We start from the raw sequence: 54,311 nt of genomic DNA on the forward strand, positions 1-54,311 counted from the left end.
CGAACTCGATCGCCGTGGTGCGCGTCATCTGGTTCATCGCGGCCTTGGAGGTGCCGTAGGTGACGTAGGAGATGCCCATGTGGCGGATCGAGGCGATCGAGGAGATGTTGATGATCGAGCCGCCGCCCTGCTTCACCATGACAGGGATCACGTGCTTCATGGCGAAATAGGCGCTCTTGAGGTTGACGCTGAAGACGCGGTCCCAGCTTTCCTCGGTGACCTCGACCACGCTGCCCATCTCGGCGATGCCGACATTGTTGTCGAGCACGTCGATCCGGCCGTAGCTCTTGAGGCACGCGGCGACCATCGCCTCGATCTCGGCAGGCCGCGACACATCGGCCGTGAACGCGGTCGCCTTGCCGCCCTCGCCGGCGACGATCTTCGCGGTCTCCTCGGCCGCAGCGCCGTTGCGATCGACGCAAAACACCTGGGCGCCTTCGCGCGCGAAGGTCACAGCGGTCGCCTTGCCGTTGCCCCAGCCGGGCCCGATCGAGCCGGCGCCCACCACCATCGCAACCTTGCCCTTGAGGCGATCCATCGCATATCTCCCTTATTTCTGCTGTTCGTCGCAGATGCGCATCGTGGTGACGTTAGCACCGATGGGATGGCCGACAATCTCCGAAAGCGTCCGGCAGGTCCCGTCATGGCATAGCCGCCATTCGCCTGCCGCGCCGGAATTGCCGAGCACGACCTCCGGCATCGGCGCGCGCTGGGGCTGCCATTGAAACCAGCCATCGACGAGCCGCGCCTCCGGCGGCGGCTCCATGCCGGGGCCGGTGCCCTTGACTCGGGCCTGCACCAGTTCGAGGCCTGCAGGGGTGACGCGCCAGTCTTCCTGCCAATCGACCTTGGCGATCGAATGCGTCCACACCAGGGTGAACGCGGATAGCGCCAGCACCTTCACGCCACCGGCTGTTGCGAAGCAGAGGCTCACGCCGGCTCGACCACCGCCGGCGAACGCTGCCGCCATTGCCACAACACGAGCGCGGCGGAAAGAACGAAGCCGGCGGTATCGCTGAACGGGAAGTCGCCGAGCAGACACAGCGCGGCGCCGAGCGCCACGAGGCGTTCGATCAGCGCCAGCCGCGTGAACAGGAAGCCGATCGCGACCATGCCGAACAGCGCGATCGCCACCAGCGCCTTGAAGCTTGCCAGCGCCACCGCACCATAGAAGCCGAGCTTTGCCGCCATGGGATCGCCGGCTTGCAACATCAGCGCCGGCGAATAGACGAAGATGAAGGGGATGACATACCCGGCGAGCGCGATCCGCATCGCTTCCCAGCCGATCTTGTCCGGATTCTCCTTCGCAATCGGCGCCGCCGCGAGGGCGGCCAGCGCCACCGGCGGCGAGAGGTCGGCCATGATGCCGTAATAGAACGCGAACATGTGGCTCGCGATCAAGGGCACGCCGAGTTTTGCCAGCGCGGGCGCGGCGAGCGCCGCGGTGATGATGTAGGTCGGGATGGTCGGAATGCCGGTGCCGAGCAGGATCGACAGCAGCATGGTCATGATCAGCGCCAGGAACAGGCTCTTTTCGCCGAGCCCGATCACCCAGCCGCCGAAGATGGTGCCGACCCCGGTTTGCGACATCATGCCGATGATGACCCCGACAATCGCGCAGGCCATGCCGACGGTGATCGCCGATTTCGCGCTTTCAGCGAGCGAGTCGCGGCAGGAGCGCAGCGCCGCCATCCCGCCACGGACGAAGGCGGTGATCAGGATCAGCGCGACGACGACGCAGCCGACCGGCACGATCTTCAGGCCGTCGCGCGACAGCGCCGCGACGAGGAGCGCAAGGCCGATCCAGAAGATGGTGCGGATCACATTCGAGGAGGCGCCCGCCGTGATGCTCGCCCCCAGGATCAACGCCACCGTCAGCGCAAGACCCATGCTGCCGGCGTAAAGCGGCGTGAAACCCTCGAACAGCATGTAGACCAGCGCCGCCAGCGGCAGCACGAGATACCAGCCCTTCACCAATGCGTTCCAGGCGCTCGGCGTCTCCGAGCGCTTCATGCCGGTGAGGCCGTGCTTGCCGGCTTCCAGATGCACCATCCAGAAGGCGGAGGCAAAATAGAGGATCGCGGGGATCGCCGCGGCTTTGACGATCTCCGAATACTGGACGCCGAGCGTCTCCGCCATGATGAAGGCAACCGCGCCCATCACCGGCGGCATGATCTGCCCGCCCATCGAGGCGGTCGCCTCGACGCCGGCCGCGAAGGCGCGGCGATAGCCGAACCTGATCATCAGGGGAATGGTGAACTGGCCGACGGTGACGACGTTGGCGACGCCGGAGCCGGAGATCGTGCCCATCATGCCTGAGGCGAACACGGCGACCTTCGCAGGTCCACCGCGGGTGCGGCCGAACAAGCCGAGCGAAACGTCGGTGAACAACTGGATCATGCCGGCTCGTTCCAGGAACGAGCCGAACAGGATGAACAGGAAGATGTAGGTTGCCGAAACATAGATCGGCACCCCGTAAAAGCCCTCGGTGCCGTAGGACAGATGCGTGACGATCTGATCGAAATCATAGCCGCGATGGTTCAGCGGCGACGGCAGGTACTGGCCGAAGAACCAGTAGACGAGACACGCGCCACACATCAGCGGCAGTGCCGCGCCCATCAGGCGCCGCGTGCCCTCGAAGATCAGCACCGCGAGCAGCGTGCCGACCGCGAGGTCGAGCCTGGTCGGATCGCCGTCACGCGCGATCAGATCGGCATAGAAGATCCACTGATAGAGGCCGCAAAAAAAGCCGGCAGCGCCGATCACCCAGCCAAGCGCACGGCCAAAGTTGCTCTTCGCGGTGAAGTTGGCGATCAGACCGAAGGTGAGCAGGATCAGGAAGCCGACATGGACGCCGCGCACCACCTGGCTCGGAAGATAGTTGAAGGCGGCGACATAGAGCTGGAAGGTCGCAAAGGCGATGCCGATCCAGTAGGCGAGCGCGCCCCACCAGCCCGGACCAAACCCTTCCGGGAAACCATGCTCGAAATTGTCAAACTCGACCTTGATGCGGGCTGCCGTGCCCTCTGCCTGCGACATCGATATTTCCCCGCGCCCCAATGGAGCGTGCGACAGCATTCGCGCTGTATCCTGAATACGTCATGCCCGGGGCCTGACCCGGGCATCCATCGAAAGACAAACCCTTGGAGGATGGATGGCCGGGTCAAGCCCGGCCAACAAGGGTCTACTTGATCAGCCCTTTTTCCTTGTAATAGCGGATCGCGCCGGGATGCAGCGGAACCGGACTGCCGCCGGCGGCCGTCTCGAGCTTGATCTCCTTGCCGGCCGCGTGCGCATTGGCGAGCTCGGGCAGCGACTCGTAGACCAGTTTCGTCATTTGATAGGCGAGGTCGTCAGAGACGGCAGAGCTGGTGACGAGGTAATTGACCACTGCCGCGGTCGGCACGTCCTTGTCCTGGCCGGTGTAGGTGTTCGCCGGAATGACAGCCGAGATGAAGGGCGGGCCGATCTTGTCCACGGTCTCCTTCGGCACCGCCACCACCGTGATCGGGCTCGAGGTCGACAGATCCTTCAGCGACGCGACGCCGAGGCCGGCCGACTGCAAGGTCGCGGCCAGCTGGCGATTCTTCATGAGGTCGACGGATTCGGCGAACGGAAGATATTCGACCTTGCCGAGATCCTTATAGCTCATGCCGGCAGCGGCAAGGATCGCACGCGAGTTCAGCTCCGTGCCCGACTTCGGAGCGCCCACCGACAGGCTCTTGCCCTTGAGGTCGGCCAGCGTCTTGATGCCGCTGTCGGCGGTGGCGACGATCTGGATGTAATTCGGATAGATCGCCCCGATAGTACGCAGCTTGTCGAGCTTGGCCTTGAAGCCGGCTTCCTCATCGCCGTCCCAGGCGGCTTTCAGGGAGTCACCCAGCGTGAACGCCAGTTCGCCGCGCCCCTGCTGCAGCAGGATGAGATTTTCGACCGACGCCTTGGTGGCCTGTACCTGCGTCTTTACGTTGGGAATCTTGTCGCCGTAGATCTTCCCGATCGCGACGCCGAGCGGATAGTAGACGCCGGAAGTGCCGCCGGTCAGCACGTTGATGAAGGATTGCGCCTGCGCGCAAGGCGCCGACGCCGCCAGAGCAAGAGCTGTGGCCGCGCCGAAAATCGTCCGTTTCATGGTTGTCATACTCCCCAAACCGGCGGCGAAATTGGCCGGATGAGGGAGGCGGGTCAACCCATCCAAAAGACAAAACAGGGCTGCGGTAAACGGCCGTTTTGCCTTGCTTTTTCGGGAACCAGGCAGGTGCGGCGACGTGGCGCAGTCTGGATCTGAAGCGCGCCCGCCGCCGCTGGCAGGCCATCACTGGAACGCCATGTCCAGGCACTTAGAGATGTCGGAGCCGAGGCCGGAGGAGATGGTGATGCAGCCACGGACCTTCTGCGCGGTCATGTCGGCCGCCCAGATCGAGTATCCGCCGGGGCCAAAGAACGAGTTGGTGTTCGGCGGCTCGGTCTCGGTCGCGTCGAAATCATAGTGGCCGTCGGCCTCGAAAATGCGGGGCTTCTTGGTGCAGCCACCGTCGGTCTGGACGTTGATCACTTCCTTGTTGTCGCGGGTCAGTGCCAGCGAGACCTGGCAGCGGAAGTATTCCGAGGTCTTGGTGTTGAAGAGATAGGTGTAGGACTTGCAGGTTGCGGTGTTGAGCTTGCCCGGCGCAAGGCCGCGGCTGCAGGAAATCCGCTGGTTGTGGCTGAGCTGGAAATCATCGGCCCGGGCGGCCGGCGCCAGCGCCGTCAGCGACATCACGGCAGCCCAGCAAAGTTTAACGACATGGCGCATTCGAATCATCCCCACCAATATCTTTGTCGAATTGCGTTCTAGACGGAAAGCGGAACATAGTCGCGAGGGGGCGCAGGGAAAATCACAAACTGCTGGGCAAGACGTGATGCGCTGCGGCGTCATCGCGGATTGACCCGCAGACGCTGTTCGTGATTTGTTCAAGGGGATGCCCCACGGCGGGGAGGATGATGATGGCGATCTCAATCAAGACGTTTGCAATCGCAGTCGCGCTGGGGGCGTTCGCCGCTCCCGCATGCGCACAAAACGCGGCGACGCCGTGGGAGCTCAAGTCGGATAGGGGCTATGCCTATGACAAGGAAGGCAAGACCTTTTCCTACAAGATGGGCACCAGCAATGCCGGCGAGCTCCTGAAGGGCGCCAAGAAGGTCCCCAAGGGCACGCTGTTCTTCATCGGCCAGAACGGCCAGCTCTACATGCGCAGCGGGCAATATCTCGAAGGCGACGGCCGGTTCAAGTTCGGCCCGGATCAGTAGGGGCGGCTGGCGACGGCGTCGCCTCACTCTCGGTGTCATCACCCGCGAAAGCGGGTGATCCAGTATTCCAGAGGCCGTTGTGATCGAATCGAGAGGCCGCGGTGGACTGGCTGGATGCCCCGGTCAAGCCGGGGCATGACAGCAATTGTGAATTAGAACGCCCCCGCCAATTCTCTTGCACCGGCATTGTTGCTGTTACTATCCATCCGCGCATCCGTCACCGCGAGCAGCTTCGCCACCGTGTTGTGGCGGATCGCCACTGGGTTGCGCTCGTAGCCGCTGCGCTGGAAGAAATTCGAGGTCGGCACCTGCTCCCGCATCGCCTGCGGCATCGTCACCATGTCGAAGCCGGTGCCGTCACCGGTGAGGTTCATCATCTCGAGCTCTGCGGCGGTGAGCGGACGATTATAGCCCTTGGCCCGCGCGAACAGCACCGAGGTCAGCAGCTTGTGGGTCTGCAGCATTGGCCCGACATCGACGTCGAGCACCATCGCATGCATGGCCCAGCCCTGCGCAGTGTTGCCGATCTTCTCGTGCTCCGACCAGGTGTCGGGCACCGACTTCGCATGCGCCACCATCTTCTTCAGCACGGCAAGCTTGTGTTCGAGTGCCTGGCGCGCCGGACCCGAGCTGCGCGCGACCTTGTCGGAGAGCGCGCGAATGAGTTCATGGCCCTGCTCGGCCAGCAGCTCGACGCTGTTGGTTGTCAGCAACTGGTTGTAGCCCATCGCAGTCGAGATCGCGCGCCTGCCGCCATGCTCGATGCCCGCCTGCACATCGAACGTGCCGGTGCCGCCGGTCTCGAACGAATACACCCGCACCGCCTGTTCGCGTGTCAGGCCTGAAGCGAGCGCGTAACGCGCATAGGCGCGCTTGAACTCGACCTCGCTCGAGGGGCGCTGCGGCGTGAACTGATAGAGGTCCTGCGCCGCGCGCAAGAGATCGGCGACTACCGGGATCGGCTTTCGGGTGGGGCGCTCGGGCGTTTCCTCCGGCTCGGGATTCACCGGCCGCTTCGGTCCGGTATAAACAGGCGGATGCTCCAGCACGTAATCGTCTAGCGTGATCTGCTGCCCGTTGCGTCGCTTGGCATTGCGGGTTTTTCGCTTCTCGGAGATCTGGCTCCAATAAGCGCCCGCCTCCTCGTCGAACGCCGCACGCGCCGCCTGATACTCGGCCAGCTTGCGCCGATATTCGAGCACGGCCGGCGAGGCGCCTCCGCCTTGCCCAAAGAACTGCGACAAGAGCTGGGCATGGGCATTGCTGACAGCTGATGGCAGCGCGTCGAACTCGCCGCCGTGCGCGGCAGGGACGAGCAGGACGAGCGCGAGTGGAACCAGCGCCAAGGGAACTGACAAGCGTTTTCGAATCGAGTGATGCATGCTGCCCTCTTAGCAGGCATCCGGTAACCGTCACGTTAACACGCCGTTTACCATCCTCATTTCCAGGCGAAGACCGGCTGTTCCAGGTCGGTCACGCGGGTCTGTCGGCCCGCGAGCACCTCGCGGAACTGGTAGATCAGCGCCGCCGTCGGCGCGTGGATCAAGCTCATCTGATGATGAAAGCGGATCACGCGGCGGGTGCTCTCGGGGATATCAGTAAAGTCGAAGGCGCCGTCGCGTTCGATCGTGTCGAGCGCGATGCGGTGAACGGAGGCGACCTCGTCCGGGTTCGGCACGATCGCGGCGCTCTCCTCCGCCCAGACCACGACCGGCGTGATCAGATAGCCGGAGCGCGTCGGATAGTCGTCGAGCAGGCCGAGCACGGCATCGGCTGACAGCTTCAGCGCAAGCTCCTCGTCGAGCTCGCGCAGAGCGGCCTCCACCGGCGTCTCGCCGGCGTCACATCGCCCACCCGGCAGCGCCCACTGACCACGATGGGAGCGCAAGCTCGATGCGCGCCTGGTGAGTAGAAACGCCGTGTCGTCGCCGTCGCTGGATGCGGTCAGCGCCAGAACTACCGCGGCGCGCTTCAGGGCCGACGGCGCGGCCGCATCAGGCAGCCGCGCAAAGGCTGCGCAGGCCCCTGCGATATTCCGTCTGGTGGCATCGCCGAAAGCTCTCATGACGCTTGACTACACCAGGACCTCGCTCGATGAAACGAGGAGACGGACACGTTGCAAGATGGACGGAGCGATGACGAGCAAGGCCGCAACAAAGCTGAAGTCGGACGGCTGGACCATCCTGGAAACCACGGGCTTCATGCATCTGGTCGGTCCCTTGTGGGAGCGCAAGGTCGACGGCCACTACGAATTCGCACTTGCGACCGAGGACAAGCACCACAACCGCCGCGGCATGGTCCAGGGCGGCGTGATGATGACCTTCGCGGACCGCACTTGCGGCATGACCGCCCGCTACGCCTCCGGCAAGGAGTACATGGCGACGGTGCAGCTCGACACCCATTTCGTCGAGGCCGGCCAGATCGGCGACATCCTGATCTCTCGCCCCCGCGTGGTGCGCTCGACCCGCAGCCTGATCTTCATGAGCACCGAAGTGACGGTCGACGACCGCTGCATCGTGATGGCCAATGGCGTGTTCAAGATCCTGAAGGGGCCGGGGTAGGATAGCTATCGCATCTGCACGTCACGCATTCTGCTGTCGTCGCCCGGCTTGACCGGGCGACCCAGTACGCCGCGGCTTCTCGCCTCTATCACGACTGCCTCTGGAATACCGGATCGCCCGATCAAGTCGGGCGATGACAGCTGTGGATGTAGTCAGCAGCTTCCCAGCGCGTCGCTGCGAGAAGCGTAGCGATGAAGCAATTCAGGTGTTTCCGCGGACGCATCGCTGGATTGCTTCGCTACGCTCGCAATGACGGAACCGGGCGGCTATGGTGCTCCACAATTGAAGCTTCGAGGAAACAGCCCATGCAATACCGTCAGCTCGGCCGCAGCGGCCTGAAAGTGTCGCCGATCTGCCTGGGCACCATGATGTTCGGCGGGCCGACCGATGAGGCGGCATCAAAGCGGATCATTGCGAAGGCGCATGACGCCGGCGTCAACTTCATCGACACCGCTGACGCCTATTCGAAAGGCGGCTCCGAAGAGGTCGTCGGCCGCGCGATCGCGAGCGATCGTCACGCCTGGGTGCTCGCGACGAAGCTCGCCAACCCTATGGGCAGCGATCCCAATCGCGTCGGCCTGTCGCGGCGCTGGGTGCTGCAGGCGGCCGACGAGAGCTTGACGCGGCTCGGCACCGACCACATCGACGTCTACTATCTGCACAAGGAGGACCACGCGACGCCGCTGGAAGAGACGGTGCGCGCGATGGGTGACCTGATCCGGTCAGGCAAGATCCGCTATTTCGGCGTCTCCAACTACCGCGCCTGGCGCGTCGCCGAGATCTGCAACATCTGCGACCGGCTCGGCATCGACCGTCCCGTGGCCAGCCAGCCCTACTACAACGCGATGAACCGCATGCCCGAGGTCGAGCATTTTCCGGCCTGCGCCTATTACGGCCTCGGCATCGTGCCCTATAGCCCGCTCGCGCGCGGCGTGCTCACCGGCAAGTACAAACCCGATGCAGCCCCGGACAAGGACACGCGCGCCGGCCGCAACGACACGCGCATGATGCAGACCGAGTGGCGGACGGAATCGCTCCAACTCGCGCAGGAGATCAAGACCCACGCCGAGAAGAAGGGCATCACCGCCGGCCAGTTCGCGGTCGCCTGGGTGCTGAACTCCGCCTTCGTCTCCTCGATCGTCGCCGGCCCGCGCACTGAGGAGCAGTGGGACGGCTATATCAGGTCGCTCGACTACCGCTTCACCGCGGAGGACGAGGCGCTGATCGATCGGCTGGTCGTACCGGGCCATCCGTCGACGCCCGGCTACAACGATCCCGCCTATCCGATCGAAGGACGTCGCGCGCGAACGGCGTGAGGAGACGACGATGGCGCTTGAAGACCGCTACGGACTATCTCTCTCCACCACCTCCGATCAGGCGGCGTCCGCCTATCGCGAGGGCATCGACCTCATGCTTTCGGGGTGGACCGGCACGGCGCAGACGCTGGAGCGCGCGATTGCGGCCGATCCGGATTTCGCTCTGGCGCATATCGCCCGTGCCCGCGTGCATGCGTTTTACCAGCAGGGTGACCTCGCACGGAGCAAGGCGACCTTGGCGCGCGAGCTCGTCGCCAGGCGTGGCACAGAGCGCGAGCGCTCCCATGTCGAGACGCTGGCGCTTGCGATCGAGGGCCGTGGGACTGAAGCGATCGCGGCAATGTTGCAGCACGTCGAGAACTGGCCACGGGATGCCGTGGTGCTGTCGCTGCCACTCGGCGCATTCGGCTTGTTCGCCTTCTCCGGCATGGCCGATCACGACCGTGCCCGGCACGAACTGTGTGAGCGCGTTGCATATCATTACGGCGAGGACTGGTGGTTTCTCACCATGTCCGGCTGGGCGATGACCGAGAACGGCGACGTTGCCCGCGGCCGCACCGTCACCGAACGCGGCTTCGATCTACGCCGGGCCAATGCCCATGCCGCGCACGCCGTGCTGCATGCGATGTTCGAGGACGGCTCGATCGAGGACGCCGACCGTCTCGTCGATGAATGGATTCCGACCTATGACCGCGCCGGCATCCTGCACGGCCACATCCTCTGGCATCAGGCGCTCGGCGCGCTCGAGCACGGCGATGCGACACGGGCACTCAATATCTATGCCGACGTGCTCCAGCCCTCTGCCACGCAGGCGCCGCCGCTCAACGTCGTCACCGACAGCGCCTCGCTGCTCTGGCGGCTGTCGGCCTATGGCCACAGCGTACCGAAGGCGCTCTGGGTCGAGGCCGACGCCGCCGCGCAAAAACTATTCCCCAGATCGGGCCTGCCCTTCGCCGACGTTCACATGGCGCTATTTGCCGCCGCGACGCAAAATCGCGAAGCGATTGCCGTGCGCCTTGCCGTGATCGAGCAGCGGCTCGCCGACGGAAAGCTGCCGGCCGGCCCCGTGGTGCCTGCGATCTGCCGCGCGCTGGCCGCTTTCGCGGATGAGAATTACGCGGCATGCGTGCGCGAGCTCGACCCTGTCCTCGCCGACGTCGTGCGCATCGGCGGCAGCCACGCTCAGCGCGAGCTGATCGAGGACACGTTCCTCCTCGCACTGATCCGCAGCGGCGGGCTGCCACGCGCCCGCAATCTGCTTGACGCCCGCTTGCACCGCCGCCCGTCCATGCGCGATGCACGCTGGCAGGCGGCGATGGTTTGAGGCAGGATGGAAAAAAACGCATCGGAGGACGCCATGACCGAGATCGTTGCGCTGGAGGCGTTGGCCGCGCGCGTTGCCCCTGGCCAATCGCTGGCCATTCCGGTCGATCGTTCCGGCGTCGCGATGGCCGCGACCGCCGCCATCATCGAAGCCGGCATCGACGATCTTCACCTGATCTGCGTCCCCATCAGCGGCCTGCAGGCCGATCTCCTGATCGGGGCCGGCGCGGTCAAGACGCTCGAGACCAGCGCCATCTCGCTGGGCGAAGCCGGCGGCGCGCCGCGTTTCGGCGCTGCGGTGCGGGCGGGCTCCGTGACCTTGCGCGATGCCACCTGCCCCGCGATTCACGCCGGCCTGTCAGCGGCGCAGCACGGCGTGCCCTTCATGCCGATCGCCGGCATCATCGGCAGCGACCTGCTCAAGGTGCGTCCCGACTGGAAGGTGATCGACAGTCCGGTCGGCGAGGCGCGCAAGGTCGTCGTGGTGCCGGCCATCACGCCGGACATTGCGCTCTTCCACGCGCCGGAGGCCGATCGCGCCGGGAATGTGCGGATCGGCCGCTTCCGCGAGCTCGCCACCATGGCCTATGCGTCCAGGAAGACGCTGGTCACGGTCGAACGCATCGTCGATCGCAATCTGCTGGAGACGGAGGATTCCGCCGCCGGCGTGCTGCCGTCGCTGTATGTCGACGCCATCGCAGTCGCCGAACGTGGCGCCTGGCCGCTGGCGCTGTGGGACGAATATCCGGCCGACGAGGCCGAGATCGCGCGTTACGCGGCGATGGCACGCAGCGAGGATGGCTTTCGCGCCTATCTCTCGGCCTTCCTGACGCATCGCAAGCAGGTAGCCTAGATGTCGTCCGATCACGAACGGCGCGAGATCCTGATCGCCACCATTGCCGATCTGCTCGACGGCATCCGTCACGTCGCGGTCGGCGCCTCGTCGCCGATCCCCGCGGCCGGCGCCATGCTACTGCGTGCGCGCAACGAGCGTGACGGCAAGCCGCCGGTGCGCATCTCGATCCTGGGATCGCAGGCGCACAACTTCTTCACCAATGGCGGCATCGAGCTGTTCGACTGTGCCGCCCAGGGCCGCGTCGACGCCTTCTTCCTCGGCGGCGGTCAGATCGACGGCGAGGGCAACATCAACCTGGTTGGCACCGGCGACTATCCAAAGACCGACGTGCGCTGGCCCGGCTCGTTCGGCTCGGCCTACCTCTATCATCTCGTGCCGCGCGTGATCCTGTTTCGCGAGGAGCATTCGCCGCGCGTGTTCGTACCCAAGGTCGATTTCGTCAGCGCCCGGGCGATCACGCCGGAAGTCCCCCGCCGAGGCGGCCCCTATGCGCTGCTGACCAACATGGCACTTTTCGACTTCGATCGCGAGGCGGGCGGCTTTGTCTTGCGCTCCGTGCACCCGCCGTTCACGCCGGCCGACATCAGGGAGAACACCGGTTTCGACTATGCCGTGCCTGACGTCGTGCGCGAAACGCAGCGGCCCGATGCCGCAACGCTGGCGCTGCTGCGGGGACGGGTTTTCGACGAGCTTGCCGAGACTTATCCGGCCTTTGCGCGGACGATGAAACAGGCGGCGTGATCACGCCGCTCTCTGCCACGAAAAAAACACTGGCCTGACGGCAAGTGCGACGGGATGGACGGGGCAGTCCAAGTGAATCGCCGATAGGGTGACACGGTGGTATTCCAGTCTGGTTTGGCAAGGCAAACGGGATCGCAATCAATTTGCGATTCGATGGTTATCGGGCGGAACTTCCGCCCGTCCGTGGCCCCCTGGCATATGAGCCTGACGATGCGCCTCCGCCGACCGGTCCTGGCTGCAATCCTCGTCTCTCTCGCAGGCCCTTGTTTTGCCGGGTCTTCCACCGCGATTCCGGTCAACAATCCGCCGGCCCAGCAGCATTCCTTCATCGATCTGCTGGCGCTGATGTCAGGCCATTGCAAGACGCTGAAGGTCGCCGGGCACGCCTTCGCCTGCAAGACCGTGGCCTATGCCCACGGCGACAAGGGCCGCGTCAACTTCGCGGTCGCCATCGACGACCCCAGCGACGAGCACCACGTCGTGTCGTTCTCCGGCGAGCACGGCAGGCGGGCCGACGACAATTCCTACGAACTGCCGATCGACCGCATGCTGCTCAACTCCAAGGACCGGCCCAAAGTCGACGGCCTTCCGGTACCCGCGGAGCAAACCTCCACGGGCGTGTGCCGGCAGACCGGCAATTTCGCCGCCAGGAAGGTGAAGGACGTCACCTGCTCGGCGACCGACAACGAGGGCCGGACCTATGAACTGCTGTTCGTCTCCGACGGCACGCCGGTGAGCGTCCGCCGCATCAGGCAGTCGTCGCCCTCGATCCAGGATCCGTTCAAGTAGCGGGCGTCAGGCGAACGCCTTCTCCAGCGTCGCGAGGATCACGCGCAAGCTGCTCGCCGTCGAGGCTGCCGCCGACCAGCGGCTGCGCCTCGTAGATCATGATGTCCCGCCCCGAAAGCCCCGCATCACGAATGAGGAATGCGGCGCCCGCGAGCGATCCGATGCCACCGCCGATGAAATATGCCTTCATGACTTGCCTCGATTGCAGTCCAGCTTTCGGCACGACATTGCATCGGTGGGCGTGGGTCAAAGTTGCGCTGGATCAAACGTAAGGGCACCGACCATCACATTGAGCTGAGGCCGGCGTTGCGAGGCTGTCCCCCTCATCCGCCGCGCGCGTCGTGCACGGCTGGAGGCTTCTTCGCGTAGATCTGCTCGATCTCGGCGGTGAAGCGGCGCTCGAGCGCCGGGCGCTTGTTCTTCAGCGTCGGCGTCAGCAACCCCGCGCCAATGGTCCATGGGTCCAGCGTCCACCAGACGGCACGCGGCGTCGCGTAGGACGGATAGGCTTTCACGGCCGCGGCGATTCTGGCGAGCAGAGCGGCGCGCTCCGCCGCTCCGCCTTGCCGGCCGCTGGCCGCGAGCCGTTCCTTCTCCTGCACCCAGGCCTTCGCGTTGAGCACGACCAGCGCCGCGAGGAAGGGGCGCTGCTCGCCGACCACCAGCGCCTGCTCGAACAGGGGATCGGCGAGGATCGCGGTCTCCAGATCCACCGGCGCGATCTTCTCGCCGGTCGAGGTGACCAGGATGTCCTTGAGGCGACCGGTGATGGTGATGCGTCCGTTCTCGATCCGCGCCTGGTCGCCGGTGTGCAGCCAGCCGTCGGGCTCCTTCACGCGCCGCGTCTCGTCCGGCTTGTTCCAGTAGCCCAGCATCACGCTCGGCCCGCGCACGAGCAGCTCATCGTTCTCGCCCAGCCTGACCTCGACGCCGTCAAGGACATGACCGACCGAACGCGGATCGTTGTCCTCGATGGTGTTGACGGAGACCACCGGCGAGGTCTCGGTCATGCCGTAGCCCTGGAGGATGTCGAGCCCGAGCGCGAGGAAGAGGCGGATCACCGGCTCTGCGATCGGGGCGCCACCGGAGACCGCGACTCGCAGACGACCGCCGAGCTGTGCCAGCACCTTGTCGGCGACGACCCGCTTCAGCAGCGGCCAGATCAGCCGATCGAGCGGCGACAGCATACCGTGCCCCTGCCGCGCGTCGAAACGCCTGCTACCTACGGCGAGCGTGAGGTCGAACAGCGCGCGTTCCAAAGCTCCGGCCGCGGCGCGGTGCTGCATGATCAGCGCCGACATGCGCTCGTAAATCCGCGGCACTGAAACCAGCACCGTCGGCCGAACGTGCTTCAAATCCTCCGACAGCAGCGGCACCGAGCGCGCATAGGCCACGCAGGCGCCCGCCGCGATCGGATAGTAGTAGCCGCCGGTACGCTCGAATGTGTGCGAAAGCGGCAGAAAGGACAGAAAGACGTCATCCGGCGCGGCCGCGATGCGCTGCGCGATCGCCTTCACATTGGCGACAACGTTGCCGTGCGACAGCATCACGCCCTTCGGCCGCCCGGTCGTGCCGGAGGTGTAGACGATGGCGGCAAGATCGTCCGGTTTCACCGCGACATCCGCCATTGGCGCGGTCGCGCCGGGCGCGGCGGCGAGCCAGCGGTCGAGCGCGACGACGCGCGCGTCTGCTACCGCCGCTCCGCTCGCATCCGCGCAGATGATGCGCCTGAGATGGTCGAGCGGCGGGCCGGCGGCAACAATCGCCTGCCAACGCTCGAGCGTATCGACGAACAGGAACTGGGCGCCCGAGTCGGCAAGGATGTAGGCGATGCTGTCGGGATTGTCGACCGCATGCATCGGCACCGGCACGAGACCGCGCGACAGCGCCGCCTGGTCCATCGCGATATGCGCCGTGCCGTTCGGCATCAGGATCGCAACGCGCTCGCCGGGCGCGAAGCCTTCGGCGGCGAGCGCCCGGCGCCAGATCTCGAATTCCGCGTTGATCTCCTGCCAGGACTGGCTGATCCAGCGGCCCACCGAGGCGTCGAAATGCCGATAGGCTTCCGCTGCCGGCGTAGCACCGACGCGCCAGCGCAGGAGCTGCGGCAGTGTCGTCACGTCGGCGAGCGTGCCGGGCTCGCCTTGCGTCTGCGGGGTCTGGTCTGCCATGTTTTTACTCGGGATATCCTGCAATCCCGCAGGATCCACCGGATCGCAAGCTATGCCAACCGGTCCCCGGCAAGATTGATCCTGAGCAAAACGCCAGGCCGCGACCGTGCAGGAGCCAGGCTCGCTAGGCGACTGCCTGCCACTTGGGTGCGGTCGAGGATGGCGAGGCGATATCTGCGAGCGGCACCGGCTTGCGAAAGAAATAGCCCTGGCCTAGCGGAATGCCGAGCGCGCCTATTTCGTTGACCTGCTCCTGGGTCTCGACGCCTTCGGCGACGATCGCGAGGTTGAGCGTCCGCACCAGCTGGACGATTGATCCCAGCACGGCGCGCGTCTCGGGCCGGTCGATCCGATCCATGAACGCCTTGTCGACCTTGACCTTGTCGAATGGAAAGGCGGTCAGGTATGAAAGCGACGAATAGCCGACCCCGAAATCGTCGAGCGCGATCGACACTCCGAGAGCTTTCAGGCTCCGCAGCGTCTTCAGATTCTCGGCGCTGTCAGCCAGGAACACGCTCTCGGTGATTTCAAGCTCCAGCCGGCGTTCGGGAAGCCCGCTCTCGGCGAGCGCGAACTTCACGACGTCGACGAGGTTGCTCTTGGTGAACTGGACGGCCGACAGATTGACGGCGACCTTCACGTCATCCGGCAATTTCATCGCATCGCGGCACGCCTTTGCCAGCACTAGATTTCCGAGCTCGACGATCAGCCCGGCCTCCTCGGCGATCGGAATGAATTCCGTCGGTGGGACGAAGCCTCGGGCCACGTGGTGCCAGCGTGCGAGCGCTTCCACCGAAACCGTTCGGCCCGTGCCGAGCTCGACCACCGGCTGGTAGAAGACCTCGATCTCCTCGCGCCAGATCGCCTCGCGCAATTCAATCTCGAGGAGACTGCGCTGGTCGGCCTCGACCTTCAGGTCCGGCGAATAGACGTTGGAGCAATTGCGGCCCGCATTTTTCGACTTGTACAACGCAAGGTCGGCATTGCGGAGCACTTCGTCGATTCGCGTCCCATGCTCGGGCACCAAAGCGACGCCGATGCTGCACCCGATTACGACCGGATGGCCGTCAATCTCGTAAGGGGCAGCAAGCGCCTTGACGAGCCGGTCCGCCAGGATGGCCGTGCTGTCCTCGAGCGACCCCCGGCCCGGCATCACGATCAGCGCGAATTCATCGCCTCCCATTCGCGCCGCGGTATCGACCTCGCGTATTTCGGCCTTGATCCGGGCAGCGACCTGACTGAGCAGCGCATCGCCGGACTGATGACCAAGGGCATCGTTGACCGACTTGAACTTGTCGAGGTCGCACAGAAGCACGGCGAAAGGCGTCTTCATCCGCCGGTATCTCGCCAGAGCCTCGTCGATTCGTTCCTTGAACAGGTTGCGGTTTGCCAGTCCCGTCAAGCTGTCATAATGGGCAAGCTTCTCGATCCGGTCCTCGGACGCCTTACGCTCGGTGATGTCCTGATGCATCGCAACCCAGCCGCCGTCCTGGCGCCGACCGTAGGAAATGTAGACGATCCGGCCATTGGGGAATGTCAGCGTATTCGACGTGTGTTCCGACGTGGCAAGCCGGCGCTTCAGATCGCTTAGATATCCGCTAAGATCCGACACGGCATCCTGGTGGGCGAACACCTCGTGGAAGGTCATTCCGACGCGGATATCGTTGGGCGAAAGGCCGTACATGTCCAGCCACTGATAATTGAATGCGACCAGACGATCATTGCCGTCGAACATGCTCAATCCCTGCGGCAGGTTGCGCAGCGCATCCTCGAACTTGCTCAGCGAATCGCGCAATTCGAACTGGGCCCGGTCGAGAGCCTGCTGCCTTCGCCAGTACAGCGTCGTCGCAACGATGATCACCAAGGTCAGGGCGAGCGCACTGCCCAGATAGGCATCCCTTCTGGCCTGATAATGTGCATAGATTTCCTGCTCCGCGATACCAACGGTGAAGATTAGCGGGAACAGCGAGGATCTGCGTAAGGTGATCAATCTGTTGCTACGGTCCGTGCGACCTTCGCTCCAGTACTGCCCATCGGCGTCCTGTAGCCGGCTTTGGATCTGCCCGACAGCCACCTGCCCGACAAATCCCCTCTGGTCCACGCCGCGCGCGGCAAGCACGACGTAGTTCGCATTGCGGAGAACGAGAGTGCCTCCGCTGCCGAGCCTGGCGGTCTCGTAGAAATTGCCGACCATGTCGACGCTGATCGAGCCGACGATGACGCCAGTGGCGGCCTGGCGCTGGTCCAACAGCTTGCGCGCGAGCTGGATCGTCCACTTGTTCGAAGCCCGGCCGAGGACCGGCTTGGCGACATAGAGCCTGTCGTCGGGTTGCCGGAGCGTCTCGATGAAGTGCTCGCGATCGCCGAGATAGAGCGGCGGACCGGAATAGCCCGAGGTGGTGGCAAGCATGTAACCGTCGAGGCCAATCAGCGACAACTGGACGACGTCGCCGCTCGCAAGATGCGCCCTGTCGCCCCAGGACTTCAGGTTGAAGCCGGCCGGATCCTGCGCGTAAAGCGTCTGTACGATCGACAACGATTGATCGACGCGCTCGAAGATGCGCTCGGTATTCTCCTGGAATAGTTTTGCGACGCTGTCGCCGTGCGACCGCGCCTGCTGCAACGCCTCCGTTCTTTCCGAGGCAGTGATCGCGAAATAACTGATCCACACCAGCGGCAGAAAGAACACCGCCAGTTGCAGCGGCACACTGCGCCACAGGCTCGCTCCAACGCGGCGCGCGGCATCTGCCGCCCGCATCATGGAATGCCGGCGATCTGAATCGTGACCGGACGAAACTACAGCACCGGCCGTTGGCAGCGGCTCGAAACCCGGCATGAACTCATTGCCCGGAGCTTCCGGGCGGTCCTTTCTGCAACGAACGACTTGGGAAACCTCCCAGCGTTTCGTCGGAAGCCTAGGCTGCTCAGCCTTAAGCTTTGGTTCCATCCTCTCGCGGGAATTTACATTGGTGCCCCGCAGCATTACGGAGACCAATGCATGTTAGGATGCAGACACGCTGCGACCTGCGAGCCGACGGGTAGCATCCGACCATCCATGCATTATAATTCCGCAGGCGACCGTTGCTTCGGAGCGACCCATGACGCGCGACCGCCTTTTTCTGCTGCGCCCCGGTTTCGAAGACCCGGCCTACCCCGGCCAGCGCTTCTATTGCTCGCATTGCGCGCTGATCGAGGGCGTGCTCGCCTCGTTTCCGGCGCTGGCTGAAAAGCTCGACGTCGAACGCATCGCCTGGCCAAAGCCGCGGCAGGCCGTGATTGCGCTCGTCGGCGAAGAGAACCAGTGGCTGCCGCTCCTCGTACTGGCAGACGGCGCGACATCGCCGCACCAGACCGGCAGCCACCAGGGTCGCGCCTTCATCGCCGACAAAGATGCCATCCTTGCCGCACTGTCCGAGCGCCACGGCTTTCCCGGGCCGCATCCGTAGATTCTGTGGCCCTGATGGCGTCCCGAAACGAGGGAAGATCGGCATTGCGCGCGCTGATTTCCGTCTCGCATATTCGACCTGGCACGCTGTTCGAAAGATCCGCCCCATGTCCTCCCCCCTTCCCGCCCTCATCGTCGTCGACGTCCAGCGTGCATTCGACGAATGGGAGGCGGCGGGCAAGCGGCGCAACAATCCGGATGCGGTGGCGCGCATCGTCGATCTGCTCGCGGCTTTCAGGGCGAGCGGGGCCCCGATCTTTCACATCCGCCACGAAGGCACCAAGCCAAACTCGACGTTTCGCCCCGAACGCCCCGGCTATGCCGTCAAGGACGAGGCGCGCGAGCAGGCCGGCGAGCCCGTGATCGTCAAGCGCGTCAACAGCGCCTTCATCGGCACCGACCTCGAGGCGCGTCTGCGCGCAAGCGGCATCGCCACGGTCGTGATCTGCGGCGCCACCACCAATCATTGCGTCGAGACGACGACGCGGATGGCAGGCAATCTCGGCTTCGACGCGCATCTCGTGCGTGACGCGACCTGGACGTTCGACCGCACTGGTCCCGACGGCGACACGCATTCGGCCGAGGACATTCACGCGATGACCTTGTCGAACCTGAACGGCGAATTTGCCCGCATCGTGACCACGAGCGAGGCAATTGCCTCGCTGACAGCGATGCGACAATAAACCTCAGCGCGATTGCACATCCATCGTCTGCGTCGTTTCGACGCCCGCTCTCGCCGGAACGCCAGGGATATCCATCTGTTGTCACTCGCATCTCAACTGGAGTGATGACATGAAGTATCTCTTTGTCGCGATGGCTGTCGGCGCTGCGGCGCTGGCCGGCGGATCCGCAGCCAACGCGGCCGGCGGAAAGGCCCAGCCGAACGCGCAAGTTAGCCAATCGACCGACATCAGCGCGCAGCACCGGCGCCACCATTACGGCCACCGCCATCACCACTGGCGCCCGCACCACGGCTATTACCGGCCGCATTATCGCGGCTATGGCTATTACCCGCGGCATCGTGGCTATTACGGTGGCGGCCCCTACGGCTATTACCGCGGCGGTCCCGGTGTGAACTTCAGCTTCGGCGGCAGTCGCTGGTGAGAGGAGAAGGTCCGCAGAGATGCGGGCCTTCTTTCTCAGCTCCTCAAGATCGAGGCCGCCGTTTCCATTCCACTCGCGAACGCGGCCTCGACCGTGCCCATATCGCGGCCGCGATAGAGCGCTTCACCTGAGAACAGCACGATGCCATCGACGCACGCCAGTTGCTCCTGCGCCGCGCTCGTTCGCGGCGTTGCCCAGGAATAGGCACCGCGGGCGAAGGGATCGTGCGCCCAGTTGGTCGCTGTAGCCGCCACAAGGCCGCGCGCAATCTCCTCGCGCGGAATGCTGAAGATCGCGGCGAGCGAAGAGATCCCAACGTCAACCAATCCTTGTGAATCGAGATGCGACAGCTCCGCCGTTCGCGGACCCCCGAACCATCCCGTCAGGACCGGATGCCGGTCCGGATATCGCGTCCACCACACAGGAATCGTTTCATCCGACAGCAGGAATAGCATGTCCGCGAGCTCCTCGCGTCGCTCGCACCACCATGGCCGCACAAACCGCAGCAGAATCTTGATGACGCTGCCGAAGCCGATGTCGTCAGCGGCCGCAGCCTTCGCGCGCACGGCTGCAGGCAGCGCGATCTGTCGCAGCAACGGCAGCGGCACAGTGAGAATGAGGCGATCGCATGTTTGCATCGCACCGCCGGCACAGCGGACAACAATCTTGTCCCCACTCTCCTCGATCGCGGTGACGACGGCACCGAGGTGAATAGCAACACCGCACTTGCGGCACGCGGCGACCAGAAAGTCGATCAGGCCGCCATAGCCGCCGTCAATGCGCGCCTGTGCCGAATGCCCCTCGTTCATCCATTCGTCGCGCAGTGCGAGCGTCGAGGCGTGCTCGGGGTCGGCCGCATCGTAGCCCTCGACCATGCGTTCGACAGCATGGCGCAGCCGCGCGTGGTCCGGACCGGCGAAATGCCGGCTGAGGAAGTCGGCGACGGTGAGATCGTCCGTCAGATCCTTCACGGCAGCATGAAGCTCTGCGTCATGGGCATCGCGCGCGTTCTCGCGCAAGAATTCCGTGCCGTCAAAGCTCCATTGCGCGCCGCCGATCGTCCGCACCGTCAGCCCGGCTTCGCGCGCGAGCGCGCGCGTGACCGGTGCCTCGCCATGGACGAACTCGGCACCGGCATCGGCGGGATAGCCGAACTCCGACGCCGGCAGCGGATGGATGCGCCCGCCGCAGCGGTCGCGCGCCTCCAGGATCGTCACGCGTTTGCCCGCGCGTGCGATCTGGCGGGCGGCCATCAGTCCGGCGGCGCCTGCGCCGACGATGACGATGTGCTCTGACGTATCGGACATGCCGGTAGCTATCGGCGCGTGGCGTCGTTCTGGATCAGATACCGCAGCAACAGCACGCCGCCGCCGAGATCGCGCGTAGCTTCCAGCGTCATCGCCGCGAGTGGCGCACGCTTGTCGCTATCGGCCTCGGTCGAATCGAATACGAAGGGCGCGCCCCTCGCGCCGTCGATCGCGGGGCTGAGGATCAGGTTGAATTCGTCGATCAGTCCAGCGCGCAGGAACGCGCCATTGGCGACGCCGCCACCCTCCACCAGCAGGCGCTTCACGCCAAGCTCGCGGTTGAGAATATCCAGCATCAGCACCAGGTCGATCTCGGATCTGCCTGCGAAAATGTAGGACACGCCCTCGCCGCGCAGGCCGGCCAGATGCGAATCTGGCACGGTCTCGGTCAGCACCACGACGATTGGATCGCCGCCGATATCGGAGCGGCCCCAGCCGATCTTGCCATGCGCGTCGAGCACGACGCCGTGGGTCCTGGCGTCGCGGCGCGCGAACCAGTTTTCGCGGGGGAATTTTTGGTTCGGCGTTTCGGGATAGGGCTCGCCCTTGGCGAACTCGGAGCCGGTCACGCGGCCGATCACCCAGGCATCGCCGCCGAGCTCGTCATGGATCTTCTCGAACCAGTCGGTGCCTGCGCCCTTTGGGCGCCAGCGGCTCGGATGGGTGCGGCCGTCGAGGCTCGCGTGCATCAGACAGATAACATAGGGCTTCATGACAATTCTCCGCAGCCACCTTCTCAGGCCGGCCTATTTCCCTTGGCACGATCGTTCACGATCACCGCGAGCGGGTTGAGCTGGGGCGGCGCGACCAGCTTGAGCGTATTGCTGTCATGATGATTGAACGGGGCACCGCGGACGAACAACTCGGTTTGGATCAGGTAGCTCCAGCTGCCGTCGTCGTTGAAGGAGATGTCGCAGCGATAGCTGTCGGTGCGAAACGCCTGTTCCAGGAAGTCGGTCGAGCAGATGCCGTAGGCGGTGTCGCCGCGCTTCGCCGTGACCGAGATTTTCTTGTCGTCCGGATTGGCCTGCCCCGAGGCCAGCAGCACCTGCCCGCGCGGGATCGCCAGCGTCTGCATGACCAGCCCGGTCGCGGGCTCCCACAGCCAATAGCCGACCTGGTCGTGGAACGTGATGTCTTCTTCGGGCGTGTTGATGTGAATGTGATAGCGCAAGCCATAGAGCAGTTGCGGTCCGTTGGCCTGCGGATCGATCGGGTCCATCCGGATGCGCTCGATGAAGGTTCGCCGCTCCGGCCCGTCCGCCTTTGGATTGATGTCGATGCCCTTGTCCGCCTGCCAGGTGCCGGCGAGCCGGCGCAGCGGCCCGAGATTGGCAAGACTGTCGGGAGAAACGTCGTCGGGCTCGGTGAAGATGTCGGCGGGAAGGGGGAGCATGGAGACCTCGCATCGTTGCGCGGCAGCAATAGCATAGTGCGGGGCGAAACGAGCAGAATAGAACTGCTGCCCGGTCGCCCGGACAGGCTGCCGAAGTCGCGCTGACGTCTCCGGTGTGAGAGGGCTCTCAAGGCGCTTCGGACGCCAATCTCGCGCGCTGATCGAGCACACCGATCATCGAGACCAGATTGTCGCGTCGCGCGCGAAGTTTCGCGGCAAGCAGCGGATAGGTCGGCCGCTGCACGTCGAACACCCCGGCCCGGGTCTCTTCCCCGATAATGTCGGGTTGAGCAGCCGAACCCGCCATCACAAATCGGCGATCAATGCTCACACCCCGCGCCCAAGTGCGACCGCGCCGCACAGGATGAGGATCGCGCCGGCCACCTGGCTGAGCCTTGGACCGAATCTTGGACCAAGCGGCAGCAATTTCTCGCAGGCGACATAGAGGGCAATGCCGACAATCCAGACAAGCTTCATCACGCCGCTGACGAACAGCAGCGCCATCAGAAACCAGCAGCAGCCGACGCAATAGCCGCCGTGGCGAAGTCCCATGCCGAATGCGCCCATCGTGCCGGGGCGCCAGTGCTGGCTGAGGAACAATAGCGGGCTCTGGCAGTAACGAAGACAGGCGGTCTTGAGCGGCGTGAACTGGTAGAGCCCCGCAGCAACAAGGATGAGGCCGCCCAACACCGCGCTGGTGCTTGCCATCGCCATTGACAGAAGCCCGGCGTGCTCGAGCAGCCATTGCACCAGAACCGCAACGAGACTGAACCCGGCCCATATCACGAGATAGCCGGCGAGAAAGACCCAGGCTTCCGTTGCTGCAGCGGCGGGGCGCTCCTTGCGCTTGATGGCTGCGTACAACAGGACCGTAGGCGCCGCACTCGGCACCATCATGGCAATCATCATCACCCACCACATGGCGAACAGCAGCGCGGCAGAGAGCGGCGTCCATGGCATCGGCTCCATGTCCGGCATCTCGGCCATCATCTCGATATCCATTTCGGCGCCGATCACCAGGTAGGTCCAGGCCAGCGCCACTACCGCCACAAGCCCGACCACAATGACCAGGCGGTCGCGGCGCAACACATGTTCGAGCAGTCTCAGCCCAGTCATAAGCTCACCACCTGACTGACATCGCGGCAAATCCAACGCAGCGCGGCAAATCCAACGCCGAATTTAGCCCATCAGGCAGCAACACCTTCCGGCGTCTGCACGACGGTGGCGAGCGAGCTGTGTGTGCCCTGTGTATCGAACTCGATCGCGCCGGTGGAGTGAATGTTGGCGGAAGCGACCTCGGCGCCTCTGTGTTCGAAGCCGTCGGGCATCGTGACCTGAATGCGATGCGGAGCGCCCGTCACCGGATTCTTGATCGGTTCGACCTCCGTCTCCAGCACGCCCTTGGCGACGAGCCTGGCGACGCGCCCGTTCTTGTCGAAGGAAAATTCGAACGGCACGAAGAGCGGATCGTAAATGGTGGTCACGATCAGGCTGAAGATATGAAACATCGTGCCTTCGGCCGAATACTTGCCGGAGAAGATGTTGAGCAGCGCTTGGCGCTGCTCCGGCGTCGCGCGCTCATCGATGATGGGCTGCATCTTCCCGTTGCCTTCATGCAGCGCGCCCGGGAAGTCGACAGTGGCAGCGAAACAGAGGCCGTCGAGGCTAGTGCCTTCGAAATGTCCTTTGGTGATCCTCATGCCGACCAGCCCTTTGCAAAAGCCACTCGTCGGCCGGGCGTTGAAATCGCAGGGGCAGCCAAACGCGCAATTACAATTCTTGAGCCATTCGCCTTCGAGACGCCAATCCTGTGCAGCCATGGCACATCTCCCAATCTGAGGAGGACGAGGCAGCCGCTTGTCGCAATAACGATGTTGAGCGTTGAATACGCTAGGCCAAGAAAACTTGACCAAGAAACTTAGCCAAGAAACTGCGAGCGGGATCGATCGTCGATCAAAAAGCCAGCTCGCGCCGAAGTCTGTTATTCGCGGACTGCAATCTACTGTCCCAATACGAAAAGCATATCAGGCGCCGCCCGAGGCGTACAGTGAGGCGCTGCCCCGACGGGCGGGTACGGCGTCACCGGTAGAGATGGTGATCTCGGCCATGCGCGCCGGAAGGTCGGGCAAAACCAGCGGAATGGTCCCCAGGGGCTGACCACAACTGATCTCCTAACCTATTGCCAACACTTAGCAATTCAGGCGATAGAAAATGACCACCCAGACAAGCGTGTTGCAGTGGCGTCGACCGCGTGCTGGACTCGGTCCGGGACACGCGCTGGCCGAGATGATGCAAGGCTCCTTTCCGCCGATCCGCAGCTACGCCGCCGACGGATTCCCCACCATCGCAGGCCTGCGCAACTGGATCGCGTCTGGCTGAGCCACGGCAGGACTAAAGCAGCGGCGCGCCCTGCCGCAGGTTCATGTGCCTGTTGACGTCCTTGTAGAGAAGATAGCGGAACCGGCCGGGGCCGCCTGCGTAGCAGGCCTGCGGGCAGAACGCGCGCAGCCACATATAATCGCCGGCCTCCACCTCCACCCAGTCACGGTTGAGTCGGTAGACCGCCTTGCCCTCGAGGACGTAGAGCCCGTGCTCCATGACGTGCGTTTCCATGAAGGGAATCGTTGCGCCCGGCTCGAACGTCACGATGGTGACGTGCATGTCGTGCCTGAGGTCGGCGGGATCGACGAAGCGCGTGGTGGCCCAACGCCCCTCGGTATCAGGCATTGGCGTCGGCGCGATCGAATGCTCATTGGTCACGATCGGCTCGGGATCAGCCAAACCCGGCACGCGCTGGTAGAGCTTGCGGATCCAGTGCAGCTGGGCCGGTCCCGGGCCGCGATTACGCAGGCTCCACTCGCAGCCCGGCGGCACATAGGCGAAGCCGCCGGCCTTCAGCTCGCTTTCCGTGCCTGCCAGCTTGAGAGTGACCTGCCCGCCCACGACGAACAGCGCCGCCTCGGCATCCTTGTCGGGCTCGGGAATGTCGCTGCCGCCAGCCGGCGCGATCTCCATCAAGTAATGGGAGAACGTCTCGGCGAAGCCGGAGAGCGGGCGCGCGAGAACCCATACCCGCGCGTGGTCCCAGTGCGGCAGGTAACTGACGACGATATCCCGTTGCACGCTGCCCGGAATAACGGCGTATGCGGTGGTGAAGACCGCACGGCCGCTCAGAAGATCCGTCTGCGGCGGCAGACCGCCCTGCGGGATGTGATAGGTTCGCGATGACATCGTCAAGCCTCGTGGTGATCAGGCTTCAGATCGAGCTGCATGGACTCGTCCAGCCAATATTCTTCGAGATTGTTGCCCTCGCCCTTGCGGTCGACGACCAGGAAGGGGCTTGCATCCCTCAGCACCAGGAGAGGATGGTGCCAGCAGTTGCGGGCATAGTTCACACCCTGATGGCCCGTCGCCGCGAAGGCCCGATAGCTCGCGGCATCGCGCGGGTCGGTGCAAACGAGGACCAGCCAATCCGCGCCGCCGAGCGGCATGAACATCTGACTTCCCAGGGGATGGCGCTCCATCAGGCGAATGGCGATGGGCGCCGGACGCATGGAGGCGACGAACCAGCTGATATTGGTCTGTCCGCCTTGCGCGGCGACGTCGATCTTGGCGAGGTCGTTGAAACGCCTGGCATAGCCCTGGTTGATCGACAGGGGTGTCACCCCATCAGTTTCGATGACTTCGCCGAACGGCGCGAACGCCTGCTTCGTCAGGGGTTCGATCGAAACTGTCGCCATCATCAACCTCGACTGTCTCCGCGCTCACAACCCCGCAACGGGCGCAGCCGCAGCATCAGGCTCGGCCTGCAGGATCTCGCTCGACGGAACCATCTCGCCATTCAGGATGCGATGGGCCTTGGCGCGGTCAAGGTCGCCTTCCCATGAGGCGACGACGACCGTCGCAACGCAGTTTCCGACATAGTTGCCGAGCGCGCGAGCGATACCAATGAACCAGTCCACCGACAAGATCAGCACGAGGCCAATCGCCGGGATGGCCGGAATAGCCGACAGCGTCGCCGCGAGGACGACGATGGCCGAGCCCGGGACGCCATGCGCCCCCTTGGAGGTGAGCAAGGCGACGCCGAGGATCGCCAGAAGGTCCCCCATGGCCAGCGGCGTGTTGGTCGCCTGCGCAATGAAGACCGCCGCCAGGGTCAGGTAGATCGAGAACGCATCAAGGTTGAACGAGTATCCGGTCGGAATGACGAGACCGACGGTCGATCGCTTGATCCCGAGCAGCTCGAGCTTGCGCATGGTCTGCGGCAGTACGCTATCGCCCGCGGCCGTGCCGAGTACGATCATCAGTTCCTCGCGCAGATAGGCGAGCAGCTTGAACAGGCTGAAACCGGACAGCCGCATGATGGCGCCGAGAACGACCACCACGAACAGGACCACCGCCAGATAGAACAGGCCGACGAGGCCTCCGAGCTGCTTGAGCGAACCAATGCCGTATTTGCCCACGGTGAAGGCGATCGCACCGAACACGCCGATCGGGGCGAGTCGGACGACGAAGTTCATCATCTTGAAGATGATCTCGTTCACACGCTCGATGAAATCGACCACCGGCCTTGCGCGCTCGCCGCACAGAGACACCGCGCAACCGAACATGATCGAGACGATCAGGACCTGCAGGACATCGCCGGAGCTAAACGCGCCGACGATCGTGCCGGGGATCAGCTTCATCAGGAACTCGGAAACGCCGCCGCCGGCGACCTGGGCCGCGGTCTGGCTGAATCCGCTGAGCGCCTTGGCATCCAGCGTCGCGGGATCGATGTTCATGCCGGCGCCCGGCTGGAAATAATAGGCCAGCGCAATGCCGAACATCAGGGCGACGGTGGTGACGATCTCGAAATAGAGCAGCGAGCGGATGCCGACCCTGCCGACCTTCGAAAGGTCCCCGGCCGCTGAAATTCCCTGCACCACGACGCAGAAGACGATGACGGGCACCAGCATCTTGATGAGCTTGATGAAGCCGTCACCCAACGGCTTCAGCTGCACCGCCGTACCAGGATAGGCCATGCCGAGCACGATGCCGAGCGCGAGTGCGACGACGACCTGGAAGAAGAGTGACTTGAAGATCCTGGGCATGGCTTTCCTCGCTCGCGTGGCTGGTGTCGGTCTGGCTTGGTCGGCGGCTTGAGCCTTTCGCCATTGTTGTCTTTGGCGGCGGCATGAGGCCGCTGCGGAGAGAGCCAGCCGCCGCTTGCAGGCGGATCACAGCTCCATCGGTCATTCGTTGACCAGCTGCGACTTCAAGTCCAATATATAGAACGACAGGATTGATAGGCTTTCGCTATGGACCTCCGCCAGCTCAGATACTTCATTGCGGTGGCCGAGGAGCGCAGCTTCACCGTCGCCGCCCGCCGGCTGAACCTGTCGCAGCCGCCGCTCAGCCAGCACATCCAGGCGCTTGAGGCCGAGCTCGGCACCCAGCTGCTGTACAGGACGAGCCGCAAGGTCGAGCCGACCCAGGCCGGCGAAGCGATGCTGCTGCGCGGGCGCGCCATCCTGCAGCAGATCAAATCCGCGGAAGACGAGGTGCGCTCGATCGGCGCCGGCCTGATCGGAACGCTGGATCTCGGCGCGACCGGCTCGATCCTGCGCGGTCGTCTTGCGGAACTGCTGGCGGCCTACCGGGAGGTTGCGCCGCTGGTCAGGATGACGGTGCATGAGCAGGCGCCGGCGCTGCAGATCGCGGCGCTGCTCAACCGTACCACCAATATCTCGCTCATTCGCGGCGTCCCTCGCGAACGCGACCTGACCAGCAAGCTCGCCTGGCGGGAAGAGGTCGTTCTCGCCGTGCCCCGCAGCCATCCGTTGGCGAAGCGCAAGCGGGTCGCGCTCGGTGAATTGGCGTCGGAGGATCACGTCATCCTGGACCCCGACAGCTCCGATTTCGCGCGCTATGTGCAGACGTGCTGCGTCGATGCCGGCTTCCTGCCAAGGGTCTCCCAGCAGGTCGTCGACGCGCAATCGATCCCGAGCCTGATTGCGGCGGGCTTCGGCGTCGCGCTGGTGCCGCAGTCGATCGCGCGTTTCACGACAGCCGATATCGCGTTTCGCCCGATCCGCCCCTCACCACCCGCGGCCGACGTGTTCCTGGTGTTCAGGGAAGACGAGACCTCGATGGTGGTGCATAATTTCATCAAGCTCGCGCTGCGGTATTTGAGCCAGCGGAGGAGGCTGGGCTAAAGAAATTCCGAGCTCACCGGCTGAACGCCGTCGCCTCTCTCAACCCGCTTGATCATTGATATCTTGTAGGCCGTCGGACACCTGCGGTTCGTTTCTTGTGCTGCCACAGGTCATCCTTGATATGCCTGTCACTGAAATTGTCGTGTCTCACTTCAGGGGTGCAGTCCTAGGGCTGCCACCGCCACTTAAGCACGGGCAGAAGGGCGACGGGGCAAACTGCTCGACCTTCAGTAGCTCAATCTCTGCCGCGAGATGCTTATGACCCCGTCGGGCTCTTGTTCGTCGCATGGACGGCAACGATGTCGCTGCTGTGCCCAGGCTTCGCTGCGCAGGTCGAGCTCTTGTCCTGCTCGCCTGAAGTAGAGAGCATGGGACGATACGTCGAATTGTCGATCCGATGGGCCACCGGAGCTGATATCAGGCGCTCTGGAGCGGTTTGCGCCTCCGAGAGACCATCGTTGGAGAGATAGAGACTGGTTTTCGGCAGCAGAAGGATGATTCCAAAGGCGGCGAGCTTAAGTTCTAGTCGCATGCTGGCCTCCGCTCTTCACGCCGGCAGGGCACGGTTATCGGTAGCGAGAGAAGAGACGTCCGAAAATTCGGATAGATACCCTAAGGGGCAATACGGAGGAGGCAGAGGGGATCATCCGTCCCTCGCGAACGGCTGACGCGATTCCGCCAAGCCCCGGCTCCGTCAGAACCATCCCGGCCGCGGCCTTGGCGACGTCTGTTGCCGACGCGACCGCGATGCCGATCTGCGCTTGCCGGAGCGCGGGCGCGTCATTGGTCCCATCGCTGCACATGCCCACAACATGGCCATGGCTCTGCACGCCTTCACCAACTTGAATTTCTGCAGTCAATGCGAGCCGGAAGAGCTCATGGATCGGGAGCGCCATGACATATCCGGCTGCGATGGTGAGAAGCGCGACGACGCTGTTGATGAGGGAGAGATTTCGGGTCACGGCAAGGACCGCCGTCTGCTCGGTGCTCTCGGCCTTGGCGATGCGCACCAATTCGGCAGCCCGCCCGAAGTAGCTCTTCGCTCCTGTCGCCGTAACCTCAGCGTTGGCTTGCCCGCGGCGAACAAGGCCGCCGGCATAGACCGTCCCGCCGGCGGCAACTTCGACCGGTACCGCCTCGCCGGTCAGCATCGATTGGTCGACCAGCACCGATCCGGATGCAATCCGAGCACCAAGGGGACCCGAGATCTCCCGGATCTCTCCTTGGACCACTCCCATGGTCATGCGGCTCCGGGTGGATTCAGCGCATGCGGAAACCTGCCTCGGCCGCTTCTGCGACCATTTGATTCTCATCAACTTGCGCGGTCGGCGAAGGTGGTCCCGAACGGTGCTGCCGGGATGCGGAGATGCCCTTGCCCACGAGGATTCAGTTTCACGTCCCTCGAACGCGGGCGGGGACCAACAGCGTCGGAAAGCAATGGTGCCCAGGGAAGGGATCATACGCAATCACCGACACGAGGGACCGCTGTTTGTCCTTCGGATCGTGGCGTGAGGGCCTGGACGGTGGCGGCGTTTTGCTGCACCGCGAAACGCACAGCTGCGGGAGCTTTTCGTTATTGTCGGGCAGCCTGGCCCGCTGGGACGCATCTTTTGCAGCCTGCTGAAGCCGCCGCTTGTCCGAGCTCTTGGCTGCACCCGATCTTTACGAAATGGCCGCCAAAAAGCGAAAGGCGCCTCCCCACGCGCTCGGAGGGCGGAGACGTCATCGCCCCTCCGAATGCGCAAGCACTTGACTTCGGTCAAGGCCCCTAGGGCTTGGCGTGAGATTCTGCACAACCATGGAACAGGGCCCGCAATTTGAGGGAAGTCTCTCATGCTCAAGTTGATCGAAGGTCTGCCACCGGACGTACTGGGCATCGAAGCTGCCGGGAAAGTAACCCACGACGATTATCGGGAGGTTCTGATTCCAGCCGCCGAGGCGAAGATTGTCCAGGGGCCGATCAGGATGCTTTATGTCGCCGGTTCAGATTTTACCGGCTACGAACTCGAAGCCTTGTGGGATGATGCGGCCTTCGGCTTCAAGCACTGGCATCAGTTCAAGCGGATCGCTGTCGTGACGGATAGCGCCTGGCTCCGCGCCGCGATCACGATGTTTCGCCCGTTCTTCCCCAGCCAAATCCGGTTGTTCAGACTCGCGGAGCTGGCCGCTGCCAAGGACTGGATTATCCGCGTGGAGCAAGTGAGTAATGGCGGACGCATCGCATGACAAGGAGCCCTCGGGACACCTGACCGCGATCCATGGCTCCGTCGTCGATGTCCGGTTTCCCCAAGGGGTGTTACCGGCCGTCAACGAGGGCATCGCGATCGATCGCGATGAACCGACGCCCCTCATGGCGGAGGTTCAACAGCATCTTGATCCCGTGACAATCCGGGCCGTCGCGCTGGGCAATACGGCCGGGCTCGCCCGCGGTACGTCCGCGCGTGCCTTGGGCGCACCCATCCGGGTCCCGGTTGGCGGTGCGGTTCTCGGGCGTCTGCTGAACGCCGTCGGTGAGCCCGCAGACCGCGGACCGGAGCTGCCCCCAGGTACAGTCTTTCGTCCCATTCATGCATCCGCTCCTGCACTGAAGCGGCTCGGCGCGTCTCAGGAAATCTTCCACACCGGGATCAAGGTCATCGATTTGCTCGCCCCTCTCGTCAAGGGCGGCAAGGCGGCGATGTTCGGCGGTGCCGGTGTCGGCAAGACCGTGCTGATCATGGAGTTGATCCGCACCACTGTGGAACACCACTCCGGAATCTCTGTGTTTGCCGGCATCGGCGAGCGGTCGCGCGAAGGGCATGAGCTTCTGCTCGAACTCAGGGAGTCGGGCGTGCTGGCGCGCACCGCTCTCGTGTTCGGTCAGATGAACGAACCTCCGGGCGCGCGCTGGCGCGCCGGACTCACGGCATTGACCATCGCCGAGCACTTCCGCGATGAAAAACACGAGAATGTGCTGCTGCTGATCGACAACGTCTACCGGCTGGTACAGGCGGGCGGCGAGGTCTCGGGCCTGCTTGGGCGTCTGCCATCGCGCGTCGGCTATCAGCCGACGCTCGCGAGCGAAATCGCCGAACTGGAGGAACGCATCGCCTCGGTTGCCGGTGCGGCGATCACCTCGATTCAGGCTGTCTATGTGCCGGCCGATGATTTCACCGACCCGGCCGTCGCCGAAATCTTCAGCCATCTCGATTCATCGATCGTGCTTTCGCGCGAGATGGCCAGCGAAGCCACCTATCCCGCCGTCGATCCGCTCGCCTCGACCTCGAGTCTCCTCGATCCCCGCCTCGTCGGCGAGGCGCATTACCGGATCGCGCAGGATGTGCGCAGAACCATCGCGCACTACCGCAATCTTCAGGAGATCATTGCGCTCCTCGGGATCGAGGAGCTCGGCGCCGTCGATCGTCAGGCCGTCAAGCGGGCACGGCGCCTGATGCGGTTCTTGACGCAGCCCTTCATGGTCACCGTCGCCTTTACCGGCAAGGAAGGCCGAACGGTCGAGATTGCCGACACACTGGCCGGATGCCGCGCCATTCTCGACGGTGAATCCGACAATTGGGCGGAGAGCTCGCTCTATATGATCGGCGGGCTCGAGGAAGCGCGGGAGCGCGAGCGTGCCAGCGCCAAGGCGACGTCATGAAACTCACCGTCACCACACCACTGGCGATCATCACAAAGGCCGATAATGTCGTGCATGTGCGCGCAGAGGATGACACCGGCGCCTTCGGCATTCTGCGCGGGCATGCGGATTTTCTGACGGCGTTGGCGATCTCGGTCCTGAGCTGGCGCGACGAGGGCGGCGGCGAGCATCACATCGCGGTGCGTGGCGGCATGCTCGCAGTGAGCGGCGGGAACAGGATCACCGTTGCGACCCGTGAAGCCGTCGCCGACGATGATCTGCACCGCCTCGAATCCGAAGTGCTCGCGAGCTTTCAGCGGCGCAGCGAAGAGGAGGTTAGGGCGCGCACCGATGCGCAGCGCCTCTATCTCGCAGCAATCCGGCAGATTTACCGCTTCCTGCGGCCCGACCGTCCCGTCCCCGTGCCGCGGGTGACCCGCCCGGTGTCGCAAGAGGGGCTGGAGTCATGACGATGCCGCCCGAAAATCACGAGCGACTGGGACAGGCGATCAGAAGACGGCAGGAACGCCGCGAGCGCTGGCGGCGCGAGGGCGAACGGTCGCTGGGCCAGAACCTCGCCATGATCGGAGCGCTGGGCTGGACCATCGTGGTTCCGACGCTGCTCGGCATCTTCGTCGGTCGCTGGCTCGACCGGACCTTCCATAGCGGGATCTTCTGGACCCTCGGCCTGCTCGTGGCGGGTCTGGCTGTGGGCTGCACATTAGCGTGGAAGAGGGTGCACAGCGCATGACCCGCACCGGTTTGATCGCTCATCCCGAACTCACGCTGTTGACCGCATTTGCGGGACTGATGTTTGGGCTGGCGTATTTTGCGGCTCTCAAGCGCAGCGTTACGCTGCTTGTCGGCAGCAAAAACAGCTGGCTTGGTCCGCTGGCCTTGACGCTGGGACGTGTCGGTGCTGCGGTCAGCTTCCTGCTCATCGCGGCGAAACTCGGAGCAGCGCCGTTGCTCGGCGGCTTCGGCGGCTTCCTGGTGGCGCGCGCGCTGGCGCTGCGCGCGGAAAGGAAGGCCGGCTGATGCAATCCTCGCCCCTCACCAGCACGCCGCTTTTTCATTTTGGTCCGGTGGCGATCACGCGTCCGGTGGTGACGACGTGGATCATCATGGCTGCGCTGGCTCTCGTCTGCCGGTTCGTCACGCGCCGTCTGGCAATCCTGCCCGACGGGCGGCAGGCGGTGCTTGAGGGCATCGTTGTCGGCATTGCCGGCCAGATCGAGGATGTCATTCGCAAGGATGCGCGGCCGTTCCTGCCCTTGCTGGGTACACTATTTATCTTCCTGGTGGTCGCCAATCTCTCCGGTGTACTTCCCGGCGTCGAGGCGCCAACCAGCAAGATCGAAACGCCGGCGGCCCTGGCGTTGATTGTCTTTTTCTCGGTGCATTACTTCGGGATACGCGCGCGGGGTCTGCGCGGCTATCTCGCCAGCTTCGCCGAACCCAAGCTGATCATGCTGCCACTCAACATTCTCTCGGAGATCACGCGCACCTTTTCGCTGATGGTGCGTCTGTTTGGCAACATCATGAGCGGCGAGTTCGTCATCGGTCTCGTCGTGGCCCTGGCCGGACTCTTCGTCCCGATTCCGCTCATGGCGCTCGAGATTTTCGTGGGCCTCGTACAGGCCTACATCTTCACTGTACTTGCAACCGTCTTCATTGGCGCGGCCGTCGGCAGCGTCGCGAAGGGATAAGGAGTCTCAATGGATTCCAAGCTCATTTCGATCATCGGCGCGGTCATCGCCGTCTCGATCGGTTCGATCGGCCCGGCGCTGGCGGAGGGCCGATCGGTGGCGTCGGCGATGGACGCCATCGCGCGCCAGCCCGAAGCGGCCGGAACGATATCGCGCACGCTCTTTGTCGGCCTCGCGATGATCGAGACCATGGCGATCTACTGCCTTGTCGTCGCGCTGCTGCTGCTGTTCGCCAATCCATACGCCGGGTGAGCGATGCACCTCGACTGGTGGACCATAGGCCTCCAGACCATCAACTTCGGCATCCTGGTCTGGCTGCTCCACCGGTTTCTGTACAAGCCGGTGCTGACGATGATCGACGCGCGAAAAGCCGAGGTCCGCGGGCAGTTCGACGTCGCCAAGGATGTCGAAGCGAAAGCGAAAGCGGAGCTGGCAGCGGTCGAGGCCGAGCGCGCCGGCATCGCGGCCGAACGCGAAGCAGCGCTCAAGGCCGCCGCAACCCAGGCGCAGGAGATGGCCGAGGCGCGCCGGGCGCAGGCCGAGCGCGACGCCGAAGCCCTCATGGACTCGACGCGCAAGACTTTGGCATCCGAGCGCGAGGGCGCACTGGATGAAGCGCGACGGATCGCGCTCGATCTTGGTTCCGACTTCGCCCAGAGGCTCCTGGCGGAGGTGCCTATGCAATATCGCGCAGAAGCCTGGATCGAGCGGATCGAGCAGCATCTGAAGGCAATGCCGCAAGCCGAACGCGAGGCTTTGGTGCAGCAGCTTGCCAACGGCAAACCGCTGGCGATCGTCACCGCCTGCGCTCTGCCCCCGGCGACGGCCGATCACTGGAATGCGCGCTTGCGCCAATCCCTCGGCGTCTCCAGCGCTATGACGTTTGCGGTCGACCCCGCCCTGACCGCGGGCGCAGAGTTGCATTTTCCGACCGCGATCTTGCGGTTTTCATGGCAGAGCGCGCTCGCGGCTGCGCGCATGGAGGCAGGTGCCCATGGCCAGCCTCGCTGAGGAGCTGAAGGGCTGGGCCCAAACGAGCCGCCAAAAACTGGCGGGGCTGCCGCTGACCCCTCACCTCGAACATATCGGCCGCGTCCTTCAAGTCGGTGACGGCGTCGCGATGGTCGCAGGACTCCCGCAAGCACGGCTGGACGAATTGCTTATCTTCGAAGGCGGCGTACGTGGCCTTGCCGTCGATCTCATGGATGATGCCATCGGCTGCATCCTGCTGGGAGACACCGCCGGCATACCGGCCGGCAGCGTTGTCCGTGGCACGGGAGAGGTGGCCCGCGTTCAGGTGGGCCAAACACTGCTTGGCCGCGTCGTTGACGCGCTTGGGACGCCGCTTGACGGAAAGGGCGCGATTGAAGGCGCGCAACTCGCACCAATTGAACAAGCGGCACCCGTCATTGTTGATCGCGCGCTGGTCACCAAGCCGCTTGCCACCGGGCTGCTCGTCGTCGATGCGATGATTCCGCTCGGCCGCGGGCAGCGCGAGCTCGTTATCGGCGACCGCGAGACGGGCAAGACCGCCATTGCGGTCGATACGATCATCAACCAGAGATCCAGCGATGTGATCTGCGTCTATGCGGCCATTGGACAGAAGGCGTCGTCTGTCGCCCGCGTTATCGACGCCGTGCGCCAGTATGGTGCATCGGAGCGATGCATCTTCGTCGTTGGCGAAGCCGACGCTTCGCCCGGACTGCAGTGGCTCACGCCCTATTCAGCCTTCGCCATGGCGGAATATTTCATGATGCGCGGATGCGACGTCCTGGTCATCCTCGACGATCTGACCAAACACGCCGCCTGTTACCGGCAGGTGTCGCTGCTGTTGCGCCGACCACCGGGCCGCGAAGCCTATCCGGGCGATATTTTTTACATCCATTCGCGGCTGCTGGAGCGGGCGGCGAAGCTGGGGCCGGAGCGCGGCGGCGGTTCGTTGACCGCCCTGCCTATCGCCGAGACGCAAGCCGGCAATATCAGCGCCTACATCCCCACCAATCTGATCTCCATCACCGACGGGCAGATCTATCTCGATCCGCACTTATTTTATGAAGATCAAAAGCCGGCGGTCGATGTCGGCAAGAGCGTCTCCCGTGTCGGCGGCAAGACGCAGGCGCCCGTCTTGAAAGACCTCTCGGAAAGTCTGCGGCTCGAATATGCACAATTTCTGGAGCTCGAAGTGTTTACGCGCTTCGGGACCATGGTGGACGAGCGCACGCGCAAGGTCATCGAGCATGGACGGCGCATTCGCGCCGTTCTCGGCCAGCAGCAATTCGCGCCGCAGTCGCTGGGCGAACAGGTGGCACTGCTGTGCGCCGTCGCCGACGGCGTGCTGGATTCCGTACCGCTGGATCGCATCGACGCGTTTCGTGCCGGCCTGGCTCCCTGGCTTGAGGAACACTGTCCCGAGATCCGCTCGCTCGACGACAAAGCCAAGCCGCTCCCCGTCGCCGTACGCGCGCGGCTCAAGGAGAGCCTGATCGCGCTGGTCCAATCGGTCGGCGGGAAGATGGAGAGAGCGCGATGACGCGCCTTTCGGAAATCCAGAGCCATATCGCGAGCATGGACGAATTGCTCGACATTGTTGGCGCGATGCGTTCGCTCGCCGGCATGCGGCTGCAAGAAGCGCAGCATGCCTTGCCCGGTATTCGTAGCTACGCCGATTCGATGGCCGCCGGGATCGGCAGCGCACTTCTGCTTATGCCGCAGCCCGTCACGGAGACGCATCAGGAGAAGTGTCACCGCGCCCTCATTGTGTGCACCGCCGAGCATGGTTTCGTAGGCGGCTTCAATGAGAGGATGCTTGAGGCGGCCGAGGCGACGCTCGGTCCCTTCGATCTGCTCTTCGTGCTGGGGAGCCGCGGGGCGGCGCTCGCGTTCGAGCGTGGCCGCAAGCTGGCCTGGACCGGCCCGATGGCGACCCGTCCGGCGGGAGCACCCGATGCGGTCAACCGTCTGACGAGCGAGATTTACGCGCGTATCGCGCACAGCGAAATAGCACGAGTGGACGTCATGTTCGGCCGTTACCGTCAGGGCGCCGCATCGATGATCGAGCGCCGTCTGCTGCTTCCCCTCGACACGGCGAAGCTGGTTGCCAAGCCGGCGCGTCAGGTCCCCCTCCACAATCTGCCGCCGCGGCCCCTGCTCGAAAAGCTGGTGGCCGAATACATCTTTGCGCTGCTGACCGAGGCTGCGGTCGAGTCCATCGCCAGCGAGAACGCCGCCCGCTTTGCCGCCATGGCGTCGGCACACGACAATGTCAGCAACAAGCTCGCGGGATTGCAGGGGAACGCGCGTCAGGCGCGTCAGACCGAGATCACTGCGGAGCTGCTCGATTTGATTACCGGCGCAGAAGCGATGCAAGTTGGTTCGAGACGTGTCATTTGCGAGTCGATAGCGCTCTAACATCCGCCATATGGAACGCCTGTCACACGCAACGCGCCCACGGCACCCCTGCCCGCATGTCCACAAACAGATGGCTTCGCTTTGTGCTTGTCCCAAGAGCGGGCCGACACCACAAATGTCGGCGCGGAGGCCGCTCTTGTCGGCGGGTCGAGCTCGGAAATTTTGGAACTTGCAGCGGACGCCGAGATCCTGGCGCGTAGATAAGCGCCTCGGGCCAGCGTCCGGCTCGAACAGGCGTGGTCGCGCTCCAGCGCGGAAAAGCGTAGTTTTGGTGCCCAGGGAGGGATCATACGCAACCACCGACACAACGAACCGCTGTTTGTGCTCGTATGGTGGCCTGAGCACTTGGCAGCTCGATCGAGTGCGCTGCATCGCGAAACCCGCAATCGTGGGAGCCGCCCCCTTGTGCGCCCCTTGGCTACGTTCAAATCCGGCAGGCGCAGCAACCGATAGCGACATTCGCCACATCAAGCCGACTGGGACCTCATTTCTGTGCCGTATTGAAGGACCTGCACCTTCTCTATGGTGATCAGGCCGCTGCTCATCATGCCGTCGAGGACCGGCAGAAAGGCGTCGATCTTCTCCTGGGTGTCGACGATCTCGACAACGAGCGGAAGATCTTCGGAAAGGCGCAGTATCTTCGCCGTGTGCAGGCGTGCGGAATGGCCGAACCCCAGGCCGCCCCGCAGCACGGTCGCGCCGGCCAAATGCATTTCCCTGGCCTTCAGCACGATCGCTTCGTGCAGCGGGCGATGGTCCGCTTGATCATTTTCACCAAAGAAGATCCTGAGCAGGATGGCTTCTCGAGGTAGCTGCATTTCGGCCCCCTTCTCATTTTAAGCTTAAGTCGCGACCTTCATTTCACGACCAGCACCGGGCAAGTCGCGAGTTGCACGATGCGATCGGCGCGACTGCCGATGAGCCGCTCGTAAAGCGCCGAATGACCCGTAGCGCCGATCACAAGGAGCTCGGCTCTAATCTTAGCCGCAAAGTCCACGATGTCGCGCACCGGATGGCCGGCCACCACATGGGAGTGAAGCTCGACGTGGCTCTGTTCGGCCAGGCTTCGCGCCCGCTGAATGACCGAGTGATAGCGGCGCGCCGCCGTGCCGGTCTCCTCCCGAACCTCCTCGATAAATTCGGGCATATAGTCAATCTCCTCCACGCAGATCATGTGAAGTTCGGCGCTGTTCTGCTTGGCCATCGTTATGGCAAACGCCAAGGCGTGGAATGCGTGCTCCGAACCGTCGTTGGCATGTAGAATTCTGCGGAACATAGCTGCCTCCATCATTCGGCGCGGCGCGCAGCGGGCCGAAGAGGTCTTACGGGCTCCTCCTCGGCCTGCTGCGAGTTGGTATCCGGCAGCAGGTGGTGAGGAAGATAGAATGCATTGGCGATGACTGTGGGTATCACGGCGCTGCCGATGACTGCGGCGACGAGTGCGGAATATTGGCCCTGATTGATGATACCATGTGACAGGCCAAAGAGTGACGAGATCGTCCCAAAGGTCAGCCCGGTCGACATCAAAAGCGTCGTGTACATCGCCTCTCTGTTGGGAGAGCCAAAATACTTGGTGACGGGGTAGACACCCACGACCTTGGTTGCGATCTTGATCACCAGGAAGAAGACGAATGCCGCCGGTGCAGTAATCAGCGCCGGCACGGACACAAACGAACCGGCCCGGATGAAGTAGAACGGCGTCAGCAATCCGAAGGTAAGAGTGCGCAGCCGGCGCACCAGGGCGTGGTCCTTTCCAACGGTGCCTGCGAGCACCATGCCGATCAGGTAGGCTGGAAGAACGGCTTCGCTGTCGGCCCACGTTGCCAGCGCCCCCATTCCGAACAGGCAGAGCAGGAGATATTTCGTCTCCAGTTCGGACGGGCGTCCCCCATACAGCCGGAAGAACCGCGGGGTCAGCCAGGGCAGCACGCCGAAGACCACCACGCCAGTACCGAGAAAGATCAGTGTCTTTATCGTAAACGGAGAAAAGATCAGGCCGAGCGCAACCACCGTCCCGAGGTCCGTGACAAAGCAGGCGGCCAGAACTGTCTTGCCGTACTCGGTGGTGTTGAAGCCGAATTCGATCATCACGGCATAAACCACCGCCACGGAGGTGGTCGACATGGCGACACCTGCAAGCCAACTCGGCATAACGTCCCAGCCGAGCAAGTAATGCGCCGCAGCGGTGCATCCGATGAATGGAAAAAAGAAGCTGGCAAGCCCCACGACTGCCGCCTCTTTCCACTTCAGCTTGAATACAACGGGATCAAGTTCCGCACCTGCTAGGAAGGTCAGCACAATCGCGCCGACGCCGGAGAGGAATTTGACCCAGGACTCGTCGGTTCCGAGTACCGCCGATCCAATGGCTGCGCCGATAACGAGCTGCGCGATCGTTCCGACCACGATCTCCGAGAGAGCGGTCGAGATTCGAAGCCAGATCGACAGAAGGCTGGCGATCAGCGCCAAGCCCAACCACAGTGCCGCAAGAGCCCAAACACCCGTCATCAGCGCCTCCAACAACACGACGGCGATGCGCCGTCGGGCGAACTCACGTGCTGGATGCTTGGAAGGAATTGAAGCAACGCGCTCCCACCGACGGCAAGCGTCCGGCAGGAGTCATCAGCCTCATCGGCGGTTACGGGGGACCCCATCCCCTGAATGTTTGTCAATTGTAACTGGGAATCGGGCCATAGCAAGCGCGGAAAGCCACTGCGACGTACCAGGACGAGAGGCGCCGCCAAGGAAAGGCTCCGACTGCGCGCTTAACGATCCTTCGCTCTCGCGAATGGAAGCGGTAAGGTGGATCGTCGATGCCGCAGTCCAGTCCTGGTGCGACAACGAGGTGAACTTGACCAAGATTCTGCTGGTCCGTCACGGTCACGTCGAGGGCATTCGCCCTCCCCGCTTTCGCGGACGGGAGGACCTGCCCTTGACCAGCCGAGGACAGGCCGAGGCACTCGCAGTTTCCCAGCGGATCGCATCCAAATGGCAGCCGGAGCGGGTCTACACAAGTCCACTGTCGCGCTGCGTCGCCACCGGCGCTGCCATCGCCAGCGCGTGCGCGATCGAGGCCGAGAGCATCGAAGCGCTGAACGATATCGACTATGGCGCATGGCGGATGAAGAGCCATGACGAAATGGCAGCCGCCGAGCCGATGCTTCACGCGATTTGGTTCAACACGCCCCACCTGATGCGATTTCCGGACGGCGACTCCCTCCAGGACGTCGTTGCGCGCGCAGCGGACGCGGTCCGGCTCGCACTCGAACGACACCCTTCCGGCACTGTCGTTCTGGTTTCGCATGACAGCGTGAACCGGGCCCTGTTGTTGCAGCTCGCCGACCTGCCGCTCTCCGCGTACTGGCGGCTCACCCAAGAGCCCTGTTGCATCAACGAGATCGAGATAACCGACAATCGGATTCGTGTTCTTGCGATCAACGAAACCGGCCATTTAGACGGGATCGATCCGGCCTAGCTCAGCACACCGCCTCTTCTCGCCCATGTTATCGAGCCGCTGAGAGCCGACGGGATTCCGGCGCTCGCTCGTCCCCTCCAAATACGTTCGCGTAGAGATCTTCCCCATAGCTCGTCTGCAGCGGCGCGGCTTCGATCAGCCGGAACGTCCGCGTGCCGTCCGGCTGGCGCTCCGCCCGCAGGAACAGCGCATTCGGAAGCTTCTTCTGATCCATACGATGCGCGAACTGGTGCAGATGCGTCACGTAGCCGACCTTCACCCCCTTCTCCAGCAAGGCGGTCGTGATCTGCATCGCGATTTCCGAGCCTTCCCGTTCATTGGTCGCCGCGAACGACTCGTTCATGAGGATCATCGCGCCCGGACGAAGATGCTCAACGAGCTCGCTCATCCGGTTCAGCTCCTCGTCGAGCTTTCCGCTCTCCATCGCAGCATCTTCCTCGCGCTTGAAATGGCTGAACAGCGTCGTCCGGACCTCGGCTGAAAACGCCGCTGCCGGCACGAACACGCCCGCCTGCATCATCAGTTGCGCGAGGCCCAGACTGCGCAGGAACGTCGATTTGCCTCCGGTGTTCGCGCCGGTGATGACGATGAAATCCTTGCCCGCGCTCTCCAGATCATTGCCGACGGGCTTTCGGTTCATGCTGATAGCGAGACAAACGTCGTACAGACCTGAGAATGACAGATTCTCGTCCCTCAGCGCTGTTGGCTTGGGAAAGCAGACCGGCGCACCGAGTTTCTCCAGGTGCCCATAGAGGTTCAAACAGCCCACATAGAAGGCGAGCTCGGTCCGCAGCATTTGAAAGAAGCTCGAAATGTGATCCATCGACTGGGCAAGCGCATTCGCGACCAGGTTGACACCCCGGTCGCGCAATTCGGATAGAGCGCGGGCGCCGGCCTCGTCTCGCGGGTCCAGATAGGACGTATACCCCTCGGTGGTCGGCCATAGCCGGGCGAACCAGCCGAGATCCTTCCTGTGTGGCTTGCGCAGGACGTAGTTGGTCGCCTTATTGCCTTTGCCCAGTTGGGCGCTGACCAGGACGCCCCCCTTGAACTTCAGCCGCTTCAGATGGTCATCGATCTCGTCGAAATACGCATCGCTCAGTTCGGCACGAAGCATTTCGAACAATCTGGAGAATCCTTGTGAGTTGAACAGCCCAATGTTCCGGTCGGCCAAGGCCCTGAGCTTTCGCAAGGCCGGAACGAAGATGTCCAATACTTCGACGGCATGCGACAGCGTGCCGGCAGGGTAGCGCGACATCGGCGACCAGTAGTGCTTTCTCTCTGCCTTCAATGCCTCGACCACGATGTCGTATGTCCGCCTGAGAGTTGGCCCGTGCCGCAGACAGTCTCGCAGCACGTCCTGGCGGTATCTGATGACGTCGAGTTCGCTGACGCCGTTCAGCAGCCCGACCAAAGCCACTTCCAACAGGAAGCCGTCACCACCGGCCATCGTGTTCAACACGATATCAAGCCCGAGATCCTGGTTCAGGGCGGCATGATTCCAGGGCAAGGCTTGATGGAGATCCAGCCCGGGCTCCTTCTGCCGGGCATAGGATCGATCTCGCCGCGACAGCAGCAGCGTCGGGTCGAAATCGCGGTCCGGATATAGCAGGAAGGCCTTCATGGCTTGATGCGCTCCTTTACCCGCTGATGCGTCAGACCGTGTTTCTGGGCGACGGCCATCGCATAGGCCAGGCCATCGGCAGTCCGCCGCTCGATCCTGAACGTGCGGACCGCCGGCTGGTCCGGCACGACCGTGCTCACCATCGAAACGGTCTGGGGACTGAACGTCGACAGTTCATCGACGAACGTGACCCAGACACCTAGGACATCCATGTCCACGAGCTTCGCCATGACCTTCTGACTGAGGAACGTCTCGTCCCGAATCGTGGTGGAGGTGAAGATCTCGTTCAAAATCACGATGGAGCGCCCCGTCGCCCGCTTCAGGATCGAGCGGATCCGAACGAGGTCGTCTTCCAGTTTGCCGCGGAGGTTCTCGACCTTCTCCTCCCGTTCGAAGTGCGCGAAGATCTGGTCGACCAGGTAAAGCTTGGCCTGTCGCGCCGGGACCGGGCACCCCAAGCTTGCAAGATAATGCAGTTGGCCGAACATGCGCGCGAAGGTCGTCTTGCCGCCCTGATTTGGGCCGGACACCACAATGAGCCTTTCCCTGCCCGTCAGACCAAAATCGTTGCAGACAACCGGTTTCTGTTCACCAACGTGCTTCAGCGCGAGCGCAAGGTCGACCCCCTCGCGGCAATGGATCTTTTTGGAGCTATCGGAGACCTCGGGCAGGCAAAACCATAGTCCGGCCTGTTGGAGCCTGATCGTCTGATTCAAGTAAGCGAGATAGAACTGGACGTCCCTATCGAATTTTACGATGACCCTGTCGAGAAATTCGACTTGCCGAGCGCAGAACGACAGCAGGTGAGCAAACGGCTCGGGATTGAGGCGCGCCACCAACTGAAGCACCTTGGCTTCGATGTGGTTCATGTCCTCCGGCGCATCGCTGAATTTCGATCGGTAATCTGTGGCGGCGCCTTGCTTGAATTTCGCAAACGTCGCTTCAACCTCCGCGCTGTAGTCCGGTTCGTCCTGAAGGTTCTTAACCGTGAACGAGGCCTCGCGTATCAAGATGCTGTACCTGACCTGCGACAGTTGGTCAGAGATGCTCTTGGCTTCATCGCGGAGAGCAACGAAACTGGCCTCTGCAATGTAGCCGATCAGATAGTCGCGAATGCTCAGGAGCGCTCGGGACTTCATCTGGGTTCGCGTCAGATTCGTCGCCAATTGATCGACCGCATTGCAGTAGATCTCTATTGCGTGGAGAAACCACATCTCCTTGTGAAATCGGTCGTAGAGCTTGGCCGATAGCGCCTTGTGGATCCGGGCATCCCTCATTCGCTTGGCGAAGTGTCTGATGCCGTCGAGGAGAGCCGGGTCTTCGAGATCGCGGAAAACTTCGTGACGATATTCAACGGCTTCAACCCGCTGCAGCGGGACGTGAAAAAAAGGCTTGATGGCGTACTCTTCAAAACCGGCCGTTATCGCGGCCACCACCTGATCCAGGTTCAGATCGACGAAGAATTCTGGCGCTGCACTTTCCGCAGCGGTTGTAGAGTCCTCGGGCCGATCGAAGAGGACGTCTGGTACAACACCCGGCGCTCTTGGAAGGCGTTCGCGCCCGTCAGGCTCGGCCGTAGGCGGTGATTGGGGGCGCGGATAAGTCACAACAAAACTCCTCCAAAGCCGTGCTTCGGTAGGAGTCATCAGCCCCTCGGGGCGGTTCAGGCGAACTCCATCGCCAACATTGCAAACGAGTATACGTCCGATCTGGTTCCGGTCAACGAGCCACCAGCCGCCCCTCCATTTTCTTGCCCCAAGCGGGCGGCGCAATTAGACTATACACGATATCGACGGGGATGGAGTGCCCCCGAAACCGCCGCGAGGCTGATGACTCCTACCGCGCACCATCTCGGTGGTAGGAGAGACAATGGCCGGCGTTTCCTTGAGATCAGATGGTTGCCGACCTTGGGAAGCGGAGCGACCGCGCGTGTCCAAGATCGTCTGCTCGCGTGGCGAGGCGGCCCAAAATCGGGGCACAGAGCCGTGAGAAGCCTGGCGCGCCCCTCATTCTTCCGGATGTTCGACCTCCTCATAACCAGCACGAACCCGGGCACGAAACGATCCCGCTGGACGCATGATGGCGTCGAATTCGAACGCGAGCGCCATAGTTTTTCGAGCTCAAGGCACGGAATCGTCATCGAGATCTTCACTTTATCCCGACCAGGTCGCCGCAGCTGGTCCCTGATGGTCACGAAGGAGTATTGGTGGGCCGGACCGGAGGCCACGCCGTTCAAGAACCTGCGATGGGCGCGCCCCCTCAGCGGCCAGCGAAGCGATCTGTTTGACTGGCTGCGAGCGCAGGAGGCGGCACTTGAACGCTCCCTATCGCTTGAGATGCCCCGCGACCAGGGCGAAGCGAATTCGCAGTCGATGCATGCCGACAATTCCGGGCCTTCTTCACTCACGTGGAGTTCGGACGATCATGAAGACGAAGACGAATAGTCTCATTCCGGTGGAGCACAGAGCGAACGATTATCGGCCGGGCGTCGGCATTGTGCTGCTCAACGAACGGGGCGAGGTCTTCGTCGGCCGGAGAGCGGATCTGAGGGATGAGGCCTGGCAAATGCCGCAGGGCGGGATCGACCGGGGCGAGACACCGCAACAGGCTGCATTCCGCGAACTGAAGGAGGAGATCGGTAGCGACAAGGCCGAGGTCATCGCCGAAAGCAAGGGCTGGTTCGAGTATGACGTTCCGGAAGAATTTGCCCGCAAGAAATGGGGAGGCCGCTGGAGGGGCCAGAGGCAAAAGTGGCTAGTGATGCTGTTTCGCGGCACTGACGCTGACATCGATCTCGGCTCCGATCACCCGGAATTCGATGCGTGGCGGTGGGTTCGCATCGACGAACTCCCCAAGCTCGCCGTCTCGTTCAAGCGTCAGCTCTATCTCGATGTGATCGGCGAGTTCTCAACCATTTTCCGGGATTAACCACATGACCGCCGTCATCCAAGCTCTCGATGCATTCGAAATACTGGACTCGCGCGGCTATCCCACGCTCCGCGTCGTGGCCAGACTCGACAACGGGCACGCCGGCACCGCTTCCGTTCCATCCGGCGCCTCGACTGGACGCTACGAAGCGCTGGAGTTGCGCGACGGCGACATGATGCGGTACGGCGGCAAAGGCGTGCTCAAGGTGGTCTCTCACGTCAATGGGATCATTCGGAACCGCCTCGTGGGTATGGCAGTCTCTCCCCAGGAGCCCATCGACACGACATTGATCGTGCTCGACGGCACCGAAAACAAGAGCAAGCTGGGCGCGAATGCGATCTTGGGCGTTTCGATGGCCATCGCGCGCGCCGCGGCTTCGGCCGCAGGTGTGCCGCTCTACCGCTATCTGGGCGGCGCCTCGGCAACGAGGCTCCCCGTCCCCATGATGAACGTCATCAACGGCGGACGGCATGCGCAGAATTCGCTCGACTTCCAGGAATTCATGATCGTGCCCCATGGAGCGCCAACCTTCGCGGAAGCCCTCCGCTACGGGGCCGAGACCTTCCACGCGCTCCATGACCTCCTACACAGGGCTGGTCACTCGACCGCTGTCGGCGACGAGGGAGGCTTCGCGCCGGACTTGAGGACCATTGAGGAGGCTTGCGAACTGATCGTTGCCGCGATCCGCAAGGCGGGGCTACGGCCCGGCGTCGACGTTGCCCTTGCATTCGATCCCGCAGCCAGCTCCTTTGCGAAGGACGACAAGTACGTCTTTGCCAAATCCGGCGGCAAGACCCTCTCGCGCGACGAGCTTCTCTACAACCGTTTGCTGGAGGTCTACCCCATCGTTTCGATCGAAGATGGGTTCGCCGAGAATGACTGGGATGGCTTCCGCCTGCAGATGGCGGCTTGCGGCGATCATATCCAGATCGTCGGAGACGACCTTTACGTGACCAATCCGCGTTTCATTCGGAGGGGTATCGATAGTCGAGCGACCAATGCGGTTCTGATCAAGTTGAACCAGATCGGCACCGTCACTGAGACCATGAAGGCTGTTCAGATGTGCCGCGATGCCGGCTGGGGTTACGTGATCTCCCACAGGTCAGGCGAGACCGAGGACACGTTCATTGCCGATTTCGCGGTGGCCATGGGCGGAGGGCAGATCAAGGCCGGATCATTGTCCCGTAGCGAGCGGCTCGCAAAATACAATCGCCTGCTCGAAATCGAGCGTGAACTTGGCCCAGCGGCGATCTACGAAAGTCCATTTCTGACGCATTAAGGCAGAGCAAATGCACCTACGGTGCTGTCCGCGAGTTGCGATTCATATATTTCGGCGAGATTGCCGCACGCAATCGTACAAGATCGCGCTCCAGCGTGGAAAAGCGTAGTTTTGGTGCCCAGGGGCGGAATCGAACCACCGACACTGCGATTTTCAGTCGCATGCTCTACCAACTGAGCTACCTGGGCGTGCTCCAAGAGAGGGGCCAAAGCCCATCGAGCGGGCGGTTTATAGTGGGCTCGCAGCGGCCTGTCTACCCACGCTTCGCGTTCGACCTCGTGGGGCCGGGCCCGGCTGTGAACAAGCGCGGGCGAGCCTGCCGCGGCGGTCGCGCGGCGCGTCGACCGCCCGAATAAAGCACTGATATTATTTCTCTATTCGACATCGTCCACCTCGTCATCGCGGCCAGGGATGACGTAGGAGCCCTTCAGCCAGCGGTTCAGGTCGACGTCGCGGCAGCGCGAGGAGCAGAACGGACGGGTGGCCTGCACCTGCGGCTTGCCGCAGATCGGGCAGGTTTTCAGAGGGCGGGCGTTTTTTTTGACTTGGTCGTCCATGGTGGCGGCAGTCTAGACGAGGTGAGAGGGTTCAAGAGCTTCTCGGCAAACGGGTTCCTCCTGAACAGGCGTGTGCGTCCCCACCGGCCAATTCTACTGTGCATGGGGGTTGTTTTCGAGATTTTTGTCGGGACCGCGCTTACACGGCCGTGGCGTTGAGCCATCCGAAGCGGATCGGAAAGCCTTCGCCACCAAGCAGCGTCGTGGTCTCGTACAGCGGCAATCCGACCACGTTTGTGTAGGAGCCCACCATCTTCACCACGAACGAGCCGGCGATGCCCTGCACCGCGTAGCCGCCGGCCTTGCCGCGCCATTCGCCGGAGCCGATATAGGCTTGGATGTCGTCTTCCGAGAGGCGCTTGAAGCGGACACGGGTCTCGACCAGGCGCTGGCGGAAGGCCTCGCGCGGCGTCACCAGGCAGATCGCGGTGTAGACGCGGTGGTTGCGGCCCGACAAGAGCCGCAGGCACTGTGCGGCTTCGTCCACCAGGTTGGCCTTGGGCAGGATGCGGCGGCCAACCGCCACCACGGTGTCGGCAGCCAGGATGAAGGCGCCGCGCAACTCGTCATCGAGCTGCACTGATTTGAGCGCCGCATCGGCCTTGGCCCGCGCGAGCCTGTTGGCACAGGCGCGTGGCAGCTCGCCCCGCCGCGGCGTCTCGTCGACGTCGGCCGGCCGGAGCGCGTCCGGCTCGATGCCGGCCTGGTTGAGCAGCGACAGGCGCCGCGGCGAGCCGGAGGCAAGAACGAATTTGGGGCGGCCGAGCATCGGGTGATTTTGGGAGACGAGGCAGGGGGTGAATTGCGCGCGGAACCTATCGGAAGGGGGCTGATTTCACAACCCGGGAACCCCGCTGATTCGAGAGTCGCCGACATGCGTGTGCCCTCGATCTGTGACGCCGGTGTTACGGGCACCGCGACCTACCCGCTCGCGGCGCCGGCCTTGGCGAACCGCCGGCGGATGCGCATCAACAACTGGTCGCAGACCTCGCGATAGGCGGCGAGCTTCTGGTCGCGGCTGCCTTCGATGGTCGTGGGATCCTGTGTCGGCCAATATTCGACGTCGGCCGCGAGCGTGCGGGTCAGCTCCAGCGCCTTGTGATGCGCCTCGGGCGAGAGCGTGATGATGAGGTCGAAATTCAGCCCCTCCCAGTCCTCCAGCTCTTCGAAGGTCTGCGGCTTGTGCGCGGAGATGTCCTGGCCGAGCTCGGCCATGACGGCGACGGCAAACGGATCGAGCTCGCCCTTCCTCGTGCCGGCGGACTTCACATAGAGGCCCTGCGGGAACATGTGCTGCAACAGGCTCTCGGCCATCGGTGAGCGCACGCTGTTCATCGCGCAGGCGAACAGCACCGATTGCGGATCGCGTGCGCGTGGGGGCGCAGCCATCCGCGTTTAACCCTTCCAGTGAAGAACAGTAATGAGCGTGAACAGGCGGCGCGACGTCTCGAAGTCGACCCGCACCTTGCCCTTCAGCCGCTCCTGCAGCGTGCGCGATCCCTCGTCATGGATGCCGCGGCGGCCCATGTCGATCGCCTCGATCTTGTCGGGGGTCGCGGTGCGGATTGCCTGGTAATAGCTGTCGCAGATCATGAAATAATCCTTCACGATCCGCCGGAACGGCGTCAACGACAGCAGATGCGCGACCACGGGCGTGCCGTCCTCGCGACGGATATCGAACATCAACCGGTTGCCGCTGATGCCGATATGCAGTGTGAACGGCCCCTTCCCATCGGCGCCTTCGGGCGCGAACAGGTTCTGCTCGATCAGATCGTAGATCGCAATCGCGCGCTCATGCTCGATGTCCGGCCCTGAACGGCCGATCGAGTCCTCGTCGAGGGTGACCGCGACGATGCGATTGGTCGAGTCGTCCTGTTCGGGCGGCTTTGTCATGACAGATTGAGGCGCAATCCAATCGAGCGCGAATGGGCTTCCAGCCCCTCCGCTTGTCCGAGCGTCATCGCCGCCGGCCCCAGCGCACGCAGCTGGTCCGGACCGCATTTCAGGATCGATGTGCGCTTCATGAAGTCGTGCACCGACAGGCCTGAGGAGAACCGGGCCGAGCGTGCCGTCGGCAGGACGTGGTTGGAGCCACCGACATAATCGCCGATCGCCTCAGGCGTATGCGCCCCCAGGAACACCGCGCCGGCGTTGCGGATCTTGGCGGCGAGCGCATCGGGATCGCGGGTCATGATTTCGAGATGCTCGGCGGCGATGGCATCTGCGAGCGGAATGGCCTCAGTGAGGTTCTTCACCATGATGATGGCGCCGAAATCGGTCCAGGAGCGGCCCGCGATTTCGGCGCGCGGCAGGGTCTTCAATTGAGCTTCGACGGCCTTCTCGACATCAGCCGCAAGCCGCGCCGAGTCGGTAATCAGGATCGACTGCGCGCTGGCATCGTGCTCGGCCTGCGCCAGCAAATCAGCGGCGATCCAGTCGGCATTGCCGGTGTCGTCGGCGATCACCAGCACCTCGGAGGGACCGGCGATCATGTCGATGCCGACCTTGCCGAACACCAGCCGCTTGGCGGCGGCGACATAGGCATTGCCGGGACCGACGATCTTGGCGACCGGCGCGATCGTCGCCGTGCCATAAGCGAGCGCAGCCACCGCCTGTGCGCCGCCGACGCGGTAGATCTCGGTGACGCCACCGAGCGAGGCGGCCGCCAGCACCAGCGGATTGAGCTTGCCGTCGGGCGAGGGCACCACCATCACGAGGCGCGACACGCCGGCGACCTTGGCTGGCACCGCGTTCATCAGCACCGAGGACGGATAGGCCGCGGTGCCGCCGGGAACGTAGAGACCCGCGGATTCGATCGCAGTGTAGCGCCAGCCGAGCTCGACGCCGAGCGGATCGGTGAAGCGCTCGTCCTTCGGCAGCTGGCGGCGATGGTAAATCTCGATGCGGTCGCGCGCGAGTTTCAGCGCGTCCAGCGTCGCCGGCTCGCAGACCTTCGTCGCGGCTCCGATCTCGGCGGCCGAGACGCGAAGACCGGATGCATCCAGCCTCAAGCGGTCGAATTTTGCCGTGGCCTCGAGCAGAGCGGCATCGCCGCGTCTGGCCACGTCATCGACAATCGCGCGCGCGGCGGTTTCGACATCGGCCGAGACTTCGCGCTTGGCGGCGAGGAAGGCCTGGAATCGCTGATCAAAATCGGCGCTGCTGCGGTCGAGACGAACGGGCATTTGGGGCTTGGCTTCTGCTGGTTGAGGGGGCGCAGTCTGGCTCACCGGCCCCCTGCTCAATGGCGCGACGGGGAAGCTGCGTCAACCCTTGCAAGCCTCCTTGGCAGCCCCCCTTTGAAGCTACCGTCCCGGCGAGGCCTGACCCAACCGAGCTGGTATCCAGGCCGCCTCACCCCTCCCCCTCAATCCGAACTCCTGTCCCCAGTTCGTCCGTCCCCAGATCGGTCAGCTGGCATTCCAGGCATTCGACGTCGAGCCGGATCGCGCCCCCGTGGGCAAACAGCAGCAGCGCGCTGCCGCCGGGCTCCTCGTCGCGGCCGTCCTGCGGGTGGAATTCGATGCCGACGAGGTCCAGAATCTTGTCCGGAGCTCCCAAATCGATGTTTCGCGATTTACAGGCGAGCACGCGGTCGAAGCGGAGCGCCGCGACCAGCCGGCGCGGTTCGGTCTCTCCCTCCAGCGTCTGCTCCCAGTCCAGCCGGCTCATGCCGACCACCAGCCGCTTCTCGCCCTGCCGCCAGATGATGTCTGAAGGCTGGACGCGGGCATCCTGCACATGGGTCGAGATCACGGCGAGATCGTCGGCATCGAGCGCAATCAGTTTGAGCTGGGGAGACATTACCGACACTTCTCCTTGCGGGACCCGACGCGGCTCAACGCGCACAGGCGCCGAAATATCCAAAGGTTCGCGGCCGAAGCGGCGGCCGCGAGCCCGGAGGATATACCGGTCAGCCTCGCTGAGACATCCCGTCCTTTCCCGCGCGCTAGAAGCGGGCCGCTCAGCCCTTGAAGAACGCCAGCAGATCCGCGTTGATCGTCTCTGCTTCCGTGGTCGGCATGCCATGCGGAAAACCCTTGTACGTCTTCAGCGTGCCTTTCTTGAGCAGCTTGGCCGACAGCGGTGCGGAATCGGCGTAGGGCACGACCTGATCGTCGTCGCCATGCATCACCAGCACTGGCACGTTGATCTTCTTCAGATCTTCGGTGAAATCGGTCTGCGAGAACGCGACGATGCCGTCGTAATGCGCCTTCGCGCCGCCCATCATTCCCTGACGCCACCAGTTCTGGATCACCGCTTCTGACGGCTTTGCGCCGGGGCGGTTGTAACCATAGAAGGGACCGGCGGCGATGTCGCGGTAGAACGCCGAGCGGCCGGCGGCGAGCGCGGCCTGGAAGCCGTCGAACACGCTCTTCGGCAGACCGCCGGGATTGGCGTCCGTCTTCACCATCAGCGGCGGCACCGCGGAGAGGATCGCGGCCTTCGCCACGCGAGACTCGCCGTGGCGCGCGATGTAGTGCACCACCTCGCCGCCGCCGGTGGAATGGCCGACATGCAGGGCGTTCTTGAGATCGAGATGCGCAGTCAGCGCCGCGAGATCGTCGGCGTAATGATCCATGTCGTGGCCGTCGGCGACCTGCGCCGAGCGGCCATGGCCGCGGCGGTCATGCGCGATGACGCGATAGCCGCGGGTGACGAAGAACATCATCTGCGCGTCCCAGTCGTCTGACGACAGTGGCCAGCCATGGCTGAACACGATCGGCTGGCCCGAGCCCCAATCCTTGTAGAAAATCTCGACGCCGTCTTTGGTGGTGATGATAGGCATGGGGAACTCCTTCAGTCAGAAACGATCAGGCGAACGCCATCGGCTTGTAGCGGCGCCAGGCGCCGATGGTCAGCAGCACGAAGAACACCAGCACGATGCCCTGCACCACGGCGAACACGGGGCCCGACGGCGGCGCCGGCGGCACGGCCGGGGCGAGTGCGGCCAGCGCCGGCACTTTCAGGAACGACTGGATGATCAGCACGAAGACGTTGAAGTAGAGCGAGATCATCGCGGTCACGATGTAGACCGGCCGCCATGCCCCCGAAAGTTTCATGCCATAGAGCGCGATGCAGGCGATCGCGAGCAGCACCAGCGAGAGGGCGGCGATGATGTACGAGGGCAGCAGCTCCTTGAACGGAAACAGGAAGCCAGTGGCGTTGGTGAGGATGGTGAACAGCAGGAAGATCGCGGTGAGGCCCGGCATCGGCTTCGAGCCGAGCAGGCCGAACATCACGGCAAGGCCAGCGACAATGCCGATCAGGCTGATGATGACGTGGACCAACGTGAAGGCGGCAAGGCTCAAGCCGAGAACCATGGCATCTCTCCTACTCTCTGCATTGAGATCTGGAGATTGATATTACGCCCCTCACCGGATTACCACCTGCACTCGCATCACACGTGCGCGTGCAGCCATGCGTGTTCGTGCGAATCGAAAAACGCATGGCTGTTTTTTTTGCACTGCTGTCACAAACGACGGCAGTTTTGGACGCGGACCAAACTTTCGATGAAAGTTGAATCGATCCTTCACACTTCCTTGGTGTCGAAGATCAGCAGATCGGCGCCGCCGCTGGCGAATTTCGGCACGTCGCCTGCGGCTGCCTTGCCCGCCTCGCTGCCGAAGGCCTTCTGGATATCGCCCACGCTGTCGAAGGTGAGAATGGCAACGAGGTGAATGCCCGATGGTCCGGCAGGCGAACCGACCGCGCCGGTGCTGACGGCGTATTTCTTGAGGCCAGGAAGCTTCTTGGCGAGCGGAATGTGGGTTTCGGCATAGTGCTTGTCGAAGGCAGCAGCGTCTTTGGGCGTTTTGTAGAGCACGACGAGTTCGGCCATTTAGTCCTCCCAGTTCAGTCTTTGTCTTCGCGCGATTGGCCTCGCGACGCGTCGAGTGTCCGTGGGACAAAGCAAGATGGCAAGTCACATTCGACTTGCCATCCGCTTGTCATATCCTTGACTAAAGCGCCGGTTTTGCGGCGTCGCCGAGATAGCCGTGCAGCGAGGCTACGACCTGCGCGCCTTCGCCGATGGCGCCGCCGACGCGCTTGACCGATCCGGAGCGGACATCGCCGACGGCGAAGACGCCGGGGACGGAGGTCTCGAGCGGCGCCACCAGCTTGCCCTGGTTCAGCTCGGACTGCGCGCCTGTGACGACGAAGCCGGCACGATCGAGCGTGACGCCGCAGCCGTCGAGCCAGGCGGTGGCGGGATCGGCGCCGACGAACAGGAACAGGTTCTTGATGTCGGCAGAATCCTCGTCATCGGACAGCCGGCTCCTCCAGCGGATCCGTCGCAGCAGCGCAGCCTCGTCGCCTTCGAGGGCCGTGATCTCGGTGTTGAACAGCAGCTCGATGTTCGGCGTCGCTTCGATGCGCTCGATGAGATAGCGCGACATGCTGGCGCCAAGCCCGCCGCCGCGAATGATCATCAGCACTTTCTTGGCATGTCCCGACAGGAACACGGCCGCCTGCCCCGCCGAATTGCCGGCGCCGACCAGCGCCACCTCTTCGCCGGCACACAGCTTGGCCTCGATCGGGGAGGCCCAGTACCAGACGCCGCGACCCTCGAACTTGTCGAGGTTCGCAATGTCGGGCCGGCGATAGCGCGCACCGCTCGCCACCACGACCGAACGCGAGCGCAGGGGATCGCTGCCGTCGAGCGCAACGGAAAACGCACCGTCCTTGCCCGTGCAGTCGAGCGACTTCACGGTCACGGGAATCATGATGTCAGCGCCGAATTTTTGCGCCTGGTTGAAGGCGCGAGCGGTCAGCGCCAGTCCGGAAATGCCGGTCGGAAAACCCAGATAGTTTTCGATGCGCGCGCTGGCGCCGGCCTGACCGCCGAAGGCTCGGGTGTCGAGCACGGCGACCGAAAGCCCTTCGGACGCCGCATACACGGCGGTGGCGAGCCCGGCCGGGCCGCAGCCGACGATCGCCACGTCGTAGATGCGGTCATTGCGCGGGCCGCCGATCATGCCGATCGCACGCGCAAGCTCGGTCTCGCCGGGGTTGCGCAGCACGGCGCCATCGGAGGTGACGACCAGCGGCCAATCTTCGGGCTTCGGCGAATAGCGCGCGATCAATTCAGCGGCATCGCGGTCACGGTCGGGATCGAGCAGATGATGTGGCTGGCCGTTGCGGGTGAGAAAGCCCTGCAAGCGGACCACGCCGGCCGAATGCGAGGGACCGATCAGCACCGTGCCGCCGACGCCGGCCTGGAG

Annotated in this window: 61 protein-coding genes, 1 tRNA gene, 1 pseudogene and 3 riboswitches (2 of these 66 running past the window's edge); of the genes and pseudogenes, 26 read left to right on the forward strand and 37 right to left on the reverse strand. The window is 63.6% G+C overall.

What is annotated here, in order from left to right:
* The 5 genes from XH88_RS35150 to XH88_RS35170 form a co-directional block, all read right to left on the reverse strand.
* On the reverse strand, window positions 1-538 hold the 5' portion of the coding sequence (locus tag XH88_RS35150) for an SDR family NAD(P)-dependent oxidoreductase (protein ID WP_271672774.1). It extends 269 nt beyond the left edge of the window; 538 of the gene's 807 nt are visible here — the first part of the coding sequence; the start codon lies at window positions 536-538; its stop codon lies off the left edge, out of view.
* 12 nt (window positions 539-550) lie between these two features.
* The gene (locus tag XH88_RS35155; protein WP_271672775.1) at window positions 551-970 is read right to left on the reverse strand and encodes a DUF1850 domain-containing protein; all 420 of its coding nucleotides are present in this window, start codon (window positions 968-970) and stop codon (window positions 551-553) included.
* Window positions 931-3,039, reverse strand: a complete 2,109-nt coding sequence (locus XH88_RS35160; protein WP_271672776.1) for a TRAP transporter permease — start codon at window positions 3,037-3,039, stop codon at window positions 931-933. Before XH88_RS35160 ends, XH88_RS35155 begins: the two co-directional genes overlap by 40 nt.
* A gap of 145 nt (window positions 3,040-3,184) precedes the next feature.
* Window positions 3,185-4,132 carry a TAXI family TRAP transporter solute-binding subunit gene (locus XH88_RS35165; RefSeq protein ID WP_271672777.1) on the reverse strand — a complete coding sequence of 316 codons (948 nt, stop codon included), beginning with the start codon at window positions 4,130-4,132 and terminating at the stop codon, window positions 3,185-3,187.
* 183 nt (window positions 4,133-4,315) lie between these two features.
* Window positions 4,316-4,795, reverse strand: a complete 480-nt coding sequence (locus XH88_RS35170) for a hypothetical protein (RefSeq protein ID WP_271672778.1) — start codon at window positions 4,793-4,795, stop codon at window positions 4,316-4,318.
* Between the two features lie 191 nt (window positions 4,796-4,986).
* On the opposite strand from XH88_RS35170, the gene XH88_RS35175 reads away from it, so the two are divergent.
* The gene (locus XH88_RS35175) at window positions 4,987-5,289 is read left to right on the forward strand and encodes a hypothetical protein (protein WP_271672779.1); all 303 of its coding nucleotides are present in this window, start codon (window positions 4,987-4,989) and stop codon (window positions 5,287-5,289) included.
* A 152-nt stretch (window positions 5,290-5,441) separates the two neighbouring features.
* Here XH88_RS35175 and XH88_RS35180 read toward each other — a convergent pair whose 3' ends face one another.
* Window positions 5,442-6,671, reverse strand: a complete 1,230-nt coding sequence (locus XH88_RS35180; RefSeq protein ID WP_271672780.1) for a hypothetical protein — start codon at window positions 6,669-6,671, stop codon at window positions 5,442-5,444.
* Between the two features lie 56 nt (window positions 6,672-6,727).
* A complete protein-coding gene (locus tag XH88_RS35185) occupies window positions 6,728-7,354 on the reverse strand; it encodes an NUDIX hydrolase (protein WP_271672781.1) in 627 nt (208 codons plus the stop codon).
* A gap of 70 nt (window positions 7,355-7,424) precedes the next feature.
* Between XH88_RS35185 and XH88_RS35190 the strand changes: the two genes are divergently transcribed.
* From XH88_RS35190 to XH88_RS35215, 6 genes are all read left to right on the forward strand, one after another.
* Window positions 7,425-7,850, forward strand: a complete 426-nt coding sequence (locus XH88_RS35190) for a PaaI family thioesterase (RefSeq protein ID WP_271672782.1) — start codon at window positions 7,425-7,427, stop codon at window positions 7,848-7,850.
* Between the two features lie 305 nt (window positions 7,851-8,155).
* Window positions 8,156-9,166 (forward strand): aldo/keto reductase, encoded by a 1,011-nt coding sequence (locus tag XH88_RS35195; RefSeq protein ID WP_271672783.1) that lies wholly within the window; start codon window positions 8,156-8,158, stop codon window positions 9,164-9,166.
* 10 nt (window positions 9,167-9,176) lie between these two features.
* Window positions 9,177-10,490: a tetratricopeptide repeat protein gene (locus XH88_RS35200; protein WP_271672784.1), complete on the forward strand. Its 1,314-nt coding sequence runs from the start codon at window positions 9,177-9,179 to the stop codon at window positions 10,488-10,490.
* A gap of 33 nt (window positions 10,491-10,523) precedes the next feature.
* Window positions 10,524-11,342, forward strand: coding sequence for a CoA transferase subunit A (locus tag XH88_RS35205; protein ID WP_271672785.1), 819 nt, complete (start codon window positions 10,524-10,526; stop codon window positions 11,340-11,342).
* Entirely contained in the window at window positions 11,343-12,086 is a 744-nt protein-coding gene (locus XH88_RS35210; RefSeq protein WP_271672786.1) for a CoA-transferase, read from the forward strand. It begins immediately after the preceding gene.
* A gap of 210 nt (window positions 12,087-12,296) precedes the next feature.
* On the forward strand, window positions 12,297-12,875 hold the full coding sequence (locus tag XH88_RS35215) for a hypothetical protein (RefSeq protein ID WP_271672787.1): 579 nt from the start codon (window positions 12,297-12,299) through the stop codon (window positions 12,873-12,875).
* A gap of 46 nt (window positions 12,876-12,921) precedes the next feature.
* Here the strand turns inward: XH88_RS35215 and XH88_RS35220 are convergent.
* The 3 genes and pseudogenes from XH88_RS35220 to XH88_RS35230 form a co-directional block, all read right to left on the reverse strand.
* Window positions 12,922-13,065: pseudogene (locus XH88_RS35220) on the reverse strand (oleate hydratase); the annotation flags it as partial.
* Between the two features lie 133 nt (window positions 13,066-13,198).
* Window positions 13,199-15,046, reverse strand: a complete 1,848-nt coding sequence (locus tag XH88_RS35225) for an AMP-dependent synthetase/ligase (protein ID WP_271672788.1) — start codon at window positions 15,044-15,046, stop codon at window positions 13,199-13,201.
* A 124-nt stretch (window positions 15,047-15,170) separates the two neighbouring features.
* A complete protein-coding gene (locus tag XH88_RS35230; protein WP_271672789.1) occupies window positions 15,171-17,882 on the reverse strand; it encodes a bifunctional diguanylate cyclase/phosphodiesterase in 2,712 nt (903 codons plus the stop codon).
* Window positions 17,883-18,144: 262 nt separating this feature from the next.
* Between XH88_RS35230 and XH88_RS35235 the strand changes: the two genes are divergently transcribed.
* The 3 genes from XH88_RS35235 (at window position 18,145) to XH88_RS35245 (ending at window position 19,595) form a co-directional block, all read left to right on the forward strand.
* A complete protein-coding gene (locus XH88_RS35235; RefSeq protein ID WP_271672790.1) occupies window positions 18,145-18,492 on the forward strand; it encodes a DUF3088 domain-containing protein in 348 nt (115 codons plus the stop codon).
* A 106-nt stretch (window positions 18,493-18,598) separates the two neighbouring features.
* Complete coding sequence (locus tag XH88_RS35240) at window positions 18,599-19,174, forward strand: cysteine hydrolase family protein (protein WP_271672791.1); 576 nt, start codon at window positions 18,599-18,601, stop codon at window positions 19,172-19,174.
* Window positions 19,175-19,283: 109 nt separating this feature from the next.
* Window positions 19,284-19,595 (forward strand): hypothetical protein, encoded by a 312-nt coding sequence (locus XH88_RS35245; protein WP_271672792.1) that lies wholly within the window; start codon window positions 19,284-19,286, stop codon window positions 19,593-19,595.
* Between the two features lie 35 nt (window positions 19,596-19,630).
* Here the strand turns inward: XH88_RS35245 and XH88_RS35250 are convergent, their stop codons facing one another.
* The 6 genes from XH88_RS35250 to XH88_RS35275 all read right to left on the reverse strand — a co-directional run bounded on the left by XH88_RS35250 (window position 19,631) and on the right by XH88_RS35275 (window position 24,118).
* Complete coding sequence (locus XH88_RS35250; protein WP_271672793.1) at window positions 19,631-20,902, reverse strand: flavin monoamine oxidase family protein; 1,272 nt, start codon at window positions 20,900-20,902, stop codon at window positions 19,631-19,633.
* Between the two features lie 8 nt (window positions 20,903-20,910).
* Window positions 20,911-21,615 (reverse strand): RibD family protein, encoded by a 705-nt coding sequence (locus XH88_RS35255; protein WP_271672794.1) that lies wholly within the window; start codon window positions 21,613-21,615, stop codon window positions 20,911-20,913.
* A gap of 23 nt (window positions 21,616-21,638) precedes the next feature.
* Window positions 21,639-22,298: an FABP family protein gene (locus XH88_RS35260; protein ID WP_271672795.1), complete on the reverse strand. Its 660-nt coding sequence runs from the start codon at window positions 22,296-22,298 to the stop codon at window positions 21,639-21,641.
* A 127-nt stretch (window positions 22,299-22,425) separates the two neighbouring features.
* Window positions 22,426-22,629, reverse strand: coding sequence for a hypothetical protein (locus XH88_RS35265; RefSeq protein ID WP_333909281.1), 204 nt, complete (start codon window positions 22,627-22,629; stop codon window positions 22,426-22,428).
* The gene (locus tag XH88_RS35270) at window positions 22,626-23,414 is read right to left on the reverse strand and encodes a DUF2182 domain-containing protein (RefSeq protein WP_271672796.1); all 789 of its coding nucleotides are present in this window, start codon (window positions 23,412-23,414) and stop codon (window positions 22,626-22,628) included. Before XH88_RS35270 ends, XH88_RS35265 begins: the two co-directional genes overlap by 4 nt.
* A gap of 71 nt (window positions 23,415-23,485) precedes the next feature.
* Complete coding sequence (locus tag XH88_RS35275) at window positions 23,486-24,118, reverse strand: DUF1326 domain-containing protein (protein WP_271672797.1); 633 nt, start codon at window positions 24,116-24,118, stop codon at window positions 23,486-23,488.
* A gap of 391 nt (window positions 24,119-24,509) precedes the next feature.
* On the opposite strand from XH88_RS35275, the gene XH88_RS35280 reads away from it, so the two are divergent.
* Complete coding sequence (locus XH88_RS35280; protein WP_271672798.1) at window positions 24,510-24,677, forward strand: hypothetical protein; 168 nt, start codon at window positions 24,510-24,512, stop codon at window positions 24,675-24,677.
* A gap of 12 nt (window positions 24,678-24,689) precedes the next feature.
* Here XH88_RS35280 and XH88_RS35285 read toward each other — a convergent pair whose 3' ends face one another.
* Genes XH88_RS35285 through dctA form a run of 3 tightly spaced genes read right to left on the reverse strand, consistent with a single transcriptional unit; the run spans window position 24,690 to window position 27,388 of the window.
* Window positions 24,690-25,529 carry a bifunctional allantoicase/(S)-ureidoglycine aminohydrolase gene (locus XH88_RS35285; RefSeq protein WP_271672799.1) on the reverse strand — a complete coding sequence of 280 codons (840 nt, stop codon included), beginning with the start codon at window positions 25,527-25,529 and terminating at the stop codon, window positions 24,690-24,692.
* Between the two features lie 2 nt (window positions 25,530-25,531).
* Window positions 25,532-26,041 (reverse strand): ureidoglycolate lyase, encoded by a 510-nt coding sequence (locus XH88_RS35290; protein ID WP_442868508.1) that lies wholly within the window; start codon window positions 26,039-26,041, stop codon window positions 25,532-25,534.
* Window positions 26,042-26,062: 21 nt separating this feature from the next.
* Complete coding sequence (gene dctA / locus XH88_RS35295; RefSeq protein WP_271672801.1) at window positions 26,063-27,388, reverse strand: C4-dicarboxylate transporter DctA; 1,326 nt, start codon at window positions 27,386-27,388, stop codon at window positions 26,063-26,065.
* Window positions 27,389-27,595: 207 nt separating this feature from the next.
* Here dctA and XH88_RS35300 point away from each other — a divergent pair, with 207 nt between their 5' ends.
* Window positions 27,596-28,492 (forward strand): LysR substrate-binding domain-containing protein, encoded by an 897-nt coding sequence (locus XH88_RS35300; RefSeq protein ID WP_271672802.1) that lies wholly within the window; start codon window positions 27,596-27,598, stop codon window positions 28,490-28,492.
* Window positions 28,493-28,748: 256 nt separating this feature from the next.
* Here XH88_RS35300 and XH88_RS35305 read toward each other — a convergent pair whose 3' ends face one another.
* Together XH88_RS35305 and XH88_RS35310 are read right to left on the reverse strand one after the other, a co-directional pair.
* Window positions 28,749-29,024, reverse strand: coding sequence for a hypothetical protein (locus tag XH88_RS35305; RefSeq protein WP_271672803.1), 276 nt, complete (start codon window positions 29,022-29,024; stop codon window positions 28,749-28,751).
* 34 nt (window positions 29,025-29,058) lie between these two features.
* A complete protein-coding gene (locus tag XH88_RS35310; protein WP_333909282.1) occupies window positions 29,059-29,952 on the reverse strand; it encodes a P-type ATPase in 894 nt (297 codons plus the stop codon).
* A gap of 373 nt (window positions 29,953-30,325) precedes the next feature.
* Between XH88_RS35310 and XH88_RS35315 the strand changes: the two genes are divergently transcribed.
* The 10 genes from XH88_RS35315 to XH88_RS35360 are packed head-to-tail and all read left to right on the forward strand — an operon-like array spanning window position 30,326 to window position 37,225.
* The gene (locus tag XH88_RS35315) at window positions 30,326-30,718 is read left to right on the forward strand and encodes an STAS/SEC14 domain-containing protein (protein ID WP_271672804.1); all 393 of its coding nucleotides are present in this window, start codon (window positions 30,326-30,328) and stop codon (window positions 30,716-30,718) included.
* Window positions 30,699-32,129: a F0F1 ATP synthase subunit beta gene (gene atpD, locus XH88_RS35320; RefSeq protein WP_271672805.1), complete on the forward strand. Its 1,431-nt coding sequence runs from the start codon at window positions 30,699-30,701 to the stop codon at window positions 32,127-32,129. The genes XH88_RS35315 and atpD overlap by 20 nt, the downstream gene beginning before the upstream one ends.
* Window positions 32,126-32,578 carry a F0F1 ATP synthase subunit epsilon gene (locus tag XH88_RS35325; RefSeq protein ID WP_271672806.1) on the forward strand — a complete coding sequence of 151 codons (453 nt, stop codon included), beginning with the start codon at window positions 32,126-32,128 and terminating at the stop codon, window positions 32,576-32,578. The genes atpD and XH88_RS35325 overlap by 4 nt, the downstream gene beginning before the upstream one ends.
* Window positions 32,575-32,859 carry an AtpZ/AtpI family protein gene (locus XH88_RS35330; protein WP_271672807.1) on the forward strand — a complete coding sequence of 95 codons (285 nt, stop codon included), beginning with the start codon at window positions 32,575-32,577 and terminating at the stop codon, window positions 32,857-32,859. Before XH88_RS35325 ends, XH88_RS35330 begins: the two co-directional genes overlap by 4 nt.
* The gene (locus XH88_RS35335; RefSeq protein WP_271672808.1) at window positions 32,856-33,146 is read left to right on the forward strand and encodes an ATP synthase subunit I; all 291 of its coding nucleotides are present in this window, start codon (window positions 32,856-32,858) and stop codon (window positions 33,144-33,146) included. Before XH88_RS35330 ends, XH88_RS35335 begins: the two co-directional genes overlap by 4 nt.
* On the forward strand, window positions 33,146-33,817 hold the full coding sequence (locus XH88_RS35340) for a F0F1 ATP synthase subunit A (RefSeq protein WP_271672809.1): 672 nt from the start codon (window positions 33,146-33,148) through the stop codon (window positions 33,815-33,817). Before XH88_RS35335 ends, XH88_RS35340 begins: the two co-directional genes overlap by 1 nt.
* A 9-nt stretch (window positions 33,818-33,826) precedes the next feature.
* Entirely contained in the window at window positions 33,827-34,069 is a 243-nt protein-coding gene (locus XH88_RS35345) for a F0F1 ATP synthase subunit C (RefSeq protein WP_271672810.1), read from the forward strand.
* 3 nt (window positions 34,070-34,072) lie between these two features.
* Window positions 34,073-34,828 (forward strand): F0F1 ATP synthase subunit B family protein, encoded by a 756-nt coding sequence (locus tag XH88_RS35350; protein WP_271672811.1) that lies wholly within the window; start codon window positions 34,073-34,075, stop codon window positions 34,826-34,828.
* Entirely contained in the window at window positions 34,812-36,347 is a 1,536-nt protein-coding gene (locus XH88_RS35355) for a F0F1 ATP synthase subunit alpha (protein WP_271672812.1), read from the forward strand. Before XH88_RS35350 ends, XH88_RS35355 begins: the two co-directional genes overlap by 17 nt.
* Complete coding sequence (locus XH88_RS35360) at window positions 36,344-37,225, forward strand: F0F1 ATP synthase subunit gamma (RefSeq protein WP_271672813.1); 882 nt, start codon at window positions 36,344-36,346, stop codon at window positions 37,223-37,225. Before XH88_RS35355 ends, XH88_RS35360 begins: the two co-directional genes overlap by 4 nt.
* A gap of 467 nt (window positions 37,226-37,692) precedes the next feature.
* Here XH88_RS35360 and XH88_RS35365 read toward each other — a convergent pair whose 3' ends face one another.
* The 3 genes from XH88_RS35365 to XH88_RS35375 are packed head-to-tail and all read right to left on the reverse strand — an operon-like array spanning window position 37,693 to window position 39,691.
* Window positions 37,693-38,043 carry a DUF190 domain-containing protein gene (locus tag XH88_RS35365; protein ID WP_271672814.1) on the reverse strand — a complete coding sequence of 117 codons (351 nt, stop codon included), beginning with the start codon at window positions 38,041-38,043 and terminating at the stop codon, window positions 37,693-37,695.
* A gap of 38 nt (window positions 38,044-38,081) precedes the next feature.
* A complete protein-coding gene (locus XH88_RS35370) occupies window positions 38,082-38,501 on the reverse strand; it encodes a universal stress protein (protein ID WP_271672815.1) in 420 nt (139 codons plus the stop codon).
* 11 nt (window positions 38,502-38,512) lie between these two features.
* Entirely contained in the window at window positions 38,513-39,691 is a 1,179-nt protein-coding gene (locus XH88_RS35375; RefSeq protein ID WP_271672816.1) for a cation:proton antiporter, read from the reverse strand.
* 137 nt (window positions 39,692-39,828) lie between these two features.
* Window positions 39,829-39,889: riboswitch (Fluoride riboswitch) on the reverse strand.
* 184 nt (window positions 39,890-40,073) lie between these two features.
* Between XH88_RS35375 and XH88_RS35380 the strand changes: the two genes are divergently transcribed.
* A complete protein-coding gene (locus tag XH88_RS35380; RefSeq protein WP_271672817.1) occupies window positions 40,074-40,697 on the forward strand; it encodes a histidine phosphatase family protein in 624 nt (207 codons plus the stop codon).
* Between the two features lie 28 nt (window positions 40,698-40,725).
* Here XH88_RS35380 and XH88_RS35385 read toward each other — a convergent pair whose 3' ends face one another.
* Together XH88_RS35385 and XH88_RS35390 are read right to left on the reverse strand one after the other, a co-directional pair.
* Window positions 40,726-42,321, reverse strand: coding sequence for a MutS-related protein (locus XH88_RS35385; protein WP_271672818.1), 1,596 nt, complete (start codon window positions 42,319-42,321; stop codon window positions 40,726-40,728).
* A complete protein-coding gene (locus tag XH88_RS35390; RefSeq protein WP_271672819.1) occupies window positions 42,318-43,967 on the reverse strand; it encodes a MutS-related protein in 1,650 nt (549 codons plus the stop codon). Before XH88_RS35390 ends, XH88_RS35385 begins: the two co-directional genes overlap by 4 nt.
* A riboswitch (Fluoride riboswitch) is annotated at window positions 43,951-44,012 on the reverse strand. It overlaps the preceding gene by 17 nt.
* A gap of 94 nt (window positions 44,013-44,106) precedes the next feature.
* Window positions 44,107-44,167: riboswitch (Fluoride riboswitch) on the forward strand.
* Between the two features lie 172 nt (window positions 44,168-44,339).
* On the opposite strand from XH88_RS35390, the gene XH88_RS35395 reads away from it, so the two are divergent.
* Genes XH88_RS35395 through eno form a run of 3 tightly spaced genes read left to right on the forward strand, consistent with a single transcriptional unit; the run spans window position 44,340 to window position 46,528 of the window.
* The gene (locus XH88_RS35395) at window positions 44,340-44,765 is read left to right on the forward strand and encodes a hypothetical protein (RefSeq protein ID WP_271672820.1); all 426 of its coding nucleotides are present in this window, start codon (window positions 44,340-44,342) and stop codon (window positions 44,763-44,765) included.
* Complete coding sequence (locus tag XH88_RS35400; protein WP_271672846.1) at window positions 44,746-45,249, forward strand: RNA pyrophosphohydrolase; 504 nt, start codon at window positions 44,746-44,748, stop codon at window positions 45,247-45,249. The genes XH88_RS35395 and XH88_RS35400 overlap by 20 nt, the downstream gene beginning before the upstream one ends.
* A 4-nt stretch (window positions 45,250-45,253) precedes the next feature.
* On the forward strand, window positions 45,254-46,528 hold the full coding sequence (eno, locus tag XH88_RS35405) for a phosphopyruvate hydratase (protein ID WP_271672821.1): 1,275 nt from the start codon (window positions 45,254-45,256) through the stop codon (window positions 46,526-46,528).
* A 112-nt stretch (window positions 46,529-46,640) separates the two neighbouring features.
* On the opposite strand, the gene XH88_RS35410 is transcribed toward eno, so the two are convergent.
* The 11 genes from XH88_RS35410 to XH88_RS35460 all read right to left on the reverse strand — a co-directional run.
* Window positions 46,641-46,716: transfer RNA gene (locus XH88_RS35410), tRNA-Phe, on the reverse strand.
* 186 nt (window positions 46,717-46,902) lie between these two features.
* Window positions 46,903-47,085, reverse strand: coding sequence for a DNA gyrase inhibitor YacG (yacG, locus tag XH88_RS35415; protein WP_271672822.1), 183 nt, complete (start codon window positions 47,083-47,085; stop codon window positions 46,903-46,905).
* Window positions 47,086-47,224: 139 nt separating this feature from the next.
* On the reverse strand, window positions 47,225-47,854 hold the full coding sequence (locus tag XH88_RS35420) for a Maf-like protein (RefSeq protein ID WP_271672823.1): 630 nt from the start codon (window positions 47,852-47,854) through the stop codon (window positions 47,225-47,227).
* A 152-nt stretch (window positions 47,855-48,006) separates the two neighbouring features.
* Complete coding sequence (locus tag XH88_RS35425; protein ID WP_271672824.1) at window positions 48,007-48,474, reverse strand: arsenate-mycothiol transferase ArsC; 468 nt, start codon at window positions 48,472-48,474, stop codon at window positions 48,007-48,009.
* Window positions 48,475-48,480: 6 nt separating this feature from the next.
* Complete coding sequence (locus XH88_RS35430; RefSeq protein WP_128963900.1) at window positions 48,481-48,978, reverse strand: UPF0262 family protein; 498 nt, start codon at window positions 48,976-48,978, stop codon at window positions 48,481-48,483.
* Window positions 48,975-50,270, reverse strand: a complete 1,296-nt coding sequence (gene hisD, locus XH88_RS35435) for a histidinol dehydrogenase (RefSeq protein ID WP_271672825.1) — start codon at window positions 50,268-50,270, stop codon at window positions 48,975-48,977. The genes XH88_RS35430 and hisD overlap by 4 nt, the downstream gene beginning before the upstream one ends.
* Before the next feature lie 169 nt (window positions 50,271-50,439).
* Window positions 50,440-50,889 carry a DUF2948 family protein gene (locus tag XH88_RS35440; protein WP_271672826.1) on the reverse strand — a complete coding sequence of 150 codons (450 nt, stop codon included), beginning with the start codon at window positions 50,887-50,889 and terminating at the stop codon, window positions 50,440-50,442.
* Window positions 50,890-51,049: 160 nt separating this feature from the next.
* A complete protein-coding gene (locus XH88_RS35445) occupies window positions 51,050-51,874 on the reverse strand; it encodes an alpha/beta fold hydrolase (protein ID WP_271672827.1) in 825 nt (274 codons plus the stop codon).
* Window positions 51,875-51,899: 25 nt separating this feature from the next.
* Window positions 51,900-52,409, reverse strand: a complete 510-nt coding sequence (locus XH88_RS35450; RefSeq protein ID WP_271672828.1) for a hypothetical protein — start codon at window positions 52,407-52,409, stop codon at window positions 51,900-51,902.
* A 209-nt stretch (window positions 52,410-52,618) separates the two neighbouring features.
* Entirely contained in the window at window positions 52,619-52,927 is a 309-nt protein-coding gene (locus XH88_RS35455) for an EthD family reductase (RefSeq protein WP_100175035.1), read from the reverse strand.
* A 121-nt stretch (window positions 52,928-53,048) separates the two neighbouring features.
* Window positions 53,049-54,311, reverse strand: partial view of an FAD-dependent oxidoreductase gene (locus tag XH88_RS35460; protein ID WP_271672847.1) — the 3' portion only. Its footprint extends 444 nt past the window's final position; 1,263 of the gene's 1,707 nt are visible here — the last part of the coding sequence; the start codon falls outside the window, past its right edge; it ends in the stop codon at window positions 53,049-53,051.

Origin of the sequence: Bradyrhizobium sp. CCBAU 51627, assembly GCF_028128765.1 — a bacterium.
Classification (GTDB): Bacteria; Pseudomonadota; Alphaproteobacteria; order Rhizobiales; family Xanthobacteraceae; genus Bradyrhizobium.

Coding starts and splice junctions, on each gene's coding strand:
- XH88_RS35155 (WP_271672775.1), bottom strand. CDS start 970: ATGGCGGCAGCGTTCGCCGGCGGTGGTCGAGCCGGCGTGAGCCTCTGC.
- XH88_RS35160 (WP_271672776.1), bottom strand. CDS start 3,039: ATGTCGCAGGCAGAGGGCACGGCAGCCCGCATCAAGGTCGAGTTTGAC.
- XH88_RS35165 (WP_271672777.1), bottom strand. CDS start 4,132: ATGAAACGGACGATTTTCGGCGCGGCCACAGCTCTTGCTCTGGCGGCG.
- XH88_RS35170 (WP_271672778.1), bottom strand. CDS start 4,795: ATGCGCCATGTCGTTAAACTTTGCTGGGCTGCCGTGATGTCGCTGACG.
- XH88_RS35175 (WP_271672779.1), top strand. CDS start 4,987: ATGGCGATCTCAATCAAGACGTTTGCAATCGCAGTCGCGCTGGGGGCG.
- XH88_RS35180 (WP_271672780.1), bottom strand. CDS start 6,671: ATGCATCACTCGATTCGAAAACGCTTGTCAGTTCCCTTGGCGCTGGTT.
- XH88_RS35185 (WP_271672781.1), bottom strand. CDS start 7,354: ATGAGAGCTTTCGGCGATGCCACCAGACGGAATATCGCAGGGGCCTGC.
- XH88_RS35190 (WP_271672782.1), top strand. CDS start 7,425: ATGACGAGCAAGGCCGCAACAAAGCTGAAGTCGGACGGCTGGACCATC.
- XH88_RS35195 (WP_271672783.1), top strand. CDS start 8,156: ATGCAATACCGTCAGCTCGGCCGCAGCGGCCTGAAAGTGTCGCCGATC.
- XH88_RS35200 (WP_271672784.1), top strand. CDS start 9,177: ATGGCGCTTGAAGACCGCTACGGACTATCTCTCTCCACCACCTCCGAT.
- XH88_RS35205 (WP_271672785.1), top strand. CDS start 10,524: ATGACCGAGATCGTTGCGCTGGAGGCGTTGGCCGCGCGCGTTGCCCCT.
- XH88_RS35210 (WP_271672786.1), top strand. CDS start 11,343: ATGTCGTCCGATCACGAACGGCGCGAGATCCTGATCGCCACCATTGCC.
- XH88_RS35215 (WP_271672787.1), top strand. CDS start 12,297: ATGCGCCTCCGCCGACCGGTCCTGGCTGCAATCCTCGTCTCTCTCGCA.
- XH88_RS35225 (WP_271672788.1), bottom strand. CDS start 15,046: ATGGCAGACCAGACCCCGCAGACGCAAGGCGAGCCCGGCACGCTCGCC.
- XH88_RS35230 (WP_271672789.1), bottom strand. CDS start 17,882: ATGCCGGGTTTCGAGCCGCTGCCAACGGCCGGTGCTGTAGTTTCGTCC.
- XH88_RS35235 (WP_271672790.1), top strand. CDS start 18,145: ATGACGCGCGACCGCCTTTTTCTGCTGCGCCCCGGTTTCGAAGACCCG.
- XH88_RS35240 (WP_271672791.1), top strand. CDS start 18,599: ATGTCCTCCCCCCTTCCCGCCCTCATCGTCGTCGACGTCCAGCGTGCA.
- XH88_RS35245 (WP_271672792.1), top strand. CDS start 19,284: ATGAAGTATCTCTTTGTCGCGATGGCTGTCGGCGCTGCGGCGCTGGCC.
- XH88_RS35250 (WP_271672793.1), bottom strand. CDS start 20,902: ATGTCCGATACGTCAGAGCACATCGTCATCGTCGGCGCAGGCGCCGCC.
- XH88_RS35255 (WP_271672794.1), bottom strand. CDS start 21,615: ATGAAGCCCTATGTTATCTGTCTGATGCACGCGAGCCTCGACGGCCGC.
- XH88_RS35260 (WP_271672795.1), bottom strand. CDS start 22,298: ATGCTCCCCCTTCCCGCCGACATCTTCACCGAGCCCGACGACGTTTCT.
- XH88_RS35270 (WP_271672796.1), bottom strand. CDS start 23,414: ATGACTGGGCTGAGACTGCTCGAACATGTGTTGCGCCGCGACCGCCTG.
- XH88_RS35275 (WP_271672797.1), bottom strand. CDS start 24,118: ATGGCTGCACAGGATTGGCGTCTCGAAGGCGAATGGCTCAAGAATTGT.
- XH88_RS35280 (WP_271672798.1), top strand. CDS start 24,510: ATGACCACCCAGACAAGCGTGTTGCAGTGGCGTCGACCGCGTGCTGGA.
- XH88_RS35285 (WP_271672799.1), bottom strand. CDS start 25,529: ATGTCATCGCGAACCTATCACATCCCGCAGGGCGGTCTGCCGCCGCAG.
- XH88_RS35290 (WP_442868508.1), bottom strand. CDS start 26,041: ATGATGGCGACAGTTTCGATCGAACCCCTGACGAAGCAGGCGTTCGCG.
- dctA (WP_271672801.1), bottom strand. CDS start 27,388: ATGCCCAGGATCTTCAAGTCACTCTTCTTCCAGGTCGTCGTCGCACTC.
- XH88_RS35300 (WP_271672802.1), top strand. CDS start 27,596: ATGGACCTCCGCCAGCTCAGATACTTCATTGCGGTGGCCGAGGAGCGC.
- XH88_RS35305 (WP_271672803.1), bottom strand. CDS start 29,024: ATGCGACTAGAACTTAAGCTCGCCGCCTTTGGAATCATCCTTCTGCTG.
- XH88_RS35310 (WP_333909282.1), bottom strand. CDS start 29,952: ATGATCCCTTCCCTGGGCACCATTGCTTTCCGACGCTGTTGGTCCCCG.
- XH88_RS35315 (WP_271672804.1), top strand. CDS start 30,326: ATGCTCAAGTTGATCGAAGGTCTGCCACCGGACGTACTGGGCATCGAA.
- atpD (WP_271672805.1), top strand. CDS start 30,699: ATGGCGGACGCATCGCATGACAAGGAGCCCTCGGGACACCTGACCGCG.
- XH88_RS35325 (WP_271672806.1), top strand. CDS start 32,126: ATGAAACTCACCGTCACCACACCACTGGCGATCATCACAAAGGCCGAT.
- XH88_RS35330 (WP_271672807.1), top strand. CDS start 32,575: ATGACGATGCCGCCCGAAAATCACGAGCGACTGGGACAGGCGATCAGA.
- XH88_RS35335 (WP_271672808.1), top strand. CDS start 32,856: ATGACCCGCACCGGTTTGATCGCTCATCCCGAACTCACGCTGTTGACC.
- XH88_RS35340 (WP_271672809.1), top strand. CDS start 33,146: ATGCAATCCTCGCCCCTCACCAGCACGCCGCTTTTTCATTTTGGTCCG.
- XH88_RS35345 (WP_271672810.1), top strand. CDS start 33,827: ATGGATTCCAAGCTCATTTCGATCATCGGCGCGGTCATCGCCGTCTCG.
- XH88_RS35350 (WP_271672811.1), top strand. CDS start 34,073: ATGCACCTCGACTGGTGGACCATAGGCCTCCAGACCATCAACTTCGGC.
- XH88_RS35355 (WP_271672812.1), top strand. CDS start 34,812: ATGGCCAGCCTCGCTGAGGAGCTGAAGGGCTGGGCCCAAACGAGCCGC.
- XH88_RS35360 (WP_271672813.1), top strand. CDS start 36,344: ATGACGCGCCTTTCGGAAATCCAGAGCCATATCGCGAGCATGGACGAA.
- XH88_RS35365 (WP_271672814.1), bottom strand. CDS start 38,043: ATGCAGCTACCTCGAGAAGCCATCCTGCTCAGGATCTTCTTTGGTGAA.
- XH88_RS35370 (WP_271672815.1), bottom strand. CDS start 38,501: ATGTTCCGCAGAATTCTACATGCCAACGACGGTTCGGAGCACGCATTC.
- XH88_RS35385 (WP_271672818.1), bottom strand. CDS start 42,321: ATGAAGGCCTTCCTGCTATATCCGGACCGCGATTTCGACCCGACGCTG.
- XH88_RS35390 (WP_271672819.1), bottom strand. CDS start 43,967: ATGACTCCTACCGAAGCACGGCTTTGGAGGAGTTTTGTTGTGACTTAT.
- XH88_RS35395 (WP_271672820.1), top strand. CDS start 44,340: ATGTTCGACCTCCTCATAACCAGCACGAACCCGGGCACGAAACGATCC.
- XH88_RS35400 (WP_271672846.1), top strand. CDS start 44,746: ATGAAGACGAAGACGAATAGTCTCATTCCGGTGGAGCACAGAGCGAAC.
- eno (WP_271672821.1), top strand. CDS start 45,254: ATGACCGCCGTCATCCAAGCTCTCGATGCATTCGAAATACTGGACTCG.
- yacG (WP_271672822.1), bottom strand. CDS start 47,085: ATGGACGACCAAGTCAAAAAAAACGCCCGCCCTCTGAAAACCTGCCCG.
- XH88_RS35420 (WP_271672823.1), bottom strand. CDS start 47,854: ATGCTCGGCCGCCCCAAATTCGTTCTTGCCTCCGGCTCGCCGCGGCGC.
- XH88_RS35425 (WP_271672824.1), bottom strand. CDS start 48,474: ATGGCTGCGCCCCCACGCGCACGCGATCCGCAATCGGTGCTGTTCGCC.
- XH88_RS35430 (WP_128963900.1), bottom strand. CDS start 48,978: ATGACAAAGCCGCCCGAACAGGACGACTCGACCAATCGCATCGTCGCG.
- hisD (WP_271672825.1), bottom strand. CDS start 50,270: ATGCCCGTTCGTCTCGACCGCAGCAGCGCCGATTTTGATCAGCGATTC.
- XH88_RS35440 (WP_271672826.1), bottom strand. CDS start 50,889: ATGTCTCCCCAGCTCAAACTGATTGCGCTCGATGCCGACGATCTCGCC.
- XH88_RS35445 (WP_271672827.1), bottom strand. CDS start 51,874: ATGCCTATCATCACCACCAAAGACGGCGTCGAGATTTTCTACAAGGAT.
- XH88_RS35450 (WP_271672828.1), bottom strand. CDS start 52,409: ATGGTTCTCGGCTTGAGCCTTGCCGCCTTCACGTTGGTCCACGTCATC.
- XH88_RS35455 (WP_100175035.1), bottom strand. CDS start 52,927: ATGGCCGAACTCGTCGTGCTCTACAAAACGCCCAAAGACGCTGCTGCC.